The organism is Chromobacterium indicum (assembly GCF_039708975.1).
GTDB classification, from domain to species: Bacteria; Pseudomonadota; Gammaproteobacteria; order Burkholderiales; family Chromobacteriaceae; genus Chromobacterium; species Chromobacterium piscinae.
Genome location: NZ_JAYFSJ010000016.1, coordinates 1 through 57,671, shown reverse-complemented (window position 1 = coordinate 57,671; position 57,671 = coordinate 1). Strand labels below are relative to the sequence as shown.

Here is a 57,671-nt window from a genome sequence, read left to right as displayed (position 1 = left end):
GCCGCGGCCAGCGGCAGCATTTTGATCAGACGCGTCATTCCCTCTCCCGCAAATCAGTCATTTGAATAGACCGCATTGCAACGCAAAAGGGATAGACGATTGTCAGGATAATGTCAGAACTGGCCCAGCGGCGCGGCCAGGCGGTGAATCTGGCGGACGGCGATGGGGCCGCGGAACTCGGCGCGCAACAGCGACACGCTGGCCCACAGCTTCTGGCCATCTGGATTGGCCGGCCAGCGCAGCTTCTGGCCCAGCTCGCGCCGCTGCCACCAGCGCAATTCGAAATCCGGCTGCGACAGCAGCGCCTGCTCCAGCCAGGACCTGGGGCAAGCCGGAGGCTGGGCAGGCGGATGCGGCTCCAGCTTGCGTCCATTTCGCCGCAGCCAATCCTGCGCGGCCATGCCCGGCAGCGACAGATCCTGCCGCCAGGTTTCGCTGCCGCTTTGCGCGGTCAGCCTGTACACGCCCGGCGGCAAGGCGGCAGACTGGTCTTCGCTTTCCAGCTCGAACTGGCGGCCGTCGTAGCGCGTCTTCGCGCCGGCCAGCAGCTCGCGGCCGTCCGGCAGCCGCAGCGACCAGCGCAGGTCACGCCGCGGGCTGACTCCATTCAGTCTGACAATATAGGAACGGCTGAGCGGGATATCGCGCTGGATCAGGTCCAGCTCCAGGTCACCCAGCCAGCCGGGCGGCGCAGCCGGCGCGTCGCGACCGCACTGGCCGGCAGCTATCTCATGCTGCAATGCAAGCCAGGCCTGGCGCTGCGCGGCGCTGGACAATGCGGCGCCCAACGCATCCAACTGGCGCCAGGCGCCGGCGCGGTCGCCGGAGAACAGCGCGTGGTAGGCCGGCTCCAGCAACGTGGCGGGCAGCAGCGGCGCGGCCGCGGCGCTCGCAGCCCAAACCAGGGCCAGCCACAGCGGCGGCCTCACGCCTCGCCCTCGCTCAGCCGATAGCCTACGCCGCGCACGGTTTCGATCGGGATGTCGGGCAGTTTTTGCCGCAGCTGCAGCACATGGGTGTCTACGGTGCGGGTGGACGGGAAATGCTGGTAGCCCCACACCTGGTTCAAGAGTTCATCACGGGTGAACACCCGGCCCGGCATCCGCGCCAGCATCGCCAGCAGGTCGAATTCGGTGCGGGTCAGCGCCACCTCGCCGCCGCGCCAGGCGGCCGCCTGCCGGGCCGGAAACAAGCTGAGCCCGCCGCAGGCCAGCTGTCCCTCGCCCAACGGCCGCAACTGGGCGCGCACGCGGGCCAGCAGCTCCACGTGGGCGAAGGGCTTGGCCAGATAATCGCGCGCGCCGGCCTCCAGCCCGGCCACCCGGTCGTCCAGTTCCACCCGGGCGGTCAGCACAATCACCGGCAGCGCCTTCAGCGCCAGCCACTGCGGCAGCAGGCGCAGCGAATCGCCGTCCGGCAGCTGTCGGTCCAGTATCGCCAGCTCGGCCTGCCGCCAATTGGCGGCCACTTCGCCGCCGTCGCGCAGCCACAGGCAGTCATAGCCCTGCTGCTGCAGGAACTGGCGCAGACCCGCGCCCAGTTCGGCGTCGTCTTCAATCAGCAATATCGTCACACGGCAACTCCAGCGTGAATGTCGTCGGCGGCCCTTCCAGCGTCAGCCGCCCGCCCAGCCTATTCATCACCCGCCGCACGATGGCCAGGCCCAGCCCCATGCCGGCGCTGGCGCCCAGCTCGCGCCGCAGCAAGGACAGCCGGTAGCGCGGCAGCGCGCCGCCGTCGCTCACCGTCAGCCGCAGCCGGCCCTTCTCCCAGCCAGCCTGGATGCGGACTGGCGGCCGGCCATGCTGGCGCGCGTTGCGCAGCAGATTGTCCAGGCACAGGCCCAGCCAGTAGGCGGGCAGCTTCAAGTTTCTATCCTGATCCAGACAGTAAGTCGCCCCGTGCCGTTCCGCGACGCTGTCCAGCCACTCAGACAAGGGCATCGGCTGCGGCACCTCCAGCCTGCCGTCCGCCGCCAGATAGTGGCGGCTGGCGTCGGCCAGCTGGCGCAGCTTGAGCACGCCGTCGGCCAGCCGGCCGAAACCTTGCTGCGCGCCGGCCGGCAGTTGATCGAAACCGGCGCGGAAGTCCTCCACCACATTGCCCAGGCCGGCGATGGGCGTGCGCAGCTCGTGAGTGAGCATCTGCAGCACGAAGCGCCGCTCCCGCTCCAGCCGGCGTCTCTGCAGCCAGCCATAGGCCAGCGCGCCGGCAAGCGCCGACAGAGACAAGCCCGCCAGCGCCCGCCACCACCATGGCGACGGCGGCAACGGCCGCGCGCAGATCCGGCCCAGCGGCTGCGGGCAGGCGTCGCCATCGACCAGGGGACTCAGCGCCAAACCGGCCGACTCCGCCAGCGGCCTCCATTGCCCGGCGCCGTAGCGTCGCCAGGACGCGCCGTCGCGCCACCACAGCGCGCCGCCGTCCAGCAGCCAGCGCTCGCCGGACAGCAGCGCGGCCAGGCTGTCGTCGCCCAATCCGCCGATGCCGGCGAAGGCCGCCGGCCGCTCGCGCACATGCAGATAAGGCTGCAAGGCAGGCGCGGAATCGGGATGGCGTTGCAGATAGTGCCAGGCGTAGCTGCCGCCCAGCGGATGGACGGGATGGGCGGCGAACCATTCCGGCGGCAACGTTTCGCCGCCGCACAGCGCGCGCTCGAAGCGCTGCAGGTCGGCCGGCAGCGCCGGCCATGGCGCGCGGCATTGGCCGCGGTGGCGGTACAGCGCCTGCAATTCGGCCAAGGGAAGCTGACCCAGCGCCGGATACAGCGAATCCGGCCGCAACAACGCGGCGTCCAGCTGCTGCAGGGCGGCCACCGCCGTCTCCGCCTGCGGGCGCTCGGCGCGCAGCGAGGCCTGCAGCGCGGCGACATCGGCGCGGGCATGCAGGCTAATAGCGATCAAAAACAGGGCGAGAAGGCGCGGCATGAATGGGATTATAAGGCCCGCCGCAGCCAGCCCGCAGCGCCGTGCTTCCGTGGTAAGCTGCCGGCGTTTGTTTCTCCATCGTTTCGCCTCATGCCACCTCGCAGCTGGGATATCTTCTGTACCGTCATCGACAACTACGGCGACATCGGCGTCGCCTGGCGCCTGGCGCGCCGGCTGGCGCGCGACCACGGCCACGCCGTGCGGCTGTGGGTGGACGATCTGGACAGCTTCGCCCGCATCGCCCCGGGGCTGGACCCGGCGCTGCCGCGGCAAACGCTGGCTGGCATCGACATCCGCCACTGGCCGCATACGGATTTCCCGGCCGATATCGTCCCCGCCGACGCGGTGATCGAGGCCTTCGGCTGCCGCCTGCCGGACAGCTTCGAGAACGCGATGGCGGCCCAGGCCGTCAAGCCGGCGTGGATCAATCTGGAATACCTGTCGGCCGAGGACTGGACCCTCAGCCATCACAAGCTGCCCTCGCCCCACCCCAGGCTGCCGCTGACCAAGCATTTCTTCTTTCCCGGCTTCGACGCCGCCAGCGGCGGGCTGATCTGCGAGGACGGTCTGATAGACGCGCGCGCCGCCTGGCAGGCGGACGACGCCGCGCAAGACGCCTACTGGCTGCGCCGCGGCCTGCCGCCGCGCGTCCCGGGCGAGCTGCGCGTCAGCCTGTTCGCCTACCACAACCCGGCCGCCGCCCAGCTGCTGCAAGCCTGGGCCGACGGCCCGTTGCCGGTGCGCTGCCTGGTGCCGGAAGGCAAGGTGCTGCCCGATGTCTCCGGCCTATTCGGCCGCGCGCTACGTGCCGGCGACCACGCCCGCCTCGGCAATCTGGACGTTCACGCGCTGCCGCTGAGCGATCAGGACGACTACGACCGCCTGCTGTGGAGCTGCGATTTCAACTGCGTGCGCGGCGAGGACAGCCTGGTGCGCTCGCAATGGGCGGCGCGGCCCATGCTGTGGCACATCTACCCGCAGGACGACGACGCCCACCTCGCCAAACTGAAGGCTTTCCTTGATCAATACTGCGCCGGGTTGCCAACGGACATGGCCGCCGCGCTGCATGCGCTGAACCTGGCCTGGAACCGCGACGGCGACATCGCCGCCGCCTGGCGCGACGCCGCGCCCTGGCTGCCGGCGTGGCGCGAACATGCGACAAACTGGCAACAGCATCTGCTGAAAGACGGCGATCTCGCGGCCAGACTGCTGCACTTCGTCGGCGAAATCAGCTAGAATGCCGTGTTTTGTCGGGAATCTTTCCCGGCTTCATTTCAAGAGTTTGGGATTAGACAAGCATGAAAACCGCACAAGAACTGCGCGCTGGTAATGTATTCATGGTCGGCAGCGACCCGATGGTTGTTCAAAAGGCTGAATTCAGCAAATCCGGCCGCAACGCCTCCGTCGTCAAGATGAAGATGAAGAACCTGCTGACCGGCGCCGGCAGCGAAGCCGTATACCGCGCGGACGACAAGTTCGACGTGGTGGTCCTGGATCGCAAGGACTGCACCTACTCCTACTTCGCCGACCCGATGTACGTGTTCATGGACACCGAATTCAACCAGTACGAAGTGGAAGCCGACAACCTGGGCGACACCCTGAACTTCATCGTCGACGGCATGGAAGACATCTGCCAGGTTACCTTCTACGACGGCAAGGCCATCTCCGTGGAACTGCCGACCACCGTAGTCCGCGAAGTGGAATACACCGAGCCGGCCGTGCGCGGCGACACCTCGGGCAAAGTGCTGAAGCCGGCCCGCCTGGTTGGCACCACTTTCGAAGTTCAGGTTCCGGCCTTCGTCAACACCGGCGAAAAGATCGAAATCGACACCCGCACCAACGAATTCAAGAAGCGCGCCTAAGCCTTCTGGATTGTTGTGCCGAAAAAAGCGCCCCACGGGGCGCTTTTTTTGTTTCCGGACACAGCCGGGCTGGCAGCGCCGCGACACCATTCCAGCCCGCACCCGTCAATCATCCCCACAACCGTGGGGAACACCGCTGCAGTTCGGTCATAGGGTAGCGGACGCGCGGTTCATCCCCACACACGTGGGGAACACGCCTCGACGATGTGCTGCGCCTGCCGTGGGTTCGGTTCATCCCCACACACGTGGGGAACACTTTGCGGAACTGGGCGTTCCAGGCAGTCGAGTCGGTTCATCCCCACACACGTGGGGAACACGGCGAGCCATCCACAACGTTTTCACGCTGTTCCGGTTCATCCCCACACACGTGGGGAACACACCGTGATCGTCGCTACGCGCCCCGGCGTCGCCGGTTCATCCCCACACACGTGGGGAACACCCCCTTTGGTAGCCGAATTTTGCCTTGCGCGGCGGTTCATCCCCACACACGTGGGGAACACACCATTTTCAAACTGCTGATTTTTAAAGATAAAAAACCACCTCAAAATTCTACCGATTTTTCTGGTCGAAAACCGCCGCTCAAATCGTCCCGCCAAGCGCCACACGGCATTAGGAAATCTTCCCTTCGCCATCGTTTCGAAAAACGAAGCACGGAGCTTGCACGGCAAGGTTTCCAGGCTCCATAGCCTACCGCCATTCCATCGACATGCAAGCAAAAAGCACCGGCCCGGAGCTTTTTTCATGCCCGCCCCCAACTGGTATACTGCTTCTCCGCTCCATCCCGCCCAAATCGCGCCATGTCCGATCTTTTTTCCGTCGAACCGCAAAAACCGCTGGCCGAGGCCTTGCGTCCGCAGGCGCTCGATCAGGTGATCGGCCAGCAGCATCTGATCGGCCCGGGCAAGCCGCTGAGCCTGGCGGTGGCGTCCGCCAAGCCGCACTCAATGATATTGTGGGGCCCGCCCGGTGTGGGCAAGACCACGCTGGCGCGCATTCTGGCCGCCAGCTTCGACGCAGAGTTCATCCCGATCTCGGCGGTGTTCGCCGGCGTCAAGGACATCCGCGAGGCGGTTGAGCGCGCCAACGCCGTGCTGCAGCGCTCCGGCCGACGCACCATCCTGTTCGTCGACGAGGTGCACCGTTTCAACAAGAGCCAGCAGGACGCCTTCCTGCCCTTCGTCGAATCCGGCCTGATCACCTTCATCGGCGCCACCACCGAAAATCCGTCGTTCGAGGTCAATTCCGCGCTGCTGTCGCGCGCCCAGGTCTATGTGCTGAACAGCCTGAGCGAGGATGAGCTGAAGCAATTGTTCGAGCGCGCGCGGTCGGAAGGCGCGCTGGACGGGCTGAATTTCGACGACGCGGCCGTCTCCACGCTGACCGGCTACGCCGACGGCGACGCCCGCCGCTTCCTGAACCTGCTGGAGCAAACCCGCACCGCCGCGCAGACGCGCGGCGCGGCGGACATCGACCCGGCTTTTCTGGAAGAAGTGCTGACGCTGAACGCGCGCCGCTTCGACAAGGGCGGCGACGCCTTCTACGACCAGATCTCGGCGCTGCACAAATCGGTGCGCGGCTCCAATCCAGACGCCGCGCTGTACTGGCTCAGCCGCATGCTGGACGGCGGCGCCGACGCGCGCTACCTGGCGCGGCGCATCGTGCGCATGGCCTGGGAAGATATCGGCCTGGCCGATCCGCGCGCGATGCAGATCGCCAACGACGCGGCGCTGACCTACGAAAGGCTGGGCAGTCCGGAAGGCGAACTTGCGCTGGGACAAGCGGTGATCTATCTGGCGGTGGCCGCCAAGAGCAATGCCGGATACAACGCGTATAATCAGGCCCGCGCCTTCGTCAAACAGGACAAATCCCGCCCGGTGCCGGTACACTTGCGGAACGCGCCCACCCGCCTGATGAAGGAACTGGGTTACGGCCACACCTACCGCTACGCGCACGATGAGCCCCACGCCTACGCCGCCGGGGAAACCTATCTTCCGGAGGGGCTGGAAGACATCGAGTGGTACCGTCCGGTGCCGCGCGGGCTGGAAAGCAAGATTCAGGATAAACTGGCCTTTTTGCGTCAGCTGGATGCAGACGCCCAGCAAGATCCCGATAGTGAAAAACAGGAATAATCATGCTCGACATCAATCTACTTCGCAATGACATCGAAGCCGTCGCCGCCCGTCTGGCGGACCGCGGCTACACCCTGGACACCGCCGCATTCAATCAGCTGGAAGCCGAGCGCAAGTCCCTGCAATCCCGGATGCAGGAACTGCAAGCCAAGCGCAACGCTACTTCCAAGCAGATCGGCATCGCCAAGAGCAAGGGTGAAGACGTCTCCGCCATCATGGCCGAAGTAGCCACTCTGGGTGACGAGCTGAAAGCCGCCGAACAAGGATTCGACGGCGTGCAGGGCAAGCTGGACGCCTGGCTGATGTCCATCCCCAACCTGCCGCACGAGTCGGTGCCGGCCGGCAAGGACGAGGCGGACAACGTGGAAGTGCGCCGCGTCGGCGTGCCGCGCCAGTTCGACTTCGAAGTGAAAGACCACGTCGACGTCGGCGCCCCGCTGGGCCTGGATTTCGACACCGGCGCCAAGCTGTCCGGCGCGCGCTTCACCGTGCTGAAGGGCGACATCGCCCGCCTGCACCGCGCCATCGCCCAATTCATGCTGAACACCCATACCGGCAGCCACGGCTACGAAGAGCACTACACCCCGTACATCGTCAATGACACCGCGCTCTTGGGCACCGGCCAGTTGCCCAAGTTCGCCGACGACATGTTCAAGGTGACCCGCGGCGGCGACGAAAGCGCCACGCCGCAATACCTGATCTCCACCTCGGAAGTGACGCTGACCAACACCGTCGCCGACACCATCCTGCAAGAGAGCGAGCTGCCGAAGAAGATGACCGCGCACTCGCCGTGTTTCCGTTCCGAAGCCGGCAGCTACGGCCGCGACACCCGCGGCATGATCCGCCAGCACCAGTTCGACAAGGTGGAGATGGTGCGCGTGGAGAAGCCGGAAGACTCCTACGCCGCGCTGGAAGAAATGGTGGGCCACGCCGAGAACATCCTGAAGGCGCTGGAACTGCCCTACCGCGTGATCACATTGTGCACCGGCGACATGGGTTTCGGCTCGTCCAAGACCTACGACCTGGAAGTGTGGCTGCCGGCGCAGAACACTTACCGCGAAATCTCCAGCTGCTCCAACTGCGAAGCCTTCCAGGCCCGCCGCATGAAGGCGCGCTACAAGGACGAAAACGGCAAGAACCAGCTGGTTCACACGCTGAACGGCTCCGGCCTGGCGGTAGGCCGCACCCTGGTCGCGGTGCTGGAAAACTACCAGAACGCCGACGGCAGCGTGACCGTGCCGAGCGTGCTGCGTCCGTTCATGGGCAAGGACAGGATCGGCGGCTGAGCCCCGGGCGGTCTCGCCAGCAAACTGCAATCGACGCCGGCCGCCACGCCGGCGTTTTTCACGCCCTCACCCCAGGCTTGCCCTCTCCCTGCCTAAGTACTCCCGCCATTCACGACTCCTGCGTCGTCTCGTTACAGATAAAGCCGTCCCTATCTCACGGCCCACCCAGCCGGCGGAGGCGTCCTCGGACACCCCAGGCGCGTCCTGCCTGCGCAACCACCCTCAGGAGAACCGACATGGCTGAAGTTCAATACCAGCTTAACGCCGCCATTCCCCTCAACCAGCTGCTCCCCGCCAACCCCGGCGTGCCCACCGCCTTGCCGGCGGCCTTCGTCAACCAGCCCGGCCTGTACATCATCCTCAACCAGAACAACCCTCAAGAAAACAGGTACATGGGCATCTCCGACAACTTGCGCAATCGTTTCGCCGGCCGGCAGGGCGTATGCTTCGAGTTGGGCTTCGCGCCACAGGTGCTGAACAATATTTATGCCTTCCTCGGCACCATGCGCTACCGGAACAATGGCGCGGCCAACTGGACCAATGCCCCGGGCTACGCCGTGCCCAATCTAATGATCGCTCTGGACGGCCAAAACTACGACCTTGAGCACCTATTCATCAAAGCCGCCCAACATGCCTGGCCGCACGGCACCATCACGAACACGCAGAAAACCGGCGTCTTGAGGAATACCGGGGGCTTTCCCATCGATGTCGCCATCAGCTGGGTCGGCCCCGCGCCCAATCAGCAGCAGGTCCGCATTCCGGTGGGCGGCCAATTGGCATGACGCCTGAAGCCGCTCATCGCCCCGCCATCGCCACCGGCGACCGCGCCTCCAGCATCGCGGTGAACGCCTCAGGCGGCAAGGGCTTGCTGAACAGATAGCCCTGCGCGCAGTTGCATCCCTGCTCCAGCAGGAACCGCCGCTGCGCCTCCTCTTCCACCCCCTCCGCCACCACGTCCAGCCCCAGGCTGCGGGCGATGGAGACGATGGCGCTGGTGATGGCGGCGTCGTCGCCGTCGCAATGCAGGTCGTCGATGAAGGAGCGGTCTATCTTCAGTCCGCGCACCGGCAAGCGCTTCAGATAGGACAGCGAGGAGTAACCGGTGCCGAAATCGTCGATGGACAGATACATGCCCAGCCTCTGCAGCCGGAACAGCGTATCCACCATGCCGCCGGCGTCCTCCATCACCACGCTCTCGGTGATTTCCAGCTCCAGCGCGCCGCTGTCCAGGCCATGGCGGGCCAGCGTCTGCTCCAGCTCGGCGACAAAGTCGCCGTGCTTGAGCTGGCGGCCGGACACATTCACCGCCAGGCGGCCCGGCGCCAGGCCGGCGTCGCGCCAGCGGCGGGCGTCGGCGCAGGCGGTCTCCAGCACCCAGGCGCCGATCTGCGCGATCAGCGCGCTTTCCTCGGCGATGGGAATGAAACGGTCCGGCGGCACCAGGCCCAGCTCGGGATGTCGCCAGCGCAGCAGCGCCTCCGCGCCCACCAGCGCGCCGCTGTCCAGCGCCACCTTGGGCTGGTACCACAGCTCCAGCTCCTGCTGCGCCAGCGCGCGGTGCAGGCTGTATTCCAGCTTCAACCGCTCCAGCGCGCGCGCGTTCATGTCCGGGGTGTAGAACTGGAAGCCGTTCTTGCCGCCATCCTTGGCGCGGTACATCGCGGTGTCGGCGTGAACCAGCAGCGTGTCGGCGTCGCGGCCGTCCAGCGGGAACATGCTGATGCCTATGCTGGCGGAGATGAACATCTGCTGGCCGGCCACGCCGGACAGCTCGGTGACCGCGTCCAGCATCGCCTGCGCCCTCGCGGCCACCTGGGCTTCGCCGGCGGCACCTTCCAGCAGCAGCGTGAATTCGTCGCCTCCCAGCCTGGCCACGGTCTCGGTGGGCAGCAGCCGCGATTGCAGCTGCCGCGCGATGTGGATCAGCAACTGGTCGCCGGCATAATGGCCCAGGGTGTCGTTGACCAGCTTGAAGCGGTCCAGATCGATGAACAGCAGTGCCAGCTGCTGGCCGGCCGCGCCGGCCCGGTCCACCGCTCCCTGCAGCCGCTCCAGGAACAGCGTGCGGTTGGGCAGGCTGGTCAGCGCGTCGTGGTTGGCCAGGAAGTGCAGCCTTTCCTCGGCCTGCTTGCGCTGGGTGATGTCGGAAAACACCGCCACGTAGTGCAGGCATTCGCCGTTGGCGTCGCGGATCGCGGTGATGCTCAGGTGCTCGGTGTACAGCAGGCCGCCCTTGCGGCGGTTCACCACCTCGCCCTGCCAGCGTCCGTCGCGCAGCAGGCAGCGCCACAGCTGCTGATAGAACTCGGGCGGCTGCTTGCCGGATTTCAGCAAGGCCGGCGTCTTGCCCAGCGCCTCTTCCCGGCTGTAGCCGGTGATGCGGGCGAAAGCGGGATTCACCGACTGGATCACGCCATTGCGGTCGGTGATGATGATGCCTTCCATCGTCGATTCGAACACCTTGTCGGCCAACAGCAGGCTGTGGCGCGACTGCTGCAAGGCCTCGTCGCGCTGGCGCAGCGCCTCGTTCAGCTCGTGCAGGTATTCGTGTTCGATGCCCTGCACGATGTCGTCGAAGCCCAGCAGCCGCAGCAACTTGCCGTCGTCGCCGAACACCGCCAGGTGGCGGATATTGTGCTGCTGCAGCAAACGCCTGGCCTGCAGCAAACTGGAAAATTCGGACACGCCGATCAGCGGACGGCGGCAGCCCTCGCCCAGGGTTGGCGGCAACTGGTCCGAGGCCAGCCAGCGCAGCACGTCGCGCTGGGTGACGATGCCATGCCCGCCATCCTCCAGCGCCACCGCCAGCGCCGACAAACCCTGCTCGCGCATCCGCTCCATCGCCTCGCGCGGCGTGGCCGCCGCCGGCAGCGACCGCGCCGGCGGCCCTGGCAGGTCGCGGATGCGCTTGACGATCAGAAAGGATTCCAGCCCCTGATTGCGGACGATGTCGGTCAGCGTGACGATGCCCAGCGGTTGACCGCGCTTCCACACCAGCGCGTGGCGCAGCTGGCGACGGCGGAAGGCCTCCACCGCGTCCTGCAACGACATGTCGTGCGGCAGGCTGGCCAACTGCGCGCTGACCGCCTGCCCCACCGGCAGGTCCGGATCGCGGCGCCCCAGCGACGCCTCCAGCGCATCGGATTCGGTCCACAGGCCCAGCACCTCTCCCTTTTCGTCGCGCACGACGATGGAGCTGCAGGCTGCCGCCATCATCCGGCTGGCGGCTTCGCGAATGGGCAGGGACGGCGGGCAACACAGGAGATCGCAGGATGCGATGTCGGCCAGGGTTTGAATCGAATAGGACATTGACAAACATGGCCTCGTCATAAGCTGACGGCCATTATACCGTTAACCATCTTGCCGCAAGGGCCGGAATGTCAAAAATTCTATCCAGTGCGAAATAAAAAAGCGCCGGATCGAAATCCGGCGCTTTGTCTTGTCCGCGAGGCACGCGTCAGCGACGCTCGCCCCACAAATCGTGCTCGCTGCAATCGACGATTTCCACCTGGTAGAACTCGCCCGGCTGCATGCCGGTCGAGTCTTCGACAAACACCAGGCCGTCGATTTCCGGCGCGTCGGCATAGCTGCGGCATACCGCGGTGCCTTCTTCATCGATCTCGTCCACCAGCACTTTCAAAGTCTGGCCGACGCGGCGCTCCAGGCGGCGCGCGCTGATTTCGGCCTGCACTTCCATGAAGCGCTCCTTGCGGGCTTCTTTCACGCCTTCCGGCACCGGGTTCGGCAACTCGTTGGCGGTGGCGCCTTCGACCGGGGAGTAAGTGAAGCAGCCGACGCGGTCGAGCTCCGCCTCGCGGATGAATGCCAGCAGCTCCTCGAAGTCTTCCTCGGTCTCGCCGGGGAAGCCGACGATGAAGGTGGAGCGGATCACCAGTTCCGGGCAAATCTCGCGCCACTTCTTGATGCGCGCCAACACGTTGTCGCTGTTGGCCGGCCGTTTCATCAGCTTCAGCACTTTCTGGCTGGCGTGCTGGAACGGGATGTCGAGATACGGCAGGATCTTGCCGTCGCGCATCAGCGGAATCACCTCGTCCACATGCGGGTACGGGTAGACATAGTGCAGGCGCACCCAGATGCCGTGGCTGCCCAACTCCTCGCACAGCTCGGTCATCCGGGTCTTCACCGGACGGCCGTTGTGGAAACCCAGCTTGTACTTGGTGTCCACGCCGTAAGCCGAAGTATCCTGCGAGATCACCAGGATCTCTTTGACGCCGGCCTTGGCCAGGCTCTCCGCCTCGCGCAGCACGTCGTGGATGGGACGGCTTTCCAGATCGCCGCGCATCGACGGGATGATGCAGAAGGTGCAGCGGTGGTTGCAGCCCTCGGAAATCTTCAGGTAGGCGTAATGCTTGGGCGTCAGGCGCACGCCGATATCCGGCACCAGGTCGACGAAGGGGTCGTGCGGCTTGGGCAGGTGGGTATGCACCGCGGTCATCACTTCCTCGGTGGCGTGCGGGCCGGTCACGGCCAAGACCGACGGATGCACATCGCGCACCACATCGCCCTTGGCCCCCAGACAGCCGGTGACGATCACTTTGCCGTTTTCGTTCAGCGCTTCGCCGATGGCGTCCAGCGATTCCTCGACAGCGGAATCGATGAAACCACAGGTGTTCACCACCACCAGGTCCGCTCCATCATAGGAAGGAGCGATTTCATAGCCTTCGGCGCGAAGGCGGGTCAGGATCTGTTCGGAATCGCTCGCGGCCTTGGGACAACCAAGGGAGACGAACCCGACGCGGGGAGTCTTGTTCATGTTCAACGTCTTGGGCGGAAACAAAATCGCGCGATTATACAACGGTTTGCCTCGCGATACTCACATGGTTTAACGCGTCGGCTGGCCCGCGCAAAAACGGGTAGATAAAGAGGCGCGGCGGACCGCGACGCCTCCCCTGCGCTTACTTTTGCGCGGCAATCAGCACCAGCATCGGACGCTCGGCCTCCTCCGCCAACGCCGGCTGCGCGGCGATCTGCTCGGCGCTCGGTCCCCATTCGTCCACATGCCGCAACGCGAAGCCGGCAGCCATCAGGGCGTTGAGCGTGGCGCCCAGCGTGCGGTGGTACTTGACCACGCCGTCGGCCAGCCAGTTGCTGACGCGCCGCCCCTCCGCCTGATAGCCGTTGACCGCCCAGGAGCGGCGGCCTTCGCTGTCATTCACCCACTGCTGAACGCTCGGGCAGGTATGGATGGGATGTTCCATCGAAAACACCAGCCAGCCGCCGGGCCTCAAGGCGCGATGGGCAGCGGCGAACAACGGCGCGAGATCGGGCAGATAATGCAGGGTCAGCGAGCTGTAAACCAGATCCAGCCCTTGCTCGGGCAGGACCAGCCGTTCGAGGTCGCCTTGCTGGTAATGGATGTTGCCGCCGACGGTCAGCTCGCGAGCGCGCGCCAGCATTTTCTCCGACAACTCGATGCCCAGCACTTCGCTGGCCCCCGTCTCGCTGGCGTAGCGGCAGAACCACCCATAGCCGCAGCCAAGATCGACCACGCTCTTGCCGCGCAGATCGGGCAGCATGGCGCGCAGCGCCGGCCACTCAGGCGCGCCGTCCAGGCCGCAGCGGGAGCGCGGCAGCTGCGCGTAGCCATCGAAAAATCCTTGGTCGTCGTAAATGTTCTGGGACATGGAATCATCCTTTCTGAAACACAATTCAAGTTAGTTGCGAATTCACGCGGAAATGAAAAAAGCGAGCCGGTTTGACCCGGCTCGCTTGGAAGAACGCCATCGTTGAGAGGACGGCGGAAACGATCAGGGCCGCGGATGAGTCATCATCCGCGGCCCTGTTGATATCGATCGCCACGCGCCATGCCGCCGCCCTCGCGGGAAGCGTTCAATCTGCGTGGCGATGAATGAGTGGAAGCTCAAGCTTCCGTATCAGGCTCCGAACAATGCTTCATCGCTAGCGATTGCGCGGAGCGCGCTCGGGTCACTCTCTGATCCGAGGCGTAAAGGGCAGTCATGGGGCACCTTATATATTGGTGAATGGCCAGGCGGCGAAACTTAGCTTAAGAAACATGAGCTTGTCAAACCCTGGAGCCAAGCGTTTCCGCCGTTCACAAGCCCGCCATGCCCGCCCATGCCAGAACTCGCGCGCGGCGCGGCGGTCGGATCTGGTCTACTCATGCAGCCCCCGCGCCCATCACAGGAAATATCCATGTCGACCCAAGCCTCCTCCCTCAAGCTCCGCCCGCTGGAACGCGACGACCTCGCCTTCGTCCACGAGATGAACAACAACGCCAACATCATGCGCTACTGGTTCGAAGAACCTTACGAAGCCTTCGTCGAGCTGGTGGATCTGTACGACAAGCACATTCACGACCAAAACGAGCGCCGTTTCGTGGTGGAGGACGGCGCGCGCAAAGTTGGATTGGTGGAACTGGTGGAGATCGACTACATCCACCGCCGCGCCGAGTTCCAGATCATCATCCATCCGGAACACCAGGGCCGGGGCTACGCCAGCCAGGCTACCCGGCTGGCGATGCGCTACGCGTTCGCGGTGTTGAACCTGTACAAGCTGTACCTGATCGTCGACAAGGAAAACGCCAAGGCGATACACGTTTACCAGAAACTGGGCTTCCAGCCGGAAGGCGAGCTGATAGACGAATTTTTCGTCAATGGCCGCTATCGCAGCGCGCTGAGGATGTGCTTGTTCCAGCCGGCATTCCTGAACGCGGCCGCCGGGGGCTGATCGGGTCCGGCCTCGACCGGACCCCGCCGCGTCAGCGCGTCGGCAAGCTCCAGCTCTGATTGGCCGAGCCACTGCACTGCAGCAGGCTGACCGGCTGCCCGGAACGGTTGGCGCTCAGGCACAGGCCGCTCTTGGCGCTGCGTATCGCGCTGCCGCTGCGCGTCCAGGCGGATGTCCCGCTGCAGCTGCGGATATCCACGCCGCTGCCGTTCTCTTCCAGGCAGTAATTGTCCTTCAGCTGCAGCGAGCCATCCTTCGCATGCACCCAGGCCTGATTGCCGCCGCCGTGGCAGCCGTAGGCAATCGCCGCCGCGCCCTCGCTCGCGCCGCCGCTGGCGTCCAGGCACTGGCTGCCATTGGCGATCGGCCCTCGGGTGCTGTTGCCGATGCCGTTTTCCTGTTCGCTGCTCTGGCTGTAGGGCGTGACCTTGGAAAATGCCGGGCAGGCGTCGCTGACCGAGGTGCCGCTGATGCTGGCCGGCACCAGCCTGCCGGCGACGAAGCCGGACGGCACGCCGAATGTCGCCTTGCTATAGGGCTGCCCCAGGCAAGTGGCGCGGTTGCTGTTCCACTCGAAGTATTCGGCCCAGTTGACCATATTGTGCGGCGAGATCTTGCTCGCCGCGGTCTTGATGCTGCCCAGCTTGAACGACGCGCCGCTGGTCTGATCGGTGACGGTCACCCCCAGCCAGCCGCCGGCCTCGTAAGCGACGTGGAAGCGGTAGCTATGCCCCTGCGTCCAGTCCACGTGGATGCGGCAGCTGCGGCCGGTGCCTTCGCCGGAGAAAGTGGTGCAGTAACTGCCGGCGCTGCCCGCTTTCGCGTCGGTGGTGTCCCAGGCGGAAAACAGGAAGGTGCGCTTGCCGCCGCCATTGCTCTGCATGCCGGTATAAGCGCCGGACGTGCCGACCAGATCGAACTGGTTGGCCCAGTACACATTGGCGGAATAGCCTGGATCGCGGTCCACCTTGATGGTGAAATCAACGGCATCCATGCCAGCCGACGCCGCGGCGGGGAAGCGGTAGTTGGTATAAGTGCCCGGAGTCTTGCCCAGGGCATGTGCCAGAGGGGAAAGCGAAAGTAGCAACAGCAGGGGAAGCGTGGTTTTGGCGTGCATCGCGGTCATCCTTCATGAGATTGACGAAAAACACGCGCAAGCGATGCCACTCGCCTGCGCATGGCGATGGCTTTATGAATATCCAAAATAGAGTAATTGATCAATATGAATTAATTACAAATACCATTTAAATACCATGACGGTTTGTTTCGAATCACTCGTACGCCTAGCGTTTTCGCGCGCAGACGAAGTCACCCCACACCGGGCAGCCGGACTCGTCCCTGACCGGCATCCGCGTCCTTTCCAGCACCTCCCAACCTTCTTGCAGCAAACGGTCCAGATAACGGACATGGTGGCGGTAGCGGCCGCTGTGATGCAGCCGGAAATCGCCGGCCTCGCCATCGTCCAGGCTTTCGGTGCAGAACAGCAGCAGGCAGCCAGGCATCGCCCGCGCCGCCAACAGGATGAACAGCTCTTCCAGTTCGCCCAGGTAAGGCAGCGTGTCCATGCAGACGATCAGCTGGTAAGTCCCGCCCCCTGTCCGGAGAAAGTCACGCAGCTCCCGCTCATCCAGACTGTCGTATATTCCCTTGGCCCTGGCCTGCTCCAGCATGCCGGCGCTCAGGTCCACGCCATCGAGCCGGCTGGCGTAAGGGCGCGCCGCCTCGCCGACCAGCCCGGTGCCGCATCCCAGGTCCAGCGCGGGCAGCGAATGCGCCGCGATGCCCAGCCGGGACAGGCAAGCCGCCGTCCATTGCGGACCCTGATAACGCAAGCGCGCCAGATCCTGATCGAAGCTGGCCGCCGCGGCGTCGAAGGCGCTGCCGACGTATTCAGCGTCGCAGGAATCCGGCGCCTCTCCCCCACCGAACGCCGCCAGCATGTGCCGGGCCACCGGGCTGTCGCCCCTCTCCCGCAGCCATTCCTGAGCCAGCGCCCTCGCCTCCTCATGCCGCCCCAGCTCGCACAATGCCTGTCCCACCGCGATCGGCGCCATCGCCCCGGGCGGCTCGGCCAGCACGCCCAAGGCATTGCAGCGCCGGGCCTCGCCGTGGCGTCCCAGCCGCAGCAGCATGCCGGTCAGCAGATGGAAGGCATCCGGGCAATGCTGGTTCAGCGACACCGCATGGCACAAAGCCTGCTCGGCCTCGGCGTCCCGGCCGGCCCGCATCAGCTGCGCGCCCAGATTGGTCCAGTAGAAATAGCGGGGCGGGTCGAGCCGGACGGCTTCGCTCAATGCGCTCACCGCCTCTTGGTCCAGCCCCATCCGCGCGCGGGCCAGCCCCAGATTGAAATGCCACTCGGCATGGCCTCCATCCGCCGCCACCGCCCGCTCCAGCAAGGGCAGCGCTTCACCCGCGCGGTCGCGCTGCATCAGCAGGAAGCCCAGCCAATGCCTGGCGGCGGCGCCCTGAGCCTCATCGTCCAGCAGATCGCGGTAGGCTGATTCCGCCGCCTCCGCGTCGCCGGACAGGTGCAGCCGCTGCGCTCGCCGCAGGCGCTCGTCTTCAACCGTCATCTTCGCTTTCCCCGGCCGTCAAAACACAGGCAAAAACAAGGCCGGAGCGTTTCCGTCCCCGGCCTTTCATGATCCCTGCCGCTTTCGCCGCTCAGGATTTGTCCTTGTCCTCCGAACCCGGATAGCCCGGGAAACCGAATCCGCCGAACAGCTGCTTGGTCTGCTCCTGCATGCGGTTTTGCATCTCCAGGAACATGCCGGTGCTCTGCTCCATGTAGTTGGCCATCATGTTCTGGATGGCCGGCCCCTGCAGCTTCATGAACTCGCCCCACATCGTGGTGTTCAGCATCGCGTTGTCGCCATACATCGCGCGGGTCTGTTCCTGCATTTTTTGCTGCAGCTGCGAAAACAGCTGGAGGTTCTTCTCCAGGAAAGGCCCCATCATGCCCTGCATCGCCTGGCCGTAGTAGCGGATGAACTGAGTCAGCACCTCATAGCTGAACATCGGCATGCCGCCGTTTTCCTCTTCCAGAATGATCTGCAGCAACACGCTGCGGGTGATGTCTTCTTGAGTCTTGGCATCCACCACCTGGATGTCGACATTGTCCAGAACCAACTGTTTGACATCACCCAAAGTGATGTAGGAACTGGTGGCGGTATCGTACAGACGGCGGTTCGGGTACTTCTTGATGACCCGTTTCTCAACACTCATTTATCGCTCCTGGTTTATCTTCGTGGTGTTGTGCGCTGGCAATCTAACATAAATACAACAAACTAGAGCAAATCTTCTACCACCCCTTTGCCCCTTGTGCTACATTTACGCGTCATTGTGCGGCGCACAATACCACTTCAACGGAACACAGTCGGACCCCATTTTCCACGCAATGGAGGTTTTACACCATGTCCTACAACAACGAACAGCTGAACAAGCTTTCCCTGACCGGCCTCGAGTCCACCCTGCGCTTCGCCCAGATCGCGCTGGACAGCACGGAGCGCCTGGTCAAACTGCAACTGGAAGCGTCCAAGCAGTCGCTGGAAGACCATACCAAGGCGGCCAGGCAACTGACCGAATTCAAGGACTCCCAGGACGCGATCAACCACCTGAACAAGCTGGCCACCCAGTCCATCGACAAGCTCGTCAACCATTCGCGCGATCTGTACGAAGTGGTCTCCGGCACGCAAAGCGAGCTGAGCAAGCTGGTTGAGGAGAGCGTAGGCCTGTTCAACAAATCGCTGATCAGCTCGATCGAATCCGTGGCCAAGAACGCGCCCGCCGGCTCCGACGCCACGCTGAACGCGGTGAAAACCTCGGTAGCCGCCGCCGCCGCCGCGGTCAACACCTTCAGCAAGGCCGCCCAACAAGTGGCCGAATTCACCGACAGCAGCGTCAAGGCCGCCACCAGCGCCACCGCCGACGCGGTGAAGAACTCCTCCAAGCGCGGCGCCACCGTCTGAGGCCCGAGGGGCAGCGCCCTTCGCCGCAACCCCGCCCTCACGGCGGGGTTTTCGCATTAACGGATGCGCGCCCCACGCTGCGGCGGTACAATCCCGTTTTACCAGATTGAGCAAGCACGACAGGTTCCCCCGCATGAAAATCAGCAGCAACTTCGACGCCGGCAGCATCGAGATCGTCTCCGCCGACAGCCTTGAAGACATCCAACTGCGCATCCGCCGCGACAACGCGGCCGACTTCGCTCAGTGGTTCTACTTCCGCGTGCAAGGTGCTGCCTATCAACACTGCACCTTCCGCTTCCTCAACGCCGCCGAATGCGCTTACCCGCAGGGCTGGGTGGACTACCAGGCGATGGCCTCCTACGACCGCGTCAACTGGTTCCGCGTGCCCACCCACTACGAAGACGGCGTGATGGTGATCGAACACGTGCCGCTGTCGGGCAGCATCTACTACGCCTACTTCGAGCCCTACACCTACGACCAGCACCTGAACCTGATCGGCCAGGCCCAAGGCTCCGGCCTGTGCCAAGTATCCGACCTAGGCTCCACCGTGCAGGACCGCGACATGAACCTGCTGACCATCGGCCACGAGGTGGAGTCGGACCTGAAGATCTGGATCACCGCGCGCCAGCATCCGGGCGAAACCATGGCGGAATGGTTTGTCGAGGGCTTCCTCAACCGCCTGCTCGATCCGCAGGATCCCACCAGCCGCGCGCTGCTGGACCGCGCCACTTTCTACGTGGTGCCGAACATGAATCCGGACGGCTCGGTGCTGGGCAATCTGCGCACCAACGCCGCCGGCGCCAACCTGAACCGCGAGTGGGCGAACCCCAGCGCGGAAACCAGCCCGGAAGTGCTGGTGGTGCGCCAGAAAATGCTGGAAACCGGCGTAGATCTGTTCCTAGACATCCACGGCGACGAAAACATTCCTTATGTATTCCTGGCCGGCACCGAAGGCGTGCCGTCGTGGAATGCCAAACTGGAAAAGCTCGCGGACAGCTTCCGCCACCATTTCCTGCTGGCCAGCCCCGATTTCCAGACCGAGCACGGCTACCCGCGCAACGAAGCCGGCAAAGCCAATATGAGCATCGCCACCAACTGGGTATGCGAACAGTTCGGCTGCCTCGCCTTCACGCTGGAAATGCCGTTCAAGGACAATCACAACCTGCCCGACGACGACTTCGGCTGGAACGGCCAGCGCAGCCTGCGCCTGGGCGAATCCGCTCTCAGCCCGATCTACGCGGTGCTGAATAATCTGGCGCGCGGCGAGTAATCCGCGTTCCAAATGAAAAAGCCGGCAATCGCCGGCTTTTTTCATGTCCCGCTCACATCGCCACGGGCAGCTTGTCCAGCGCCTTCACCAGCTCCACCTCGGCCATGCACCAATCGCTGCCTTTTTCCAGCACCTTGCCCAGCGCGATCTGGAAATGCTTGCCCCGGGCAGTCATGTAGAACTGCTTGCCCAGCATGTACAGCGACAGGGGCAAGATCAACGCGTTGACCACCTTGCCGGCGCGCCGATAAGGCATGAACAGGCTGATATGGCCGGCCAGCCAGACCTGGTCCGGCGGCAGCGTGGGATCGATCAGGCGGGCATCGGTCGGCCGCAGCGACGCCGCCAGCGGCCGCGTGCTGAGCGTTTCCACCCCCAGATAGATGCGCTCCCGGCCGGTGCGCTTGACGCGGCGGATGATGCCCAGGCTCCACCCCTCCTGCTCCGGCTCGCGAAAGCCGATCAAGCTGCCCAGGCTGACCCACTCGTTTCCCATCACATCCAGCGACACGCCCAAGCCCGTCTGGCTGACATTCTCCAGCGACCAGCGCTGAAACTCCTGCGGCAACCCCGCTTCCGCGGTCTCTCCAGACAACGACAGCGAACTGGTGGCGGGCGACGGCGACAGCGTCTTGTCCCGCTTGCGGCTGGTGACGAAGCCATAGATGCGGATATTCGCCGCATCCTCGTAGCTATCCTTGTCCACGCCTCGCTGGCCTTGCATCTGCTCCTCGTCCGGCCTGCGAATCAGCTTGTGCAGCAGATGCAGGCGATGCGCGACCTCCACCTGCCGGTCGCTGACCGCCACCCGTTCCGCGCGCTCGAACAGCACCGGCTTGGCCGCCCACTCCCGGGTCAAGATGCGCAGCAACGACGCGTCGATGCCGGGCTCGATCAGGCGTTTCAATTCGGCCGGAATTCGGCTCGCCTCCATCACGATCGCCCAGCCATGCAGAATTTCCACCAACTCGGCCGTATTCCAGTAACGCGCCCATTCGCCAGCCTCCCCTTTCACCCGCGCGGCGGGCTTGGGCTCGGCCAAAGACACGCAGAAACTGGCGTCGGCGAAATAAGACTTGCTGATTGTCATGCGATTGCTGAGCAAGGCCAGCAACTCATAGGAGAAATTCACTTGCCGGGCGTTGAGATTGCCATTGCTCAGCACCGACATCATATGCAATGCCAGATACTGATCCTGGACCGTGGTCGCGCCGTTCTTCTCGCCAAAAAGAAATACCGGCCGGCTATCCCAGCCGCGCTGCTCGGCGAATCGATACAGCTGATTGACATTCAGCCAGAATACTTCGTCTGGCTGGTAATTTCTCACATACTGCCACTTGGCATACTCGGCAAGGTAATAAAACATCCGCGCCAGCACCAAAGGCAAATGCTCTTGCACCCTTACGCCATTAGGATTATCGGACTCGACAGGCAATGCATATTGGTAAAAATCAGTAAACTGCTTGCCGTAATTCAGGATTTGCGCGCGCAGCTGCGCTTCCAGCACCTTGGGCATGCGGGCATTCATCAGATATTGCACGCACAGGGTATCGTGCAACGGCTGCGTTTCCTGATTCAACGCCAGCACCGCCTCAAGCTGGTCTGCTGATAATTCCAAAGAAGGCGAGTTCAAGCCCGCCAGCAACTCGGCAACCTTGTCGTGCGCGCCGGCGCCGAACTCCTGTTTCAGCTTTTCCGCATAGGCTTTCGCCGATGATGCGTTGGCCAAGGGATCCTGCTTGCCCTTGGATCCCCTTGCGAAGAAATCCAGCATGCTCTTGTCCAGTATCGTTAGGCCCCCGAGCCGAGCGGTGTTCCGCCTGCGCAGGCTGCCATCACTATTTATAGCAAGCAGCGACGCTCGCTGCTGCCGGGCAAGAAAACCATTAGAAAAAAAAAGCGCCGACTCGGCGCTTTCTTTATATGAATCCAAACTTAGATAGCCAGGGCTTCCAGCTTTTTGCCGCTGTCGATCCAAGCCTGCACCCAAGCCGGTTTGCGGCCGCGGCCAGTCCAAGTCAGGTTGCTGTCGCTGGGGTGGCGATACTTGGCTTCCACCGGCTTGCGCACCGCCACGGCCTTGCTCAGCACGTCTTCCACGCTCAAGCCATAGGCGCGGGCCAGTTCGATAATCTGCTTTTTGGCCTTGGATTTTTCTTCCACTTCGCGACGCTTGATTTCGTTTTCTACGTCAGCCTTCAGTGCGACCAGCGCGGTGAATTCCAGCTTGGACAGATCCATGACATGTTCCCTTGATTATTGGTTTAACGATTTACAGGATGTAATGTAGCCAATCGAAATGGCGCAAGTCAAGGATTAAAAAGAAAATGGATTACCCATTATTCTGTCACGGATTCGATTGCATATGGCAATTCCAGCCGATGCAGCGCAATAGTATGTTCCTCATCGGCAAATATGCCAGCTTCCCAGGTCTGAGATTGCGCCACGGCCAAGCCCAGATAAGCGGAATCGTTCAACTGACATACAGCTGCCAGCATGCCTATCGACTGATCCGGCAATTGCGGACTATAAAGCTTGGCCCCAACCGACAAAGCGGTATCAAATGACACCTTGAACATCCTGCGCTTCATCTTGCCCAGATACTGGCTGCGCGCGACAATTTCCTGGCCTGGATAGCACCCCTTCTTGAAGTTGACCGCGCCAATCAATTCCATATTCGCCATTTGCGGCACAAACTGTTCCTGTGTCGCCTGCACCACCCAAGCGATTCCAGCCTGAATATCCCGCAATGCCCATGCTTGCGCCAGCGCCGCCTGCAAACCTTCCGCGCGCGCGATGTCCTCGCCGATGCCGCAGCCGTCTTTCAACGCCAGCAAATAGCCGCCATTCGGCAAAGCTACCAGCGCGGCTTCAGACTGGGCTTCAACCTGCATTTTTTCCAGCGACGCCAGGCCAGGGAAATGTTTTTGCAACTCGCTCCTGGCCAAAATGCCGGACAGCCCCAATAACGACCAATCTCGATCCAGCGTCACCTTCACCTTGGAACGCAACACAAACATGGCGAGTCTTTTGGCAACGGCCTCGGCGATATCCGCGGAAACCATCAGGCAATAAGCGCCCTCATGCCGCCAGATCAGAAAACTGGCCAGCATGCGTCCCTTGGCGGTGGAATAGGTGCTGTACTGCGCGCAGCCCGCCGTCACTTCGCGAATATCATTCGACAACTGTCCCTGCAGAAACGCGGCGGCATCCTCGCCCTCCACCCGGATCAACACAAAGTTTTCCAGCGGGGCCAATACCGATCCATTTTCCAAGGCGGCCACCTGCTCCAGATGGGATGCCAGCGGCGCTTGTCCGTTTTCACCGCGGACCACGCCCTTTTGTCTCAACCATTCATCCCAGAATGCATTCATGTTCCGTTGACTCCGCATTGATTTTCGATAGTTGATCTTACCGCCAACGGCCATCCCGTCGCCAGCGGCGCCGGACATGACCAGTGAAATACCATTGCATAACAAACACCTAAGTTACCCTTCTCCAGCCCGCACATCCGCCGCCGTATTTTTTACCGCGGCAGGCATTGACAAGGCTGTCGGGCTCCGTATATAGTTCGCCCTCACTCAATTCCCTGATAGCTCAGTTGGTAGAGCGACGGACTGTTAATCCGCAGGTCGCAGGTTCGAGCCCTGCTCGGGGAGCCACCGCTTCTGTGGCTGAAATTTGAGTGTGTTTGTTCCCTGATAGCTCAGTTGGTAGAGCGACGGACTGTTAATCCGCAGGTCGCAGGTTCGAGCCCTGCTCGGGGAGCCACACCGCCTTGGGCGCCCAATTCAAAGTTTTGTTCCCTGATAGCTCAGTCGGTAGAGCGACGGACTGTTAATCCGCAGGTCGCAGGTTCGAGCCCTGCTCGGGGAGCCAGAATACGACAAGCCGCAGCTCACGCTGCGGCTTTTTCGTTTCGCGTTTCCCTTTTACAATCGTCTCCATCCACTGGAGAAACGATGCTCAACAAACCCATACCGCTCGCCAGCGGCGCCATCCTGCTGTGGGCCTCCCTCGCCACGCTGGGCGCGCTCACCCGAAACCTGCCACCCTTTCTCGTCGTAGGCGTCAGCCTCTGCGTCGGCAGCCTGCTCTCCATTCACCGCATCCGCGAGTGGCGCGTGCCGCCGCTGACGCTGCTGGCCGGCGTCTACGGCTTGTTCGGCTACCACTTCCTGCTTTTTTTCGCCTTCAAGCTAGCCCCCGCTCTAGAAGCCAATTTGCTCAACTATCTATGGCCGCTGCTCATCGTGATGCTGTCCCCATTGCTGCGGCCAGGCACACGCCTGACCCGCCGGCACGTCATCGGCGGCATGCTGGGCTTCATCGGCGCGGGCCTCATCGTCAGCGGCGGCAAGCTGGCGCTATCTCAACAGTACCTGCCGGGCTATCTGCTGGCGATAGCCGCCGCCGTGGTCTGGTCGACCTTCAGCCTGCTTCTGAGCCGCCTGCCCGCCTTCTCCGGCAGCGCGATGGGCAGCTTCTGTCTGGCCTCCGGCCTGCTGTCTCTGCTGTGCCATGCGCTGTTCGAGCCTGCGGCGCAACCCAGCGCCGAACAATGGATGATGCTGGTCCTGCTGGGCCTCGGCCCGATGGGAGGCGCTTTCTTCCTGTGGGAACGCGCGCTCAGACTGGGCGATCCCCGACAAATCGGCTCGCTCTCCTACGCCACCCCGCTGCTATCCACCCTGCTGCTCACCGCTAGCGGCCAGGGCAAGCTCAATCCGCTGGCGGTAGTCGCCATTCTGCTGATTCTGGGCGGAGCCCTGCTGGGCACACTGCCGGAGCGGCAGACTCCCCAAGTCCAGCCCCAGTAGTTTTGCCACAAACATGCATGAACAGTTAAAATAATCGCTATCAAATAAAGGAAAAGCCATGTCCGTCCTGAAGGAATTCAAAGAATTCGCCGTCAAAGGCAATGTGATCGATCTCGCGGTCGGCGTCGTCATCGGCGGCGCATTCGGCTCCATCGTCAAATCGCTGGTAGACGATGTGATCATGCCGCCCATCGGCCTGCTGATCGGCAATGTCGACTTCTCCAACCTGTTCTTCGTGTTGAAGGATGGTGCCAAACAAGCGGGGCCCTATGTTTCCGTCGCCGCCGCCAAGCAGGCCGGCGCCACCACGCTGAACCTGGGATTGTTCATCAACTCGCTGGTCAGCTTCACCATCGTCGCCTTCGCCATCTTCATGCTGGTCAAGGCCATCAACCGACTGAAGCGCGAAGAAGCCGCGCCCGCCCCTGCCGCGCCCGCCACCAAGGAATGCCGCTACTGTCTGTCCGCCATCCCGGAAAAAGCCACCCGCTGCCCCTGCTGCACTTCTCAGTTGGACTAGAAGCGCAGCCGGCCGCGGCGTCGACATCGGCGCCGCGCTTGCCCGCGCCGGACGATTCCCCTACAATCGCTTCCGTTCTGGGGGAGTAGCCTCGGCGCGCGACAGCGCCGGCACCGGTCAACATACTTGGCATTCGCCATGGCCGCTGCGACGATCTTCCGTTTGGCAAGACCCATGACATGTTTGCGCACAGCGGGGCCGCGGCGCAGGCTTGTCATGGCGTGTCCGCGGCCCCTGGAGTTCCCATGCAAGCCTTCATGATTTCCACCGGCGTGGTGGCCTTGGCCGAGATCGGCGACAAGACCCAACTGCTGGCCCTGCTGCTCGCCTCCCGCTTCAAGAAGCCCGTTCCCATCATCCTCGGCATTTTCGTGTCGACGCTGGTCAACCATTTCGCCGCCGCCGCCGTCGGCCAATGGCTGATGAACCAGGTAGGGCCTGACCTCATGCGCTGGGGCCTGGGCCTGTCCTTCGTCGCCATGTCGGTATGGATGCTGATACCCGACAAGCTGGATGAAACCGACGCGCTGCGCGAACGCTTCGGCATTTTCGGCACCACCGTGATCGCCTTCTTCATCGCCGAGATGGGCGACAAGACCCAGATCGCCACCGTGGCGCTGTCGGCGCGCTTCCCCGAACAGCTCTACATGGTGGTGGCCGGCACCACCTTGGGCATGATGATCGCCAATGTTCCGGCGGTGCTGCTGGGCGAGGTGGCCGCCAAGAAACTGCCGCAAAAGTTGATGCATGCCATCGCCGCCGTGCTGTTCATCGGCCTGGGCATCGCCACGCTGATGACACCGTTGTCGCTATAATCGCAGACACGAAAAAGGGAGGCCTCAGCCTCCCTTTTCTCATTCCGCGCTCACTCCTGCGTCAACAAGGCGTGGGGATCGAAACCCACCCGCAAGGCGCCCCAGTGCCGTCCGCGCAACTCCAAAGGCAGCACCACCTCGGACAGCACCTCGCCTGTGTCGCGGCTATATGTCTGCAACAGGAAGGGCTGCACATTGCGCGCCGCGCGCAAGCCGGCCGCGTCGTTAAAGATGCGCTTGTCGCGGCTCTCGACCAGATCCTTGGCCGGATCGCCGCTGGGCGGCTTGCTGTACCAGCTGTTATGGGTCGGCGCATAGCCGTTGCCATCCACCGCCACGCAGAACTTGCCGCCCGGAATCTGCCCCACCACGCCGTCCAGCATCGGCTGCAGAAGCTTTTCCAGCTTGGCGTCGTAAGCGGTGCGGTATTTTGCCGGCGCGGTGCCGGCAATCTGCTGGTAACGCTGATCGAACAGGTCCAGGCCGCTCTGCTGCGCCTGCTGCAACAAGCCCTGCACCTGATCGCGGACGCTCCGGGCCCGATTCACCGCCTGATCGAAAGCGCCGTCGCCGATGACGAACTTGGAAACCAGCTCCTGCACCTGCTCCGCCGCCACCGTCAGCTCGGTCGCCGCTTTTTCGGTCTGCCCCAGACGGCCGCTCACCAACTGTCCCAGCTGGTGGATTTCTGCCACATTCAGATTGACCTGCTGGTTGCTGTCGGCGAAACCATGCATGGTGGAGGCGATCTGGCTCAGGCTGCTGGATGTCGCCTCGAAATCGCCCATCATCTTGCTGAAGTGCTCGGACGCGCGCGAGATCACGTCGCGCGCCTGATTGGTATCGGCGGTGATGGCCTCGGTTTCCTGCTGGGTATTCGCCACCAGACCCAGCATGCCGTCGATATTGCGCGAAATCTCGTCGGTGGCGGTCTTCACCCGCTCCGCCAGCTTGCGCACCTCGTCCGCCACCACCGCGAAGCCACGGCCGCTCTCGCCTGCGCGCGCCGCTTCGATGGCGGCATTCAACGCCAGCAGATTGGTCTGCTCGGACACGTCCTTGATCAGATCGACAATGGTCTTGATGCTGGCCGAACGCTGGCTCAGATCCTCCACTGTGTGGTTGAAATGGCCGACCTTGCGACTGATGTCGTGAATGCTATCCGTCACCAGACGCAACTCCTGGTAAGAGTCGCGCGCCACTTTCAGGTTCTCGGCGGTGGTGGCGGAGATGGCCTCCGTCTGCTCGGTGACCAGCCCCGCGCCGCGCGTCGAATCGTCGCTGGCCTGCCTCACCTGCTTGGCCAGATCGTCCTGCTGGCGGGCGCTGCCCAGCGACTCGGTGACATTGCGCCGCGTCACCGCGGAATCCATCGCGATGCGCACCGTCATCAGCCTCACCTTGCTGATGATTTCCCGCATTTTCAGCAAGAAGCGGTTGTAAGACAGCGACAGCTCGCGGATCTCGTCATAGGTGATGGTGGGAATCTCGCGCGACAGGTCGCCAGCGCCGGCGCCGATCTCGTTGAAGATCTGGATGATCATGCGCAACGGCCGCACGATCAGGTAGCGCAGATACCAGACCATGAAAGCGATGAAGACGAAACTCAAGGCCCACAGCCCCAGCGTCCAGTAGAGCGCGCTGTCTATGCTGGCCTCGACCCCTGCCATGATCTGCGGCGACACCCCAGCTCCGCGCAGGCTGTCGCGAATGTCGGACAAGGCATGGTAGCTGTAGGCCACCATCAGCAGCTGGAACAGGCTGATGAAGAAAAAACTGCACAACTTCTTGCCAAGCGTGTTCCAGAACGTCTTTTCCGAAAACGTGTACAAGCGCCAAAACCACTCCATTTGCTCTCCTCTTGCCGGCTGTGCCGCCGCTATTTTTTATTAGGACGTTATTTTTTCCGATGCGCGCCGCAATTGCCAGCCGATTCTCATCCGGAAATTTGACTCAGATCAAACCCTCGCCGCCGCCACACCATCCAGCGCTCGCTATCGCGGAAAACCGCGACGCTCGGCCCCAGCGCCTCATCCGCCTCCAGCTCGAACCACAGCGACAACAGCTCGGCCAGGGACTCGGCATCGATGCCGAACGGCGGCCCCCGCTCGGCGTCGGCTATGAAAAACACCCCGGCCAGCACCCCGCCGGAACGGATCAGCGCCGCGACTCGATCAGCATATTGCTTTCGCATGCGCACAGGCAAGGCGCACAAAAAAGCCCGCTCGAACACGCAGTCGAAAACGGGCAATTCTTGCAGGAAAAAATCGGCGAGCAATAATCGGCCAGCGGCTTCCGGCCACTGCCTGGCGGCCAGCTCGACCGCGGCCTCGCTGAAATCCACCGCCAGCACCTCATGCCCCATGCCCAGCAAGGGCGGCATGTCCGCCGCGCTGCCGCAGCCCGGCATCAATACCCGCCACGGCGGCTGCGCGGCGAAAAACTCGCGCGCGGGCGGCGGCAATCGCCCGCCCTCCCAAGGCATCACGCCTTCACGGTAACGCTGCTCCCAGAAATCCGCCTTGGAACTGTCCGCCATATCATCCTTTCGAATCACTTATCCAGCAGCCATGCCGCCGCCCGCTCCAGCGACAAGCCCGCGCAATCGCATGCGTCTTCGCGCGCCAAAGCGGCGTCGCGCCAGCGCAAGCAGCCCGCCTCATCCACTCGATAATGCCCGCCAGCGGGCAAGCGCCCCCACTCGGCGCCATCCAGCTCATCCAACTCCAGCAGCGCGCCGCAAGCCGCCGCCAGCTGGAGCAGGCGCAGGCGCGCCGGCAGACGCAGCCATACCGCCTCCCGCTCATCGGCCGACATGAAGCACCACTGGCTCACTTCGGCGAAGGTGCGCGCGCAACCGCGGCAAACGTTGTCGCCCAGCGCGGTGGAACACAGGGCGATGCAGGGGGAATCGGGACGGGTAATGCTCATTCGGATGCTCGGCTCGGAAAAACAATGACTTGAAAACGGTCTATCACTCGCGACAAAACCAAAACGAGTATATCAGCAACAGAAGGACAAACTGGCATCGGATAAAACCGATAATAGGAAGGAGAAATAAAATCGCGCCGCGAATAGAAGTCGGGAGATGAAAACAAAAAAGCCAGCTTGCGCTGGCTTTTTAGTTTGATGCTGCTTTAGGCTCTATTGGTCGGGGTGAGAAGATTCGAACTTCCGACCCCCTGCACCCCATGCAGGTGCGCTACCAGGCTGCGCTACACCCCGACTCAAGAGAAACATAGTGTAACTGATTTATTATTTTTTGCCAATACCCGAATCCAACCATTCAAGGATGGATTCCAATTCGGCGCGCACTTCCTGCGCGGTAACCGGACGTTCGCTATCATCGCCCATTCCCAGCCGCTGGCGAGCGCCCTGAATGGTAAAGCCGTCGTCGTACAGCAATTCGCGAATGCGGCGCACCAGCAAAACTTCGTGATGCTGGTAATAACGGCGATTGCCGCGCCGTTTCACCTGGCGCAACTGGGAAAACTCCTGCTCCCAATAACGCAGCACATGCGGCTTCACCCCAGCGAGTTCGCCGACTTCGCTGATGGTGAAGTAACGCTTGGACGGAATCGACGGCAGATCAGCCTTGCTTGTTAGCATGGTATTGCTCAACCATTCCCTTGAGTTTCTGGCTTGCGTGGAACGTTACCACACGGCGGGCGGTGATGGGAATCTCTTCCCCGGTCTTGGGATTGCGGCCCGGACGCTGCGGCTTGTCGCGCAACTGGAAGTTGCCGAAACCCGACAGCTTAACCGAATCCCCAGACTCCAGCGCCAGCCGGATCTCTTCGAAAAACGACTCGACCATGTCCTTGGCTTCGCGTTTGTTCAGACCAACCTGGTCAAACAGCAAATCGGCCAGTTCAGCCTTCGTCAAAGTCATGACATTCCCCTCAAACTTCTAAACCACAATCGACGGGCGGACCCATTGGGATCCGCCCGCCCACATCTTGATCACACGCGCAGTTGCGCGCCCAGTTCCGACACCGCGTTCAGCAGGGCCTGCATAGCCGGCTCCACGTCCTCGTCGGTCAGGGTTCGGCTATTGTCCTGCATCAGCACGCTAAAGGCCAGACTCTTCTTGCCTTCGGCGACGCCCTTGCCGCGATAAACGTCGAACAAGGCGATATCGGTGACGATCTCAGCGCGTTTGGCATCGAATGCAGACAGCAGCTGCGCCACAGTCACCGCCTCGTCCACCAGCAGCGCCAGATCGCGGCGCACCGGCTGGAACTTGCTGACCGGCTGCGCCTTGATTCGGCTGCGCGCGGTAGCCGCCGCCAGATCCAGCTCAAACAGGACCGGAGCGTTGACCAGATCATAGGCCTGCACCCACTGCGGATGCAGCTCGCCGATCACGCCGACCGCCTTGCCGTCCACCAGCACCTCAGCGCAGCGGCCGGGATGGAAGGCCGGATGAGCCGCCTTGCGGTACTCGGCCTTGACCGGATGCAGCAAGGCTTCGACATCGGCCTTGGCATCAAAGAAATCGACGCGCTCGCCCTTGGCGCCCCATTGCTCGGACAGACGCGGGCCCCAGGCCAGGCCGGACACTCGTTCCGGCTGGTCGAAACCGTCCGCGCCGCGCAGGAACACGCGCGCCACCTCGAACAGCCGCACGCGCGGCTGCTTGCGGTTGATGTTGCCAGCCAGCACGTCGACCAGGCCGCCGATCAGCGTCGAGCGCATCACGCTCATCTGGCTGGCGATCGGGTTCTGCAGGCGGATCGCATTGTCGTTGCCGGCGAAATCGCGCTCCCAGCGCTCGTCGACAAAGGCGTAGCTGACCACTTCCTGGTAGTCACGGCCGGCCAGCAGGTGGCGCAGCTGATCCACCGGACGCTTCTCTTCCGGCTGCGCCAGCATGCGCATGCCGGAGCGCGGCGCGTCAGACGGGATGCTGTTGTAGCCGTAAACACGGGCCACCTCTTCGATCAGATCTTCCTCGATCTCGATATCGAAGCGGAACGACGGCGCCTGCACGGTGAAGATTTCGTTTTCCAGCGAGTGGGCCAGACCCAGGCGGGACAGGATGTCGCCAATCTGCTCGGCGGACAGCGCCACGCCCAACACCTTGGCCACGCGCGCCACGCGCAGCTTGACGGACAGGCGCTTCGGCAGCTCGGCCACTTCCTCGACCACCGGGCCGGCTTCGCCGCCGCAGATGTCCAACACCAGGCGGGTGGCGCGCTCGATCGCTTCGCGCTGCAGCGCGAAATCGACGCCGCGCTCGTAGCGGTAGGATGAATCTGAACCAAAGCCCAGCTCGCGCGCCTTGCCGGCGATCGCTTCCGGCGCGAAGAACGCGGATTCCAGGAAGATGTCGCGGCTTGCGGTGGTGACGCCGCTGTGCTCGCCGCCCATGATGCCGCCCATGGCCAGCGGCTTGGCGTCATCGGCGATCACCAGATGCTTGGTTTGCAGCTCGACCGTTTTTTCGTTCAGGCACAGCAGGCTCTCGCCGGCGCGGGCCTGGCGTACGGTGATGCCGCCTTCGATCTTGGCCAGATCGAAAGCGTGCATCGGCTGGCCCTGCTCCAGCAGGATGTAATTGGTGATGTCGACGATGGCGGAGATCGAGCGCAGGCCGGAACGCTCCAGGCGCTGGCGCATCCAGGCCGGCGTGGCCGCGGCGGCGTTGACGCCCTTAACCACGCGGCCCAGATAGCGGCCGCAAGCCTCGCGCGACTCGATCTTCACCGGACGAACGTCGTCGATGGACGGCGCCACCGGCTCGATGGCCACAGGCTTCAACTCGGCGCCGGTCAGCGCCGCCACTTCGCGGGCGATGCCGCGGATCGACAGGCCATCGGCGCGGTTCGGGGTGATCTTCAGCGTGAACAGCTGGTCGTCCAGGCCCAGGTAATCGCGGATGCTCTGGCCAATCGGCGCGTCGGCCGGCAGCAGCATCAGGCCATCCACGTCTTCCGGCACGCCCAGCTCCTTGCCGGAGCACAGCATGCCGTTGGATTCCACGCCGCGCATCTTGGTCGGCTTGATCTTGAAGTCGCCGGGCAGCACCGCGCCCGGCAGCGCGCAGGGAATGCGCACGCCAACGGCGACGTTGGGCGCGCCGCAGACGATCTGGATCAGTTCGCCAGTGCCGACGTCGACCTTGGTCACGCGCAGTCGGTCGGCGTTCTCATGCTTGACGCACTCCTTCACCTCGGCAATCACCACGCCGCAGAAAGCCGGCGCGGCGGCGACGGTTTCTTCCACTTCCAGGCCAGCCATGGTCAGCAGGTCGGACAATTGTTCGGTATTCAGCGCCGGATTGACCCAGCTTCTCAGCCATTGTTCGGAAAATTGCATAGTCGGCTCCGTGCGCGATCAGTTGAATTGCTTCAGGAAGTTGAGATCGTTCTCGAAGAACAGGCGCAGGTCGTTGACGCCGTAGCGCAGCATGGCGAAACGGTCGAGGCCGATGCCGAAGGCGAAGCCGGTGTACTTTTCCGGGTCGATATTGGCGATGCTCAGCACTTTCGGGTGCACCATGCCGCAACCGCCAACTTCCAGCCATTTGCCCTGCTCGTCCAGCACGTCGATTTCGGCCGAAGTTTCGGTGAACGGGAAGAAGGACGGGCGGAAACGCACCTGCAGGTCGTCGCGCTCAAAGAAACGGCGCAGGAAGTCGGTGACCACTGCCTTGAGATCGGCGAAGGACACGCCCTCGTCCACCCACAGGCCTTCCATCTGGTGGAACATCGGCGAATGGGTGGCGTCGGAGTCGACGCGGTACACACGGCCCGGCGCGACGATCTTGATCGGCGGCTGGTGGCTTTCCATGAAGCGCGCCTGGATCGGGCTAGTATGGGTGCGCAGCACATCGCCGTTTTCAACGTAGAAGGTGTCCTGCATCGCGCGGGCCGGATGGTTTTCTGGAATGTTCAGCGCCTGGAAGTTGTAGAAATCGCTCTCGACTTCCGGGCCGTCGGCCACTTCGAAGCCCATGGTGCGAAACAGGCCGGCGATGCGCTCCAGCGTCAGCGCCACCGGATGCAGGCCGCCGCCGGCCGAGCCGCGGCCCGGCAGCGTGACGTCCAGCGCCTCGGCGGCCAGCTGGGCTTCCAGCTTGGCGGCGTTGAGCTGGTCGCGCTTGTCGTTGTGCGCGGCTTCGAACGCTTGCTTGGCTTGATTGATGGTGGCGCCGGCGGCCTTGCGCTCTTCCGGCGCCAGCTTGCCCAGCTGCTTGAGGAGCTCGGTCAGCTCGCCGCTCTTGCCAAGGAAGCGCGCCTTGACCTGCTCGAGCTCGATCAGATCGGCCGCGGCGGCGACTGCCGCCTGGCCTGCTTGGAGAATCGCGTCAACGTTGTTCATCGTGTCCCACACCGTATGCGAATAGAAGGCTGATCACACCGGGCATGGAGCATACCCGCTCTGATCAGCGCTCTGGAAAGGGCGGCCGGAAGAAAAAAAGGGAGGCAAATGCTTGCCTCCCTTCAGATCCGTCCCGGCGATTAAGCAGCGAGGCTTGCTTTCGCCTTTTCGACGATCTGCGCAAAAGCCGGCTTGTCGAACACGGCCAGATCGGCCAGGACCTTGCGGTCGATTTCGATAGCGGCTTTCTTCAGGCCGTTCATGAACTTGCTGTACGGCAGGCCGTTTTCACGGGAAGCTGCGTTGATACGGGCAATCCACAGTTGACGGAACTGACGCTTTTTCTGACGACGGTCGCGGTAGGCGTATTGACCCGCCTTCATCACCGCCTGTTTGGCGATGCGATAGACGTTCTTCCGGCGGCCGCGATAGCCTTTCGCCAGGGCGAGGATTTTCTTGTGACGAGCACGTGCGGTTACACCGCGTTTTACGCGTGGCATATTTCAGGTCTCCTTAAGCGTAGGGCATCATGGCGCGAACAGAGGCCACATTGGTCGCGTCCACCATGGAGGTGCCGCGCAATTGGCGCTTGTTCTTGGTGGTCTTCTTGGTCAGGATGTGACGCTTGAAGGCGTGTGCACGCTTGAAACCACCGCCACCCAGTACTTTGAGACGCTTCTTCGCGCTCGACTTGGTCTTCATTTTCGGCATGGAAATGCTCCTGCTGAATTTTGTTTAGATTAGACACAGGGTGGCCCGAAGGCTCTTGAAACCGCTGCGTCACGCTTTTGAGCAGATCGTTGCCGACCTACAAAATCAACACGGCAGAGCGCACTCTGCCGTGTCGAAAAATGATTATACCGATTATTTCTTCTTCGGCGCAATCATCATGACCATCTGACGGCCTTCCAGTCGCGGGAACTGTTCCACAGTGCCCACTTCCGCCAGATCGGCTTCCACGCGCTTGAGCAGCGCGAGGCCGATATCCTGGTGTGCCATCTCACGACCGCGGAAGCGCAGGGTGACCTTGGCCTTATCGCCTTCAGTCAGGAAACGGACCAGGTTGCGCAACTTGACGTTGTAGTCGCCATCGTCGGTGCCCGGACGGAACTTGATTTCCTTGATCTGAACCTGCTTCTGCTTCTGCTTGGCTTCGTGACGCTTCTTGGACATCTCGTACTTGTACTTGCCGTAGTCCATCAGCTTGCACACCGGGGGCTGAGCGGTCGGGGAAATCTCCACCAGATCCACATCACCCTCTTCGGCCAGAGCCATCGCTTCACGCAGACTGACGATGCCAATCTGCTCACCTTCCTTACCTACCAGACGGATCTCACGAGCGGTAATCTCGCCGTTGATCCGTGCTTCGCGTTCCTGAGCTATAGCTGAAATCTCCTAATAAATGATAAGTATGCCGCCGCCGGATCAGGCCCCAGGCATCTCAGCCTTGAGGCGCGCGATGAACGCATCCAGCGTGAGCTGGCCCAGATCTTCGCCCCGGGCGCGCACGGCAACCAAACCGCCTGCCTTTTCCTTGTCGCCGATCACGATCTGATACGGCAACTTCTGCAGGCTGTGTTCGCGAATTTTATAGCCGATCTTCTCGTTTCTCAAGTCAAGCGCGACTCGGAATCCTTGTTTCTCAAGAGATTTGGCCACTTCGCCGGCATAATCCGCCTGCGCTTCGGTGATATTCATCACCACCATCTGCACTGGCGCCAGCCACAGCGGGAAAGCGCCGGCATGGTTTTCGATCAAAATCCCGAGGAAACGCTCCAGCGATCCCAGCGCCGCGCGGTGCAGCATTACCGGGCGCTTGCGGCTGTTGTCGTCAGCCACGTACTCGGCATCCAGGCGCTCCGGCAGCATGAAATCGAGCTGCAGCGTGCCGCACTGCCAGGAACGGCCCAACGCGTCCTTGATGTGATATTCGATCTTCGGACCGTAGAAGGCCCCCTCGCCCGGCAGCTCTTCCCACTCCACGCCGCAGGCGCGCAGCGCTTCGCGCATGCCTTCCTCGGCCTTGTCCCAGGTGGACTCCTCGCCGATGCGCTTTTCCGGACGCAGCGCCAGCTTGATCGACACCTTGTCGAAGCCGAAGCGGTCGTACACTTCCATCACCAGGCGGTGGAAATCCTTGGCCTCCTGGTTGATTTGATCTTCGGTACAGAAGATGTGGCCATCATCCTGCACGAAACCGCGCACGCGCATGATGCCATGCAGCGCGCCGGACGGCTCGTTGCGGTGGCAGGAGCCGAACTCGGCATAGCGCAGCGGCAGGTCGCGGTACGAGCGCAGGCCGCTGTTGAACACTTGCACGTGGCCCGGGCAGTTCATCGGCTTGACCGCGTAGTCACGCTTTTCCGATTCGGTGATGAACATGTTCTCGCGGTAGTTCGCGGCATGGCCGGAACGCTCCCACAGATTGGCGTCCATCATCATCGGGGTGCGGATTTCCTTGTAGCCTTCGCGGTTCAGCTTGTCGCGCATGTATTGCTCGACGCTCTGCCACAGCTGCCAGCCCTTGGGATGCCAGAACACCATGCCCGGCGCCTCGTCCTGCAGGTGGAACAGGTCCAGCTGCACGCCCAACTTGCGGTGGTCGCGCTTTTCCGCCTCTTCCAGCATATAGAGGTATGCGTCCAGGTCTTCCCTCTTGGCCCAGGCGGTACCGTAGACGCGCTGCAGCATCTCGTTCTTGCTGTCGCCGCGCCAGTAGGCGCCAGCCACCTTCATCAGCTTGAACACCTTCAGCTTGCCGGTGGACGGCACGTGCGGGCCGCGGCACAAGTCGGTGAACTCGCCTTCGCGGTACAGGCTCAACACCTCGCCCTGCGGGATCGATTCGATGATCTCGGCCTTGTAGGCCTCGCCAATGCTCTTGAAGTAGGCGATGGCCTCGTCGCGCGGCAGCTCGTAGCGCTCGACCGGAATGTCCTTCTTAGCCAGCTCGGCCATCTTCTTCTCGATCGCCGCCAGATCTTCCGGCGTGAACGGACGCTTGTAGGCGAAGTCGTAGTAGAAGCCGTTCTCGATCTCCGGCCCGATGGTCACCTGCGCCTCCGGGAACAGCTCTTTGACGGCATAAGCCAGCAAGTGGGCGGTGGAGTGGCGGATGATGGACAAGCCGTCGGCGTCCTTGTCGGTGACGATGGCCAGATCCGCGCTGCGGTCGATCAGGTAGCTGGTATCCACCAGCCGGCCATCCACGCGGCCCGCCAGCGCGGCGCGCGCCAGACCGGCGCCGATGGACGCGGCCACTTCATGAACCGTTACCGGTTTGTCGAAAGAACGGACCGAGCCGTCCGGCAAGCGAATGTCTGGCATGTCAACTCCAACGAGGGCGAGAGATTTTTGTGATCGAGTCTAAAGCAAAAGGGTAAAAAAAAAGTGCGGCCTGAGCCGCACTTCTTTTTCGCATGGTACAACCCGCAAGGCTCAGCTTTCGTGAGTATGTCGGGTTGTGGTAGTTCGCAAGACTTTCACTTGTAACTCCATGCATTTAATTTGGTAGGCACGATTGGATTCGAACCAACGACCCCCACCATGTCAAGGTGGTGCTCTAACCAACTGAGCTACGTGCCTGTCGTCGAGGTGTGCATAGTATAAGAGCCTCCCCATCTTGGCAAGCACTTTTTTGCGACACCCGCGCAGTCCGCGCGCTTGCTGTATACTAGCGGACTGATTTTGCTAAACAAACCCTGAAGCGATACTTCGAATAATGTTGAAGTTTACCGTACACAAGACCTCCGGTGGCGCGCGGCGCGGCACGCTGGAGCTGAACCACGGCACCGTGGAGACTCCGGTCTTCCAGCCCGTGGGCACCTACGGCTCGGTCAAGGCGATGAGCCCGGTCGAGCTGAACGACATCGGCGCGCAGATCATTCTGGGCAACACCTTCCACCTGTGGCTACGCCCGGGCCTGGAGATCGTCGAGCAGTTCGGCGGCCTGCACGAGTTCATCGGCTGGGACAAGCCCATCCTGACCGACTCCGGCGGCTTCCAGGTATTCAGCCTGTCCGACATGCGCAAGCTGACCGAGGAAGGCTGCACCTTCCAGAGCCCGATCAACGGCGACAAGCTGTTCCTGAGCCCGGAGATCTCGATGAAGATCCAGACCGTGCTCAATTCGGACATCGTGATGCAGCTGGACGAGTGCACGCCGGGCCAGGTGGACCACGCCACCGCGCAGAAGTCTCTACAGATGAGCCTGCGCTGGGCCGAGCGCTCGCGCCGCGCCTTCGACGACCTGAAAAACCCGAACGCGCTGTTCGGCATCGTGCAAGGCAACCTTTATACCGATTTGCGCCAGGAGTCGCTGGAAGGCCTGATGCAGGTCGGCTTCGACGGCATCGCCATCGGCGGCCTGTCGGTGGGCGAGCCCAAGCCGGAAATGTACCGGATGCTGACCGAGCTGAAGGACATGCTGCCGGCCGACAAGCCGCACTACCTGATGGGCGTGGGCACGCCGGAGGATCTGGTGCACGGCGTGGCCAACGGCGTGGACATGTTCGACTGCGTGATGCCGACCCGCAACGCGCGCAACGGCTGGATCTTCACCCAGTGGGGCGACGTCAAGATCAAGAACGCGCGCTACAAGGACGACAAGAAGCCGCTGGACGAGGAATGCGCGTGCTACGCCTGCCGCAACTTCAGCCGCGCCTACCTGCACCACCTGCATCGCGTCGGCGAAATCCTGGGCGCGCGGCTGAACACCATCCACAACCTGCACTACTACCAGGAACTGATGCGCGAGATCCGCAAGGCGATCGAGGAAGACCGCTTCGAGGACTTCCGCCTGGAGTTCGCGGCCAAGCGCGCGCGCGGCGTCAACTAAGCGCGCCGGGCGGGGAACCGCGGCCCCGCGCCGACGGTCCCACGCCCTTGCCGCGCTCCATAGTTGGAAAAGACATGGAGCATGGCTACAATGCCCTGTTCGAACTTGAAGTCATAACGAAATTTAGGAGTTTCCCTGATGTCCTTCATTACTCCCGCCTTCGCCTCCGGCGGCGCAGCTCCCGCAGGTTTCGACCTGATGGGCTTCCTGCCCATGATCGTGATCTTCGTGCTGTTCTGGTTCCTGATGGTCCGCCCTCAGCAGAAGCGCATGAAGGAAACCCAGAAAATGCTGTCCGAACTGCAAAAGGGCGATGAAGTGGTCACCCAGGGCGGCATCGTCGGCCGCGTATCCAAAGTCAGCGAACAATACCTGACCCTGGAAATCGCCGACAACGTGGAAATCCACGTTCAGCGCAGCGCCGTCGGCGCCAAGCTGGAAAAGGGCACACTGAAGTCGCTGTAAGCCCATCACGGCCGCCCCGGAACGCTCCGCAGGCGGCCTTGTTCATTTCCCACTCCAGAACTAGAACATGAACCGCTACCCTCTCTGGAAATACCTCGTCATCGTGGTGGCGCTGATCATCTCGGCAATCTACACGCTGCCCAATTTCTACGGCGAGACCCCCGCGGTGCAGGTCTCCAGCTCGCGCCAGTCGATTCCGGTGGACTCCGCCGTGATGGGGCGCGTGGAAGACGCGCTCAAGTCGCAGAACATCAGCCCCGACGGCGTCTTTCTCGACGCCAACAGCCTGAAGGTCCGCTTCAAGGATACCGACACCCAGCTGAAGGCGCGCGACGCCATCCAGCACGCGCTGGGCGACAACTACATCATCGCGCTGAACCTGCTGCCCGCCTCCCCGTCCTGGCTGACGGCGCTGCACGCCAACCCGATGTTCCTGGGCCTCGACCTGCGCGGCGGCGTCCACTTCCTGCTGGAAGTGGACATGCAAGCCGCCACCGACAAGGCGATGGAACGCTACGCCGGCGATCTGCGCCGCGAGCTGAAGAACAAGCAAGTGCGCTACGGCAACATCAAGCGCAACGGCAACACGCTGGAAGTGCAGCTGCGTGACGAAGACACGCTGAAGTCGGCACAGGACGTGGCCTACCGCATGCTGCCCAGCCTGGCGGTCCGCACCGACGACTCCGCCAACAAGCTGCTGCTGACGCTGAAGCCGGAAGAAATCACCAAGATCCAGAACGACGCGGTCAAGCAGAACATCACCACGCTGCACAACCGCGTGAACGAGCTGGGCACCACCGAACCCATCATCCAGCAGGCCGGCCCGAACCGCATCGTGGTGCAGCTGCCCGGCATTCAGGACACCGCCCGCGCCAAGGACATCATCGGCCGCACCGCCACGCTGGAAGTGCACATGGTCGAGGACGACCAAGGCAAGGTGGCCGAAGCGCTGGCCGGTAACGTGCCCGCAGGCTACGAGCTGCTGGACGAAGCCACCTCCCGCGGCCAGAGCAAGATCCTGCTCAAGAGCGACGTGGAGCTGACCGGCGACAACATCAACGACGCCCAGCCCAGCTTCGACCAGTTCGGCGCGCCCGCCGTCAGCATCAACCTGGACAGCACCGGCGCCGCCATCTTCCGTCAGCTGACCGCCGAAAACGTCGGCAAGCGCATGGCGATGGTGCTGGTGGAAAAAGGCCGCAAGGAAGTGGTCACCGCGCCGGTGATCCGCACCGAGATCGGCGGCGGCCGCGTGGAAATCTCCGGCAGCATGAACAGCGCCGAAGCCAACGACACTGCCCTCTTGCTGCGCGCCGGTTCGCTGGCCGCGCCGATGAACATCATCGAAGAGCGCACCATCGGACCGAGCCTGGGCAAGGAAAACATCGAGAAGGGCTTCCACGCCACACTGTGGGGCTTCGCCGCCATCGTCGTCTTCATGGTGTTGTACTACGGCCTGTTCGGCGTGTTCTCCGGCCTGTCGCTGGCGATCAACGTGTTCTTCCTGATCGCCCTGCTGTCCATGCTGCAGGCCACGCTGACCCTGCCCGGCATCGCCGCCATCGCGCTGGCGCTGGGCATGGCGATCGACGCCAACGTGCTGATCAACGAGCGCATCCGCGAGGAGCTGCGCAACGGCATGCCGCCGCACTCGGCCATCCACGCCGGCTACGACCACGCCTGGCACACCATCCTGGACTCCAACGTCACCACGCTGATCGCCGGCCTGGCGCTGATGATCTTCGGCTCCGGCCCGGTGCGCGGCTTCGCCATCGTGCACTGCCTGGGCATCCTGACCTCGATGTTCTCGGCGGTGGTGGTGTCGCGCGGCCTGGTGCACCTGTGGTACGGCCGTCGCCGCAAACTGACCTCGCTGGCCATCGGCCAGGTGTGGAAACCGGAAAACAAGGGCTAAACCATGGAGCTTTTCCGCATCAAACGGGACATCCCGTTCATGAGCTACGGCCGGCTCACCACCGCGATCTCGCTGGTGACCTTCGTGCTCGCCGTATTCTTTCTGGCCACCCGCGGCCTGAACTTCAGCGTGGAGTTCACCGGCGGCACCGTGCTGGAGCTGCAGTACCAGCAATCGGCCAACCTGGACCAGATCCGCGAGAAAGTGGACGCGCTGAAGCTGGGCGAATCCACGGTGCAGAACCTGGGCAGCAGCCGCGACGTGATGATCCGCCTGCCGAACAAGCCGGGCACCAGCACCGCCCAGTTGTCCGACAAGGTGATGGGCCAGCTGAAGGCCGCCGATCCCACCGTGCAGCTGCGCAAGGTTGACTTCGTCGGCCCCAGCGTCGGCGAGGAGCTGGTCTCCCACGGTCTGACCGCGGTGATCCTGGTCTGCGTGGGCATCATGCTCTACCTGGCCATCCGCTTCGAGTGGCGCTTCGCCGTCGCGGCCATCATCGCCAACATGCACGACGTGGTGATCATCCTCGGCTGCTTCGCCTTTTTCCGCTGGGAATTCTCGCTGACCGTGCTGGCCGGCATCCTGGCGGTGCTGGGCTACTCGGTGAACGAGTCGGTGGTGGTGTTCGACCGGATCCGCGAGAACTTCCGCAAGCCGGGCATGCGCGGCCACGCCGTGGCCGAGGTGATCGACAACGCCATCACCTCCACCATGAGCCGCACCATCATCACCCACTTCTCCACCGAGATGATGGTGGTGTCGATGCTGGTATTCGGCGGCCCGGCGCTGCACGGTTTCGCGATGGCGCTGACCATCGGCATCGTGTTCGGCATTTACTCGTCGGTGCTGGTGGCCAGCCCGATCGCGTTGTGGCTGGGCGTGAAGCGCGAGCACATGATCAAGCCGGTGAAACAAAAAGAGGAAGCGGTGGTCTGATCATCGCCTTCTGAACGACTGGCCGGCTCGTCCGGCCAGTTTCGCGTCTGCCCACCTAGCTCATAACGGAAATCATGGAAGCCATCACGTTTCTGATCGACTTCATCCTGCACATCGACGCCCACCTGACACAGCTGGTGGCCGCCTACGGTCCCTGGATCTACGCCATCCTGTTCCTGATCGTGTTCTGCGAGACCGGCCTGGTGGTCACGCCCTTCCTGCCCGGCGACTCGCTGCTGTTCGTCGCCGGCGCGCTGGCGGCGATGGGCCAGATGAACCCGCACCTGCTGGTGCTGTTGTTGATCGTCGCCGCCATCCTGGGCGACGCCACCAACTACGCCATCGGCCGCAATGTCGGCATGCGGCTGTTCGACATGTTCCCGCGCATCCTCAAGCCGCAGTATCTGGACAGGACACACGCCTTTTACGAGCGCCACGGCGGCAAGACCATCATCTTCGCCCGCTTCGTGCCCATCGTGCGCACCTTCGCGCCGTTCGTGGCCGGCATCGGCAAGATGCACTACCCGCAGTTCCTGAAGTACAACGTGGTGGGCGCCATCGCCTGGGTGGTCGGCTTCACCTACGCCGGCTACTTCTTCGGCAACCTGCCCTTCGTGCGTAAGAATCTGGAACTGCTGATCTTCGGCATCATCTTCGTATCGTTCCTGCCGGGACTGATCGAAATCTGGCGCCACAAGCGCGCGGCCGCCCGCGGCTGATCCGTAGTAGAATCGACAAGGCCGCCTTCGAGCGGCCTTTCGTTTTTGATATTTCCGCGACGCCGCCCATGACACGCATCCAACGCCTGCCCGACCACCTCGTCAACCAGATCGCCGCCGGCGAGGTGGTGGAACGCCCCGCTTCCGCGCTGAAGGAAATGCTGGAAAACAGCCTGGACGCCGGCTCGACGCGGATCAGCGTGGACCTGGCCCAGGGCGGCATCAAATTGATCCGGGTGACGGACAACGGCGCCGGCATCGCCGCGGATGATCTGCCGCTGGCGCTGGACCGCCACGCCACCAGCAAGATCGCCTCGCTGGACGATCTGGAATCGGTATCCACGTTGGGCTTCCGCGGCGAGGGTCTGGCCAGCGTGGCGTCGGTGTCCCGGCTGACCCTGATCAGCCGGCCGCAGGACGCCGACCACGCCCACCAGATCATCGCGATAGACGGCACGCTGCACCCGGTGGAGCCGGCCGCCCATCCGCACGGCACCAGCGTGGAAGTGGTGGACCTGTATTTCAATACCCCGGCGCGGCGCAAATTCCTGAAGAGCGAAAACACCGAATACGCGCACTGCGCGGCCACCTTTGAGCGCATCGCGTTGGCGCACCCGGACGTGGAGTTCCTGCTGCGCCACAACGGCAAGGTGGCTTGGCGCTTGCCCTCGCAAAGCGCCGAGGACCGCGTGGCCGCGCTGTTGGGCAAAGACTTCGTCGCCGCGGCCATCCCGCTGGACAGCCAGGCCGGCCCGCTGGCGCTGACCGGCTTCGTCGCCTCGCCCACTTATTCCAAGGCCAGCCGCGACGCGCAGTATTTCTACGTCAATGGCCGCTTCGTCCGCGACAAGACCGCTCAGCACGCGCTGCGCCAGGCCTACCGCGACGTGCTACACCACGACCGCCATCCGGCTTACGCGCTGTTCTTCCAGCTCGAGCCGTCCGGCGTGGACGTCAATGTGCACCCGACCAAGATCGAAGTCCGCTTCCGCGAAAGCCAGGCTGTGCACCAGTTCCTGTTCCACAGCGTGCACAAGGCATTGGCCGGCACCAGCGCCGGAGCCGCGCCGACGGTGCAGGTGGAAGGCGCGGAACCGGCCGCGCCGCAGCTGCCGCGCGGCGAATCGGCGCCGCTGTTCGCCAGCGCCTCGCCTCGGCCGGCCTCATCCGGCATGCTGGCGCCGCAGCCCTTCCAATATCAGCAGCAGTCCATCCCGCTGAACGTCGCGCGCGAGGCGGTGGGCGTGTACGACAAGATGTTCGGCGGCCTGCGCGAGGAGGTGCGGGCGCTGTCGCGTTCCGAACCGGCCATGCCCTCCCCCGCCGCGCCGCTGCCGCATCCGGCGGTGCTGGCCATGCCGGCACACGACGAAAACGGTATCCCGCCGCTGGGCTTCGCGCTGGCCCAGCTGCACGGCGTCTACATCCTCAGCCAGTGCGCCGAGGGCTTGATCCTGGTCGACATGCACGCGGCGCACGAACGCATCGTCTACGAACGGCTGAAAACCGCGCTGGAGACCGACTCCATCCCGCTTCAGCCGCTGCTGCTTCCGGTGTCCTTCGCCGCCGACCGCATGGAAGTGGCCACCGCCCACGAGCATGGCGAGGAAATGAAACGGCTGGGCGTGGAGCTGGCGCCGCTGTCGCCGACGCAGATCGCCGTGCGCGGCGTGCCGGTGTGGCTGAAGGACGGCGATCCGGTGGACCTGGCGCGGGCAGTGCTGAAGGATGTGCGCGAATTCGGCCTGACCCAGGTGCTGACCGAGCGACGCAACGAGCTCTTGGCCACCATGGCCTGCCACGGCGCGGTGCGCGCCAACCGCCAGCTGACCCTGCCGGAAATGAACGCGCTGCTGCGCGACATGGAAGCCACCGAGCGCTCCGGCCAATGCAACCACGGCCGCCCCACCTGGACCCGGCTGACCATGCGCGATCTGGACAAACTGTTCATGCGCGGCCAGTAATGCCATCCTTGCCCACCCATAGAATGACCAGACCAGCATTGATCCCGACGCGGCGCGGTACGCTCGCCAAATACCGATGAGAGTCAGCGTATTGGTGGAAAACCATAGCCACCGGCCAGTCTTGCAAGCAGAGGCCGGCCTGTCGCTATGGATCGAGCACAACGGCCATCGCGTGCTGTTCGACACCGGCCGCAGCGGGCTGCTGCTGGATAACGCCGCAAAGATGGGCATCGATCTGTCCACGCTCAGCCATCTGGTGCTGTCCCACGGCCATTACGACCACAGCGGCGGCCTCGCCGCGCTGTCCCCCACTCTTCCAACGGACAAGCGGCCGCAGCTGATCGCGCATCCGCACGCCCTGCTGCCGCGCGCCGCCATGCTGGGGCCGTTGCGGCTGCGGCGGCTGGGCATTCCGTCCATTCCAGCCGATTTGGAAACTCGCTTCGATCTCCAGCTGCACCGCGAGCCTTATCCTTTCGCCGACAGCTTCGTGTTTCTCGGCCGCATTCCGCGCCGCACCTACCGCGAAGGCCGGGGCGCCATGGGTCGGCTGTGGCCGCAAACCCGCCGCAGCGCGCCAGACCGGGTGGAAGACGACTCCGCGCTGATCTGCCGCACGGAAAAAGGCCTGATCATCTTCAGCGGCTGCGCCCACTCCGGCATTCGCCACACCGTCGATTACGCGATGGAAGTCTGCGGCGACAGCCGCGTGCGGGCGGTGATAGGCGGCTTCCACCTGCGCAGCGCCGGCCCGCTGCGGCTGCTGAATGTCCGCCGCTATTTCCAGTCCCAGGCCGGCACTCAGCTCTTCGCCTGCCATTGCAGCGGCTATGCCCGCCACTTCCTGCCCAGGCAGACCAATATCGCCGTAGGCAATCGGCTGGTCTTCGACTAAAGCTCCCCGGCTTCAGCGCTGCGCCGCCCCTCAAGCCAGACATGGCATGACTCCATCGGGCATCACGCCAGCCGCCCTTCACAAACCGCTCCCCTCCTCGTCCCTGCGAATGAGCGCCGCGCGCACCGCCGGCCCCAGACTGAAGGAGCGGCATCATGCAATTCAACGACACCGCCAAAAAAGACGCGCTGGCTGCTTTCGCCCGGCTGCCTCAAGCAGTCAGGGAGCAGATCCAGTTCAGCTCGGTCAGGCTGAGCAACGATCGCTTCACCGGCTCAGGCGCGCTGGTCATCGACGCCAACCAGATCCAGGGCATCGTCACCGCCAAGCACAATCTGTGCGTGCGCGCCGGCATAGACACGCCGGCCGCCTGGAACGAGAACCAAGTCAACGGCCTGATCACCAGCTTCCTCGATGGCCTGAAAGTGGGCTACGACTTCCCCGCCACCGCGCCGGACAATATCCGCCTGCCGACGCCGGCGAAGGAGCAAGAGCTGAACGCCGCCATCAGCGACATCGAATTCCGCAACGGCTACGGCCGCTGGGACTACGACCTGATGTTCATCTCCTTCAAGGCTCCGCTGCCGATACGCGACTACATCGCCGCCAGCCCCAAGCATCGCGTCACCTACGGCAACGGCGACCTGGCCTTCTACCGCCAGGACCCGGCCGGCAAGGGCGTGTTCGTCACCGGCTTCGGCGATGTGCTGAACGCCCAGGGCGGGCAGCTCAACCTGTCCCACCCTTTCCAGGTACGCAACGCCGCCATCGCGTCCCGCCAGGCCCAGGTGCTGCGCCACAGCCGTCCCGACCTCTACTTCACCGACGCGCTGATCACCGAGGCATCCAACAACAGCAGCACCGCCACCGGCGACTCCGGCGGTCCGGCTTTTTATGTCAGCGGCAGCCGGGTCTACCTGATGGGAGCGACGCTGGGCGCCAATTTCCTGCCCGACCGGCTGCCGCCCGACAAACCCATCATCAACAATGCGGCGACGGCGCTGTATGCCGGGGGGTATCTGTTCTGAATTCTGCTTACACCTCGATAAGCGTTGAGCTTCGCTAGTTCGGGCCAATCCATGGCCTCGCCCTACCGCGGCCCACCCGCTATACGCAACACCCCATCATCACATTTTGCTTCCGGCTCGCCACGAACTTATTAAGGGATGCTTGAACCAAAAGAAAAAGGCGCATCTCCATTAAGGGGATGCGCCGCTTATGCGATGGATCATGCCAGCGCTGTAGCGCCGATGGCGTTGCTCCAGAACCATAGCTTGGGCTGAATGAAATGAAGCCCAACGCTTACCGAGAAAATCCACGACCCCATAAATATTGATCGCCACGTATCACGGTGAACGTTGGGCTTCGCAGACTCAGCCCGACCTACGCCCTTTATCCCGGCATAATAACTGTCACTCCCTCCGCCAGCATTCTCTCTTTTACTTTTCGATATACCTCATCATTCTCGATGGACAATATAGAATTAAGTTCACGATTAACTATTACATACCTCGGCCCGAGTGGCTTAATTTCGCTTTGCAGTCCGCGCGGCAGGAGTACCACCATCAATTTCTCAGCATCATTCTTTTCCATCTGGCCAATGCTTATTTCTTTCGCCCCTTTAAATTTCTCAAGAAGCTCCTTCGAAGATAGAGAAGCAAAAGCCGACACACTCTTTAAAACCAGCAGGCTTTTTAAATCAGCCCCACCTTTAAAAATAACCACTAATTCAACTAAATCGGGAAGTGGGCTCAAACACCAATTTGGCTGACTTCCATCCCAAAGATATGAATAATTCTGCAAATACTCTTCACTCACTTACATCTCCTTGGCCACATACAATGATTCAGTCTTCACCGCATGCAACTACTATACGCTTACCTCTAAGGCTTCCTGGGAAGCCAGATGCTAGTTGTCTTTTCCGAAAACAAAGCACCGGTTCCTGCACTCAAATCTCGGCCTCCGCCAAATCTAACAACGACATCCCGCTCTACAGGAATAATCATAGAGCTTCTTTGCGGCGATCCTATGCCTTTCAAATACTCGAGGACCTGCATATCAGCTTCACTTGCATAACGAGCACCACCGGCACCATTAATACCTGGATGGGTATGATTTATCAGCATACGGTCCGCCTCTTTAGGGAAGTTAACACTTCCAGCCTCACCAGAGTGCAAGAAGTATTGACCACCACCACCATTTCGCCCCGGACCAAGTTTATAAGTCACAGCAAACTCGACCCCATGCTTAGCAGTGAGATTTTCCATATCGATGATGGATGGACGCCCTACAATTGGGAATCCAGCGGCACCAGGTAGCCCTTCACCAACTCTCTCCCCATATAGCAACTTCGACACAGGACTTTCTAGCCGCGGTCCAATCAATGTGGCATTTGGAACCACATACTTAGGCATCCGCGCATCACCCCACAGATTAGCAGTTCCGCGAACTCCTCTCGCCCCCTCAAAGCCCAGCATGCCAAAGGCAACATTACTACCACCTTCTAACCACTCACCATCAGCAATCTGAGCAAAACCAAAACCAGTTTGCCTTGCTGCCACCAGCATGCTGACACCGCGATAGGTAGCCCCAATCCCTCCCGTAGCAAACGTCAGGGCGGGAGTACTAATGTTAGCCAACTCCTGATGACGTGCCATCAGCGCACGCTCCTGCCACCGCCCATCCGTCATTCGATCAGGGCGGCTTGCGATTTCCAACTGGCGCTCTTGAGAACCAAGCAAAGGGTTTAGCATTTTATTACCAACGCCAAACCTACTGATGAAGCGCTGCAAATCCAGCGCACCAGCGGCAACATCCGACTGCAAGCCAGAATTATCGATTAGGTCCGAAACTTGTTGCCGCTGATCTTCCCGCATCGCAGCTTCAAGCAGCCCCTTCCGCTCTTGATCGTTCCGGGCTCTACCCCAACTAGCAATCAGTTTGTTGACTTGCCTATGTGTCAGGTAATTATTCTCCGCAACATTCTGCCCCGCCCCGGCCGCAGTCATCGCATCCAGCCCCGCCATCTCAGCGAGCGCCGCGCCCGGCAAACGGCTCAACTGCGGCAGAATCCTGTCTGCGGCATCGCCTTCCAACCCCAACGAATCAGCCATCCAGGCGGTTGTCAACGAACTGGCGCCAGCCCCGATCGCGCCAGCCCAGGCATCTTTGCCCATCCAAGCCGAACCCAACGCCCCTACACCCATATGCGCCACCGCGCGGGCATAGCCGCCTTCACTCCAAGCGCCGTCAAACAGGCCCTGCTTCGCATCGGCAAGCTCTTGGTAAGCGCCATAATCCCCGACCGCCTGCGCCCCGCTTTGCATGAAGGCCGAACCCCAGGCTTGTTCCCCACGCAGACCGCTGCCAAAGCTACTCAGCGCGCTTTGCACATAATTTATCGGCATATTGGAGAACGCCTGCGCAAAGTCCTTGGATGCGCCCATGGACGCCAATCCGTTCTCGGTCGACGCGCTCAAGCTGCGTCCCCAATCGGAATTACGAACGCCCTGAGCCGCTACGCTGGCGGCCACACTGGTCCAACTGAAGCTCTTCTGTTGGCCCGACACCATCGCAATGCCTTGACTAGCCACATTGGCGACCGCGGCTTGAGCATAAGGCGCAGCCGCCCCCATTCCCTTGAAAGCCTCAACAACAGCGGGCGACTTCATCGCTCCACCGACACCCGCCGTCGCAGCGGTGGTGAGAGCCGACACTCCAACCTGCCCCCACGAGAACTTGTCTTGCACTCCTATCGCCATGGCCACGCCCTGACTGACGATGGAGCCAACCGCGCCAGCAATGCCTGCTGCCGCCAATGCACCTAAAGTACTTGCGCTCGTGAGCACCGCCATCCCCGATGCCATGACACCGGCCGTACTTACCAAGGTTGGGGCCAACAGTGGCGCCAAGGCCCCTGCAGTAAACACCACCGCCACCACTGCCACCACCGCGACCAGAATCATCCCAAACCCACCGCAACCACCGCCTCCCGGCGGCGGCGGGGGCGGCGGCGGTTCCGGCAGCGTCGGCGTCACATCGCCTATCGCCTCGCCCGGGCTGTAAACCCGATACGTGCCGCTGTTGTTATGGAAATTGGTGACCTTGTTCGGCACTCGCAGCACTTGGCCGGCCTTCAGCGCTTCCGTGCCTTGCAGACCGTTGGCGTCGGCCAGCAGGTACCACAGCGAGCGGTCGCCCCACAGATTGGCGGCGATCACTTGCAGCGTGTCGCCTTCGCGCACGGTGACGCTGCCCGGCGCTTGTCCCGGGTAATTGGGGCCGATCGGCTCGTAGTTCTGGTCGAAGTCGGCGCTGCTTACCGCCACGCCAAAGCGGTACTGATCTTTCTTGTTGCCCAAGCTGGTTTGCGCCAGCGCCTGGGCGAAGTCGACGCGGCTGGGGCCGTCGTTGCCCACCGCGCCCACTTGCTTGCTGTCGACGTAGTAGTAATCCTGGCGCTTGTAGACAGACTGTTTGTCGATCTCTTCGCGCCGAACCACCACGCCCTGGGCGTCGTTGACGTAGCGCAGGCTGCGCTGGCCTTTCTCGTCTATGGCCTCTTTCAGGTGGCCGTTGACGTCATAGGTCAGGTGCGAGATGCCCGGCTGCCAGCCCGGCGCGTCCTTGTTGTACGGCTGGGCGGTGATGGTGGACTGCTTGGCTTCGTCCCACCATTCATAGCCGTAGTAGGTAGTAGTGGTGGTGCCCTTGCTGACCTGGGTGGTGGTTTTGACCGTGCCGTCGGCCATCAGGTCGTAGGTTGTGGTGGCGCCATCCACCACCTGGCGTTTGATCTTGTTGTCGTTGTCGTAGTCGGTGTGGGTCTGGCTGGCCTTGCTGCCGCCGTCGCCGTTTTTCCAGTCGTAGCTGGCGGAGTCGGTGACACGGCCCAGCAGGTCGTTGTCGCGATGGAAGGCGGTTTTGCCGTTGATCTGGGTATCGACCAGATAGCCGTCGGCGGTGTAGCTGTAGGCTTCCACCGTGCCGTCGCTGCCGTTGATGACTTTGGCGCGCTGGCCGAAGCTGTCGTATTCGATACTCACGCCGCGGCTGCCGCGCGCCAGGTTGCCGGATGCGTCGCGGCTGCCCTGGCTCAGCGTGAAGCGGTTCATCGCGTCGTAGTCGTACCAGTTGTCCTGCACCTGGCGGCTGCCGTCCTTGCCGTCCTGGTACACGCTGTAGACGCGCTGGCGGTTGCCGACGGCGTCGTACTGGTAGCGGCTTAGGAATTTGGGATCCTTGATCTCGATCACCCGGCCGCGCTCGTCGTAGCGCATCGTCGATTGCTGGTAGAAGGTCAGGTGGTCGCGGTCCGGGCCGTTGGCATAGGCTTCATAATTCTTGCGGCCGTCGTCGTCGTAGCCGTACAGCGTGTACTGATGCGCAACGCGGTCTTCGATGCCCTGCAGATTGCCGTTGCCGTAGTAGGTGTAGACGATGTTCTGGCCGTTGCTGGACGACTGCGTCGCCAGTTGGCCGGCGTTGTTGTACTGGTATTGCGTCACCCGGCCGCCCAGGTCGCGGTGCTCGGCCTTGAGGCCGAACAGGCTGGTGGCGTCCTGCAGCGTCATCTGGTTGGCATTGGTGGTGGTCATGCGCCAGCCGCCCACCACGATGCCGCCGGCGCCCTTCAGTTGGGCGTCCCAGGCGTAGCTGTAAGCGGTGTGGCGGCCCGCCGCGCTGACGGTGTCCAACACCCGGCCCAGGCTGTCGTAGCGGGTGGTGTCGGTCAGCACGTCGCTGCCGTTGCTGGTGGTCCGGTGGCCGATGCGCTGGCCGGCGCTGTCGTAGTCATACTCGTCGTAGCCGCGCTTGCCGCCCGCGCCCGGCGCGCGGTCCAGCCGCTTCAGGCGGCCGAGCTTGTCGTAGGCGTAGTCCTGCTGGCGCTGGCCGTTGACGGTCTGCGCGCGCAGATTACCCAGCTGGTCGTAGCACATGGACTTGTAACTGCCGTCAGCATGCCACTCTGCCCAAACCTTGCCTTGGCCGTCGCGGCTGCCGGACACCCAACCTTGGCGGTTGTTATGGCCGTTGGCGTCGACGGTGGACACCAGATTACCCATCGCGTCGTAGCGATAGCGGGTGACGGCTTCGTCGCCCAGCTGGTCGCTGCCGTCGGCGTTTTTCAGCGTATTGCCGTCGTCGTCGCGCAGCTTGAGCCTGGCCTCGCGCTTGGCCACCAGCTTGCCGGCGGCGTTGTAGTCGGAGGTGGTGGCGTTGCCGACGCCGTCGGTTTCGCTGACCACTTCGCCGAAGGCGTTGTAGGCCTGGCGGCGGACCACGGTGGCGTTGTACAGCGACTTGTCCACCACCCATTGCAGCGACTGGCCGTTGAGCTGGCTGCTGTTGCTGCCGCGGTGGATGTAGCCGCTGGTTTCCAGCGCCGAACCGTCGGCGCCGTTGACCACCGCGCCGGCGGCGTCGCGCAGGATGAAGCGGTATTCGTAGTCGCCCTCTTTCCAGTCGTCGACATTCAGCAGGAAGGTGCCGGCGGCGTTGCGCGGTATCTGCGCCTGCAGCCAATCGCCGTTGCCGCCCTTGACGCGGTAGCTCAGGTCCAGCCGCATGGCGCTGGGCTGTTTGGGGGCGAACTCCACCCCCAGCGGCAGGATCAAGCCGGAATTCTGGTCCAGCTTGAGTTCCTGATTCGCGCCCAGCGTCATCTGGCCGAGCAGGCGGTTGATCAGGACGCCGCCGGCGTCGAAGATCCGGTACTCGAATTCGTAATTGCCGGCCGGCGCGCCGTTCTCGCCGGTGTCCCAGTCGAAACGGCCCGGACCATCGCCGCTCTTGGTCAGCGCCTTGGTGAGGTAATCGCCCTGGCTGCCGGCCAGGCGGTAGCGCACCACGCCGCTGGCCGCCAGCGCGGACTGGTTGCTCAGGTGGACGATCTGCGTCTGGCTGCTCCACGGCGTCGGCTGGCCCAAGGTGTTGGCCTCGCCGGGCACGAAGCTGCCCACTACGCGGCCGGTCTCATTGCCGCTGGCGTCCAAACCTTGCAAGTCGTACTCGTAGCGCGCGCCGGGCTTGATGCCAAGCGCGGCAGTGTTGATGGTGAACCAGCCATTGGCGATGCCTGCCGGCGCCGCCATGCTCACGTTGTAAGCCTGGGTCCAGGCGCCGCTGCCCGGCGGCGAGCGGAAGCGCACCAGGCCATGCGTGGCATTGCCGCCCAGACCGGTCACATTGAGCAGGCCGTCGGCAGTCAGGAAGGCCTGGTCGGCGGCCAAGGGCTGGCCCTGGCCATTCTTAGCCGGGCTGATCGACGGCGCGCCGTCGTTCAGCGCCATCTGTCCCTGGCCGCTGTTCTTGATATTGCCGGCGGCGTCCAGCGCCAGATAGCGGTACTCGTAATTGCCGCGCGCCATGCCGGACCAATCGTAGGCGAACCAGCCGGCCGCGTTTTGGCCGTTGATCTGCATAGGCGGCACATTAGCAATATTCCAACCACCGGCGCTTCCAACGGGACGGGTTAGCAATAATGCTCTTGAAGAATTTACTGACACCCCTTGTATATGAACTTTTCTTACATCAATAGTTTCACCCTTCCAACCAACATCCCAATCTCCATAATCATTCCAATTATTTCGATTAGCAATCGCGAATGCACCTGTAAGGTAAGTTGCATCTATCTGCCTAAATGCATCTTCATTTATATGAAAAAGTGTAGCAACTTTCTTATCTGCTTTTAGCGAGGTAAGTAACACATCTCCAACATCACTCACCTTATAAATTTCGATGTCAAATTGATATGCTAAGTTTACCCAGTCTCTCAAATACAATGGCGCACCTATAGCATAGCGAGGCCCCATTCCTTCTAAAGTAGATACAACTTTAATTGGAACTCTAAGATTAAACCTCCCTCCACCATCTGCAATCCCATCGCCCGCATAAATGATCTTTGGAGCAACTTGCTCCTCCAGCATAAGCCACGAAGCATAATAAGACTTGACTCTAACCTTAAGCTTACCCCCCCCAATTTCCAACAATGGAGTTGGTAAATCGACCGAAACCATTACTCCCTCAGGATGAATATCATCACTGAGCCCCGTAACTCCATAGTATCGAATAGAATTTATCTTTGGATTCCAAGCGCCTCCAACAGTCACACGCCCAGCCCCCGCCGGATTCGCCGTCCCGCCCTGCCGCACCGGCACCGCCCCCACCGTCACCACATCGCCATTGCCCGTCAGCGGCTTCGCCACTTCCCACGCCTTGACCTGCACCGACTGCGCGTCGGTCGCGTTGGCGATCCGCGGCTGGTAGGTCGCCACGTGCTGGTTGCGCGCATCGTACTCGTCCAGCTTCAAGCGGTAGTCGTTCAGGTATTGCTGGTAGTTGGCGCCGTGCACGTCCGACAGCAGGTTCAGCACCGTCTTCAGGTCCTGGCTGTGCAGCAGGTCCTGGCTGTCGGCGCCGGACTCCACCGTCATGGTGGCGTTGCCGTTGGCGTCATAGCCGTACAGCTTGGTCACTCCGCCGGCGTTGCCGCGGGTCAGCCGGCCGGCGCCGTCGTATTCGCTGAACTCCTGCCAGTCGCCCTGGCGGTTGACGCTGGTGCGTTTGCCGCTGATCTGGCCCCAGGCGTTGTAGCTGGTTTCGGTATACAGGCCGGTGCCGGCGTCCTGTTTGACGCTCTGCTGCTTGGCGGCGGTGTAGGCGTACAGCGTGATGTCCTGGCCGCCGGCCGCTTCCTTGCGGTCGCGACGAGTGCGGCTGACGTTGCCGACCGCGTCGTAGTCGTAGTACGTGGCATTGCCTTCGGCGTCCTTCGTCCAGTCGACCCGGCCGCCGGCGGCGTAGTGGGTTTCGCTGAACACGCCGTCAACGCCGGCCCGGCGCACCTGCGTCGCCTGGCCCAGGCCGTTGTAGGCGGTGTCGGTGGTCGGGCGGGCCGCCTTGCCCTGGTAATCAACAAACACGGCCTCTTCGCGATGGATCTCGCGCCCCAGCTTGTCGTAGCCGATATCGGTGACGCCGCCCTTGGCGTCAGTCTGCTGATCGACCAGGCCCAACACGTTGTAATGGTACTGGGTGCGCACGGTGTCGATCACGTCGCTGACGCCATCGTCCTTCGACAGTTGGACATTACGCCGGCGCTCTTCCTTCACCCGGCCCAGCAAGTCGTAGTCGAACTCGCTGATGCGGTCCTGGGCGTCGGTCTTGAGCTTGGCCTTGACCGCGTCCAGCGTGTCGCCATCGGCCGGCACGCCGATGGCGGCGGCGTAGCGGGTTTCGCGGATCGGCTTGCCGGCACTGTTGTAGTCCCAGGCCACCGCGTAGCCGGCGGCGTCCACTTCCAGCAGCTTGCGGCCGGCCTTGTCGTAGTAGCGGTGCACGCTGCGATTGGCCTTGTCTCGGACCTGGGCCAGGTTGCCGTTGGCGTCGGTTTCGCGGATGACGTTGCCGTTGGCGTCGTAGTCGCGGCTGCTGACCAGGTCGCTGGTCAGGATGTCGTAGTTGCTCTTGGCGCCGTTGTCGTCGCCCGGCTGGCGGTGCAGCGCGATCACCTGCTGATTGGGGACGATGGTGCGCTTGAGCCGGTTGTTGTTGTCGTACTCAAACTTGGTGACCCGGCAGGCGCCGTCCGCCGGTTGCGGCGTACTGCCGTCGGCCGGCAGGCCCACCGCAGTGGCGTAGACGCGCTGTTCCGTCACGTTGCCGGCGCCGTCGTAGGCCCAGGTGGTGACGTAGCCGTCGCCGTTTCTCTCCCTCACCTTGCGGTTCTGGCTGTCGTAGGCGCTGCGGGTGACGTTGCCGTTGGCGTCGATGAATTCCACCAAGTTGCCAGCCGCGTCGTAGCGCCGGCTTTCGGTCGGACTGACATTGTTCTGCACGCCTTTGTCCAGCGTGTAGATGGTCACCACGTCGCCGCTCTGGCTGACCAGCCGGTTCAGGCTGTCGTAGCCGTAGCGGGTGCTGCGCTGTTCCGGCTGCCCTTCGGCCTCCACTTGCAGGGTGCGGTTGCCGAAGCCGTCGTACTCGAAGCGCTTGGTGCTAAGCACGGTCGCGCCGTCGCGGCCGGTTTCCTTCAGCACATGGCCGGCGGCGTCGTAGTCGTAGCTGAACACCGCGCCCAGCTGATTGGTGTAGCTCGCCTTGTTGCCGAAGGCGTCGTAAGTCATGCTCTCGATGCCGCCTTCGGCGTCGGTGATCTGGGTCTGCCGGCCCAGCGCGTCGTAGTCGACCCGGCTGACGGCGTCGCGTTTGGCGTCGGCGGCTACGGTCGGCAGGACGCCGATCTGCAGCGTGGACGGATCGACGGCGTTGGCGTAGCGGGTGACGGCGCGGGCGTTGCCGAGGGCGTCGTAGTCGGTGCGGGTGGCGCCGCCTTCCGGATCCACCTGCAAGATGCGGCGGCCCAGCGCGTCGAAGTAGAAGTAGCCGGCGTTACCGCGCGGGTCGGTGATCTTGACGGCGTTGCCGAAGGCGTCGTAATCGGTGACGGTGGCGTCGCCCTCGCCGTGGGTTTCCTTATGCACCCGGCCCAGCGCGTCGAACTCGCGGCTGGTGAGGTGGTGGTTGCCGTCCCACTCCTTGACCCGGTTGCCGTAGGCGTCCAGTTCGTAGCGGACGGTCTGGGCTTGAGTGATGCCGTCGCCTTTGCTGACGGAGAGGAGGCGGCCGGCGGAGTCATAAATATACTGCGTGCTATGCGCAGCGGGGCCCTGAACGGTCGCCCGGCTGACATACGCCGTCGTCTCCCGTGTCAGCTCCGGCGCGCGATTGGTCGCAAACTGCAGTTGCAGCTGCGTCCATTCATACTCTCCGCTCACCGTGTAGCTGTAACTCTGCGCCCGGCTCGCGCCTTTGGCGTACAGGTACAACGTGCCCCCCGTCGCGTTGGTGGCGAACTCCAGCTCATAGGTCGTCCCCGCCTGGTACACCCCCAGCGCGGCTTCCCGCCATTGATCCTGCGCATTGGCGATTTGCGCATAGGCGACACCGTTCGGCCGGAACAGCACGCACAGTCGACCGGTCTTGCCCACCGTGTTCTGCACCATCGCATGCAGCGTGTCCTGCAGCTGCATTGGCGTCAGCTCAAGCTGGAAAGTGCTGCCCGCTGCCGCCGTCCCCGGCACCGCCATTCCCGCCCAGGAGCCACCCGCTTCCGGTTTACCAGTCAACTTCAGCTGACCGTTTTCCACCACGCCAGCTTTACCGCTGCTACCGGACAGATCGAGTGATCGGTTGGGCGCCAGCGCAGCCTGCAGTTCCGCTTCGCTCGGCTGCGCTGACAGCGATACGCTTTGCTCGTAGCGTTTCTCTTCTACCAGTTGTCCGGCGGCATCGTACTTGCGCTCCGTCACCAGCCCCAGCGGGTCGATGGTGTAACGCTGCCTGCCCGCGGCGTCATACACCATACGCGTGGTCTGATCTTGGCCACCGGGTTTCAGTTGGACTGCCAGATCGCCGGCTTGCAACGGCTGTGCCAGTCCACCCAACGCGACGGCTTGGCCATAACGCACTGTCGCGGTAACGTTGCCAGCGGCATCGTAGCGTCTCTCGGTGACATAGCCCTGCGCGTCGATCGCATAGGTCTGCCGACCGGTGGCGTCGTAAACGTACTGCGTGCTCCGTGCCGCCGGTCCAGTCACCGACGCCCGGCGGACATACGCCGTCGTTTCGCGCATCAGCTCCGGCGCGCGATTGGTCGCAAACTGCAGTTGCAGCTGCGTCCACTCATACTCTCCCGTCACCATGTAGCTGTAACCTTGCGCCCGGCTCGCTCCCTTGGCATACAAATACAGCGTGCCGCCAGTCGCATTGGTCACGAACTCCAGCACATAGGTGGTGCCGGCCTGGTAGACGCCCAGCGATGCTTCCCGCCATTGATCCTTCGCGTTGGCAATTTGCGCATAGGCGACACCGTTCGGCCGGAACAGCACGCACAGTCGGCCGGTCTTGCCCACCGTGTTCTGCACCATCACGTGCAGCGTGTCCTGCAGCTGCGTCGGCGTCAGCTCCACTTGGAAGGTGCTGCCCGCCGCAGCCAGGCCCGGCACGCTCATCCCGGCCCAGGAGCCACCTGCTTCTGGTTTGCCTATCAGCTTCAGCTGGCCGCTCTCCACCACCCCGGCGTCACCGCTGCTGCCGGACAGATCGAGTGATCGGTTGGGCGCCAGCGCAGCCTGCAGTTCCGCCTCGCTCGGCTGCGCCGACAGCGGCACGCTCTGATCGTAGCGTTTCTCTTCTACCAGTTGTCCGGCGGCATCGTACTTGCGCTCGGTCACCTGCCCCAGCGGGTCGATGCTGTAGCGCAGCCGGTCGTTGCCGTCGTACACATAGCGCGTAACGTTG

45 protein-coding genes, 5 tRNA genes and 1 CRISPR repeat array (1 of these 51 running past the window's edge) are annotated in these 57,671 nt (G+C 62.8%); of the genes, 22 read left to right on the top strand and 28 right to left on the bottom strand.

Features of this window, described 5'->3' with window-relative positions; translation table 11 throughout:
• From VA599_RS19630 to VA599_RS19615, 4 genes are all read right to left on the bottom strand, one after another.
• On the bottom strand, positions 1–38 hold the 5' end (the start) of the coding sequence (locus VA599_RS19630; protein WP_346790177.1) for a glycoside hydrolase. The gene continues 2,215 nt to the left of window position 1, outside the view; only the first 38 of its 2,253 coding nucleotides appear in the window; its start codon is at positions 36–38; its stop codon lies beyond the left edge, outside the window.
• 75 nt (positions 39–113) lie between these two features.
• Complete coding sequence (locus VA599_RS19625) at positions 114–929, bottom strand: DUF2861 family protein (protein ID WP_346790175.1); 816 nt, start codon at positions 927–929, stop codon at positions 114–116.
• The gene (locus VA599_RS19620) at positions 926–1,573 is read right to left on the bottom strand and encodes a response regulator transcription factor (protein ID WP_346790173.1); all 648 of its coding nucleotides are present in this window, start codon (positions 1,571–1,573) and stop codon (positions 926–928) included. The genes VA599_RS19625 and VA599_RS19620 overlap by 4 nt, the downstream gene beginning before the upstream one ends.
• Entirely contained in the window at positions 1,554–2,927 is a 1,374-nt protein-coding gene (locus VA599_RS19615; RefSeq protein WP_346790171.1) for an ATP-binding protein, read from the bottom strand. The genes VA599_RS19620 and VA599_RS19615 overlap by 20 nt, the downstream gene beginning before the upstream one ends.
• A gap of 90 nt (positions 2,928–3,017) precedes the next feature.
• On the opposite strand from VA599_RS19615, the gene earP reads away from it, so the two are divergent.
• The 5 genes from earP (at position 3,018) to VA599_RS19590 (ending at position 8,986) form a co-directional block, all read left to right on the top strand.
• A complete protein-coding gene (earP, locus tag VA599_RS19610; protein ID WP_346790169.1) occupies positions 3,018–4,163 on the top strand; it encodes an elongation factor P maturation arginine rhamnosyltransferase EarP in 1,146 nt (381 codons plus the stop codon).
• 62 nt (positions 4,164–4,225) lie between these two features.
• Positions 4,226–4,789 (top strand): elongation factor P, encoded by a 564-nt coding sequence (efp, locus tag VA599_RS19605; RefSeq protein ID WP_031296347.1) that lies wholly within the window; start codon positions 4,226–4,228, stop codon positions 4,787–4,789.
• A 166-nt stretch (positions 4,790–4,955) separates the two neighbouring features.
• A CRISPR array of direct repeats spans positions 4,956–5,289; the repeat unit is 29 nt; unit sequence CGGTTCATCCCCACACACGTGGGGAACAC.
• Positions 5,290–5,586: 297 nt separating this feature from the next.
• Complete coding sequence (locus VA599_RS19600) at positions 5,587–6,918, top strand: replication-associated recombination protein A (protein ID WP_346790167.1); 1,332 nt, start codon at positions 5,587–5,589, stop codon at positions 6,916–6,918.
• 2 nt (positions 6,919–6,920) lie between these two features.
• Complete coding sequence (gene serS, locus VA599_RS19595) at positions 6,921–8,204, top strand: serine--tRNA ligase (protein WP_021477074.1); 1,284 nt, start codon at positions 6,921–6,923, stop codon at positions 8,202–8,204.
• Between the two features lie 236 nt (positions 8,205–8,440).
• Complete coding sequence (locus VA599_RS19590) at positions 8,441–8,986, top strand: GIY-YIG nuclease family protein (RefSeq protein WP_021477073.1); 546 nt, start codon at positions 8,441–8,443, stop codon at positions 8,984–8,986.
• A gap of 13 nt (positions 8,987–8,999) precedes the next feature.
• Here VA599_RS19590 and VA599_RS19585 read toward each other — a convergent pair whose 3' ends face one another.
• The 3 genes from VA599_RS19585 to VA599_RS19575 all read right to left on the bottom strand — a co-directional run bounded on the left by VA599_RS19585 (position 9,000) and on the right by VA599_RS19575 (position 13,849).
• Positions 9,000–11,513: an EAL domain-containing protein gene (locus VA599_RS19585; RefSeq protein ID WP_346790165.1), complete on the bottom strand. Its 2,514-nt coding sequence runs from the start codon at positions 11,511–11,513 to the stop codon at positions 9,000–9,002.
• 148 nt (positions 11,514–11,661) lie between these two features.
• Positions 11,662–12,978, bottom strand: coding sequence for a 30S ribosomal protein S12 methylthiotransferase RimO (gene rimO, locus VA599_RS19580; RefSeq protein ID WP_346790163.1), 1,317 nt, complete (start codon positions 12,976–12,978; stop codon positions 11,662–11,664).
• Between the two features lie 142 nt (positions 12,979–13,120).
• Positions 13,121–13,849, bottom strand: a complete 729-nt coding sequence (locus tag VA599_RS19575; protein WP_346790162.1) for a class I SAM-dependent methyltransferase — start codon at positions 13,847–13,849, stop codon at positions 13,121–13,123.
• Positions 13,850–14,378: 529 nt separating this feature from the next.
• Between VA599_RS19575 and speG the strand changes: the two genes are divergently transcribed.
• Entirely contained in the window at positions 14,379–14,912 is a 534-nt protein-coding gene (gene speG, locus VA599_RS19570; protein ID WP_104946422.1) for a spermidine N1-acetyltransferase, read from the top strand.
• A gap of 31 nt (positions 14,913–14,943) precedes the next feature.
• On the opposite strand, the gene VA599_RS19565 is transcribed toward speG, so the two are convergent.
• From VA599_RS19565 to phaR, 3 genes are all read right to left on the bottom strand, one after another.
• Entirely contained in the window at positions 14,944–16,029 is a 1,086-nt protein-coding gene (locus tag VA599_RS19565) for an RICIN domain-containing protein (RefSeq protein WP_346790161.1), read from the bottom strand.
• Positions 16,030–16,195: 166 nt separating this feature from the next.
• Positions 16,196–17,488, bottom strand: a complete 1,293-nt coding sequence (locus VA599_RS19560) for a methyltransferase domain-containing protein (protein WP_346790160.1) — start codon at positions 17,486–17,488, stop codon at positions 16,196–16,198.
• Positions 17,489–17,579: 91 nt separating this feature from the next.
• Positions 17,580–18,140 carry a polyhydroxyalkanoate synthesis repressor PhaR gene (gene phaR / locus VA599_RS19555; RefSeq protein WP_021477065.1) on the bottom strand — a complete coding sequence of 187 codons (561 nt, stop codon included), beginning with the start codon at positions 18,138–18,140 and terminating at the stop codon, positions 17,580–17,582.
• Between the two features lie 188 nt (positions 18,141–18,328).
• Here phaR and VA599_RS19550 point away from each other — a divergent pair, with 188 nt between their 5' ends.
• Positions 18,329–18,883, top strand: a complete 555-nt coding sequence (locus tag VA599_RS19550; protein ID WP_021477064.1) for a phasin family protein — start codon at positions 18,329–18,331, stop codon at positions 18,881–18,883.
• Positions 18,884–19,016: 133 nt separating this feature from the next.
• Positions 19,017–20,153 carry a M14 family metallopeptidase gene (locus tag VA599_RS19545; RefSeq protein WP_104946419.1) on the top strand — a complete coding sequence of 379 codons (1,137 nt, stop codon included), beginning with the start codon at positions 19,017–19,019 and terminating at the stop codon, positions 20,151–20,153.
• 52 nt (positions 20,154–20,205) lie between these two features.
• Here the strand turns inward: VA599_RS19545 and VA599_RS19540 are convergent, their stop codons facing one another.
• The 3 genes from VA599_RS19540 to ygfZ form a co-directional block, all read right to left on the bottom strand.
• Positions 20,206–21,927, bottom strand: coding sequence for a hypothetical protein (locus VA599_RS19540; protein ID WP_021477062.1), 1,722 nt, complete (start codon positions 21,925–21,927; stop codon positions 20,206–20,208).
• Between the two features lie 161 nt (positions 21,928–22,088).
• Positions 22,089–22,394, bottom strand: a complete 306-nt coding sequence (locus tag VA599_RS19535) for an H-NS histone family protein (protein ID WP_021477061.1) — start codon at positions 22,392–22,394, stop codon at positions 22,089–22,091.
• Positions 22,395–22,492: 98 nt separating this feature from the next.
• Positions 22,493–23,527, bottom strand: a complete 1,035-nt coding sequence (gene ygfZ, locus VA599_RS19530) for a CAF17-like 4Fe-4S cluster assembly/insertion protein YgfZ (RefSeq protein WP_346790159.1) — start codon at positions 23,525–23,527, stop codon at positions 22,493–22,495.
• A 212-nt stretch (positions 23,528–23,739) separates the two neighbouring features.
• On the opposite strand from ygfZ, the gene VA599_RS19525 reads away from it, so the two are divergent.
• The 6 genes from VA599_RS19525 (at position 23,740) to VA599_RS19500 (ending at position 26,308) form a co-directional block, all read left to right on the top strand.
• A tRNA-Asn gene (locus VA599_RS19525) sits at positions 23,740–23,815 on the top strand.
• A gap of 33 nt (positions 23,816–23,848) precedes the next feature.
• Positions 23,849–23,924, top strand: a tRNA-Asn gene (locus VA599_RS19520).
• 32 nt (positions 23,925–23,956) lie between these two features.
• Positions 23,957–24,032: transfer RNA gene (locus VA599_RS19515), tRNA-Asn, on the top strand.
• 83 nt (positions 24,033–24,115) lie between these two features.
• On the top strand, positions 24,116–24,973 hold the full coding sequence (locus VA599_RS19510) for a DMT family transporter (protein WP_104946416.1): 858 nt from the start codon (positions 24,116–24,118) through the stop codon (positions 24,971–24,973).
• 58 nt (positions 24,974–25,031) lie between these two features.
• Positions 25,032–25,493, top strand: coding sequence for a large conductance mechanosensitive channel protein MscL (gene mscL / locus VA599_RS19505; RefSeq protein WP_021477058.1), 462 nt, complete (start codon positions 25,032–25,034; stop codon positions 25,491–25,493).
• 245 nt (positions 25,494–25,738) lie between these two features.
• Complete coding sequence (locus VA599_RS19500) at positions 25,739–26,308, top strand: TMEM165/GDT1 family protein (protein WP_346790158.1); 570 nt, start codon at positions 25,739–25,741, stop codon at positions 26,306–26,308.
• A 50-nt stretch (positions 26,309–26,358) separates the two neighbouring features.
• Here VA599_RS19500 and VA599_RS19495 read toward each other — a convergent pair whose 3' ends face one another.
• From VA599_RS19495 to VA599_RS19435, 13 genes are all read right to left on the bottom strand, one after another.
• Positions 26,359–28,158 (bottom strand): methyl-accepting chemotaxis protein, encoded by a 1,800-nt coding sequence (locus VA599_RS19495; protein ID WP_346790157.1) that lies wholly within the window; start codon positions 28,156–28,158, stop codon positions 26,359–26,361.
• Between the two features lie 86 nt (positions 28,159–28,244).
• Positions 28,245–28,847: a methyltransferase domain-containing protein gene (locus VA599_RS19490; RefSeq protein WP_346790156.1), complete on the bottom strand. Its 603-nt coding sequence runs from the start codon at positions 28,845–28,847 to the stop codon at positions 28,245–28,247.
• Between the two features lie 14 nt (positions 28,848–28,861).
• Positions 28,862–29,239 (bottom strand): DUF1289 domain-containing protein, encoded by a 378-nt coding sequence (locus tag VA599_RS19485; RefSeq protein WP_346790155.1) that lies wholly within the window; start codon positions 29,237–29,239, stop codon positions 28,862–28,864.
• A gap of 217 nt (positions 29,240–29,456) precedes the next feature.
• Positions 29,457–29,533, bottom strand: a tRNA-Pro gene (locus tag VA599_RS19480).
• A gap of 30 nt (positions 29,534–29,563) precedes the next feature.
• Positions 29,564–29,917, bottom strand: a complete 354-nt coding sequence (locus VA599_RS19475) for a MerR family transcriptional regulator (protein WP_021477053.1) — start codon at positions 29,915–29,917, stop codon at positions 29,564–29,566.
• Positions 29,898–30,200, bottom strand: coding sequence for an integration host factor subunit alpha (locus tag VA599_RS19470; RefSeq protein ID WP_011134908.1), 303 nt, complete (start codon positions 30,198–30,200; stop codon positions 29,898–29,900). The genes VA599_RS19475 and VA599_RS19470 overlap by 20 nt, the downstream gene beginning before the upstream one ends.
• Before the next feature lie 71 nt (positions 30,201–30,271).
• Positions 30,272–32,629 carry a phenylalanine--tRNA ligase subunit beta gene (gene pheT, locus VA599_RS19465; RefSeq protein WP_346790154.1) on the bottom strand — a complete coding sequence of 786 codons (2,358 nt, stop codon included), beginning with the start codon at positions 32,627–32,629 and terminating at the stop codon, positions 30,272–30,274.
• 18 nt (positions 32,630–32,647) lie between these two features.
• A complete protein-coding gene (gene pheS / locus VA599_RS19460) occupies positions 32,648–33,634 on the bottom strand; it encodes a phenylalanine--tRNA ligase subunit alpha (RefSeq protein ID WP_346790152.1) in 987 nt (328 codons plus the stop codon).
• Positions 33,635–33,774: 140 nt separating this feature from the next.
• Entirely contained in the window at positions 33,775–34,134 is a 360-nt protein-coding gene (gene rplT / locus VA599_RS19455) for a 50S ribosomal protein L20 (RefSeq protein ID WP_021477050.1), read from the bottom strand.
• A 13-nt stretch (positions 34,135–34,147) separates the two neighbouring features.
• Positions 34,148–34,345, bottom strand: coding sequence for a 50S ribosomal protein L35 (gene rpmI, locus VA599_RS19450; RefSeq protein ID WP_011134904.1), 198 nt, complete (start codon positions 34,343–34,345; stop codon positions 34,148–34,150).
• Between the two features lie 153 nt (positions 34,346–34,498).
• Positions 34,499–35,017 carry a translation initiation factor IF-3 gene (gene infC / locus VA599_RS19445; protein ID WP_076098326.1) on the bottom strand — a complete coding sequence of 173 codons (519 nt, stop codon included), beginning with the start codon at positions 35,015–35,017 and terminating at the stop codon, positions 34,499–34,501.
• A 42-nt stretch (positions 35,018–35,059) separates the two neighbouring features.
• The gene (gene thrS, locus VA599_RS19440; RefSeq protein ID WP_346790150.1) at positions 35,060–36,961 is read right to left on the bottom strand and encodes a threonine--tRNA ligase; all 1,902 of its coding nucleotides are present in this window, start codon (positions 36,959–36,961) and stop codon (positions 35,060–35,062) included.
• A gap of 181 nt (positions 36,962–37,142) precedes the next feature.
• Positions 37,143–37,219: transfer RNA gene (locus VA599_RS19435), tRNA-Val, on the bottom strand.
• Positions 37,220–37,355: 136 nt separating this feature from the next.
• Here VA599_RS19435 and tgt point away from each other — a divergent pair.
• The 8 genes from tgt to VA599_RS19395 all read left to right on the top strand — a co-directional run bounded on the left by tgt (position 37,356) and on the right by VA599_RS19395 (position 46,396).
• Positions 37,356–38,471, top strand: a complete 1,116-nt coding sequence (gene tgt, locus VA599_RS19430; protein WP_021477047.1) for a tRNA guanosine(34) transglycosylase Tgt — start codon at positions 37,356–37,358, stop codon at positions 38,469–38,471.
• A 138-nt stretch (positions 38,472–38,609) separates the two neighbouring features.
• Positions 38,610–38,936, top strand: coding sequence for a preprotein translocase subunit YajC (gene yajC, locus VA599_RS19425; protein ID WP_021477046.1), 327 nt, complete (start codon positions 38,610–38,612; stop codon positions 38,934–38,936).
• A 67-nt stretch (positions 38,937–39,003) separates the two neighbouring features.
• Positions 39,004–40,851: a protein translocase subunit SecD gene (gene secD / locus VA599_RS19420; protein ID WP_021477045.1), complete on the top strand. Its 1,848-nt coding sequence runs from the start codon at positions 39,004–39,006 to the stop codon at positions 40,849–40,851.
• A 3-nt stretch (positions 40,852–40,854) separates the two neighbouring features.
• Entirely contained in the window at positions 40,855–41,790 is a 936-nt protein-coding gene (secF, locus tag VA599_RS19415) for a protein translocase subunit SecF (RefSeq protein ID WP_021477044.1), read from the top strand.
• Between the two features lie 74 nt (positions 41,791–41,864).
• Positions 41,865–42,509, top strand: coding sequence for a DedA family protein (locus VA599_RS19410; protein ID WP_166438900.1), 645 nt, complete (start codon positions 41,865–41,867; stop codon positions 42,507–42,509).
• A 68-nt stretch (positions 42,510–42,577) separates the two neighbouring features.
• Positions 42,578–44,473 carry a DNA mismatch repair endonuclease MutL gene (mutL, locus tag VA599_RS19405; protein WP_346790146.1) on the top strand — a complete coding sequence of 632 codons (1,896 nt, stop codon included), beginning with the start codon at positions 42,578–42,580 and terminating at the stop codon, positions 44,471–44,473.
• Positions 44,474–44,549: 76 nt separating this feature from the next.
• The gene (locus tag VA599_RS19400; RefSeq protein ID WP_346790144.1) at positions 44,550–45,368 is read left to right on the top strand and encodes an MBL fold metallo-hydrolase; all 819 of its coding nucleotides are present in this window, start codon (positions 44,550–44,552) and stop codon (positions 45,366–45,368) included.
• 155 nt (positions 45,369–45,523) lie between these two features.
• Positions 45,524–46,396 carry a trypsin-like serine protease gene (locus VA599_RS19395; RefSeq protein WP_346790142.1) on the top strand — a complete coding sequence of 291 codons (873 nt, stop codon included), beginning with the start codon at positions 45,524–45,526 and terminating at the stop codon, positions 46,394–46,396.
• 364 nt (positions 46,397–46,760) lie between these two features.
• Here VA599_RS19395 and VA599_RS19390 read toward each other — a convergent pair whose 3' ends face one another.
• Together VA599_RS19390 and VA599_RS19385 are read right to left on the bottom strand one after the other, a co-directional pair.
• The gene (locus VA599_RS19390) at positions 46,761–47,186 is read right to left on the bottom strand and encodes a hypothetical protein (protein WP_346790141.1); all 426 of its coding nucleotides are present in this window, start codon (positions 47,184–47,186) and stop codon (positions 46,761–46,763) included.
• Positions 47,187–47,251: 65 nt separating this feature from the next.
• Complete coding sequence (locus VA599_RS19385) at positions 47,252–57,655, bottom strand: LysM peptidoglycan-binding domain-containing protein (protein WP_346790139.1); 10,404 nt, start codon at positions 57,653–57,655, stop codon at positions 47,252–47,254.
• Positions 57,656–57,671: the final 16 nt, after the last annotated feature.

Coding starts and splice junctions, on each gene's coding strand:
- VA599_RS19600 (WP_346790167.1), top strand. CDS start 5,587: ATGTCCGATCTTTTTTCCGTCGAACCGCAAAAACCGCTGGCCGAGGCC.
- VA599_RS19410 (WP_166438900.1), top strand. CDS start 41,865: ATGGAAGCCATCACGTTTCTGATCGACTTCATCCTGCACATCGACGCC.
- mscL (WP_021477058.1), top strand. CDS start 25,032: ATGTCCGTCCTGAAGGAATTCAAAGAATTCGCCGTCAAAGGCAATGTG.
- VA599_RS19490 (WP_346790156.1), bottom strand. CDS start 28,847: ATGGCGGACAGTTCCAAGGCGGATTTCTGGGAGCAGCGTTACCGTGAA.
- VA599_RS19540 (WP_021477062.1), bottom strand. CDS start 21,927: ATGCTGGATTTCTTCGCAAGGGGATCCAAGGGCAAGCAGGATCCCTTG.
- thrS (WP_346790150.1), bottom strand. CDS start 36,961: ATGCCAGACATTCGCTTGCCGGACGGCTCGGTCCGTTCTTTCGACAAA.
- rpmI (WP_011134904.1), bottom strand. CDS start 34,345: ATGCCGAAAATGAAGACCAAGTCGAGCGCGAAGAAGCGTCTCAAAGTA.
- serS (WP_021477074.1), top strand. CDS start 6,921: ATGCTCGACATCAATCTACTTCGCAATGACATCGAAGCCGTCGCCGCC.
- VA599_RS19485 (WP_346790155.1), bottom strand. CDS start 29,239: ATGAGCATTACCCGTCCCGATTCCCCCTGCATCGCCCTGTGTTCCACC.
- VA599_RS19535 (WP_021477061.1), bottom strand. CDS start 22,394: ATGGATCTGTCCAAGCTGGAATTCACCGCGCTGGTCGCACTGAAGGCT.
- pheT (WP_346790154.1), bottom strand. CDS start 32,629: ATGCAATTTTCCGAACAATGGCTGAGAAGCTGGGTCAATCCGGCGCTG.
- ygfZ (WP_346790159.1), bottom strand. CDS start 23,527: ATGAATGCATTCTGGGATGAATGGTTGAGACAAAAGGGCGTGGTCCGC.
- mutL (WP_346790146.1), top strand. CDS start 42,578: ATGACACGCATCCAACGCCTGCCCGACCACCTCGTCAACCAGATCGCC.
- VA599_RS19565 (WP_346790161.1), bottom strand. CDS start 16,029: ATGCACGCCAAAACCACGCTTCCCCTGCTGTTGCTACTTTCGCTTTCC.
- VA599_RS19470 (WP_011134908.1), bottom strand. CDS start 30,200: ATGACTTTGACGAAGGCTGAACTGGCCGATTTGCTGTTTGACCAGGTT.
- yajC (WP_021477046.1), top strand. CDS start 38,610: ATGTCCTTCATTACTCCCGCCTTCGCCTCCGGCGGCGCAGCTCCCGCA.
- VA599_RS19550 (WP_021477064.1), top strand. CDS start 18,329: ATGTCCTACAACAACGAACAGCTGAACAAGCTTTCCCTGACCGGCCTC.
- VA599_RS19495 (WP_346790157.1), bottom strand. CDS start 28,158: ATGGAGTGGTTTTGGCGCTTGTACACGTTTTCGGAAAAGACGTTCTGG.
- secF (WP_021477044.1), top strand. CDS start 40,855: ATGGAGCTTTTCCGCATCAAACGGGACATCCCGTTCATGAGCTACGGC.
- VA599_RS19575 (WP_346790162.1), bottom strand. CDS start 13,849: ATGTCCCAGAACATTTACGACGACCAAGGATTTTTCGATGGCTACGCG.
- VA599_RS19545 (WP_104946419.1), top strand. CDS start 19,017: ATGAAAATCAGCAGCAACTTCGACGCCGGCAGCATCGAGATCGTCTCC.
- VA599_RS19395 (WP_346790142.1), top strand. CDS start 45,524: ATGCAATTCAACGACACCGCCAAAAAAGACGCGCTGGCTGCTTTCGCC.
- phaR (WP_021477065.1), bottom strand. CDS start 18,140: ATGAGTGTTGAGAAACGGGTCATCAAGAAGTACCCGAACCGCCGTCTG.
- VA599_RS19615 (WP_346790171.1), bottom strand. CDS start 2,927: ATGCCGCGCCTTCTCGCCCTGTTTTTGATCGCTATTAGCCTGCATGCC.
- efp (WP_031296347.1), top strand. CDS start 4,226: ATGAAAACCGCACAAGAACTGCGCGCTGGTAATGTATTCATGGTCGGC.
- rimO (WP_346790163.1), bottom strand. CDS start 12,978: ATGAACAAGACTCCCCGCGTCGGGTTCGTCTCCCTTGGTTGTCCCAAG.
- VA599_RS19475 (WP_021477053.1), bottom strand. CDS start 29,917: ATGCTAACAAGCAAGGCTGATCTGCCGTCGATTCCGTCCAAGCGTTAC.
- rplT (WP_021477050.1), bottom strand. CDS start 34,134: ATGCCACGCGTAAAACGCGGTGTAACCGCACGTGCTCGTCACAAGAAA.
- VA599_RS19560 (WP_346790160.1), bottom strand. CDS start 17,488: ATGACGGTTGAAGACGAGCGCCTGCGGCGAGCGCAGCGGCTGCACCTG.
- pheS (WP_346790152.1), bottom strand. CDS start 33,634: ATGAACAACGTTGACGCGATTCTCCAAGCAGGCCAGGCGGCAGTCGCC.
- VA599_RS19590 (WP_021477073.1), top strand. CDS start 8,441: ATGGCTGAAGTTCAATACCAGCTTAACGCCGCCATTCCCCTCAACCAG.
- speG (WP_104946422.1), top strand. CDS start 14,379: ATGTCGACCCAAGCCTCCTCCCTCAAGCTCCGCCCGCTGGAACGCGAC.
- VA599_RS19510 (WP_104946416.1), top strand. CDS start 24,116: ATGCTCAACAAACCCATACCGCTCGCCAGCGGCGCCATCCTGCTGTGG.
- secD (WP_021477045.1), top strand. CDS start 39,004: ATGAACCGCTACCCTCTCTGGAAATACCTCGTCATCGTGGTGGCGCTG.
- VA599_RS19585 (WP_346790165.1), bottom strand. CDS start 11,513: ATGTCCTATTCGATTCAAACCCTGGCCGACATCGCATCCTGCGATCTC.
- earP (WP_346790169.1), top strand. CDS start 3,018: ATGCCACCTCGCAGCTGGGATATCTTCTGTACCGTCATCGACAACTAC.
- VA599_RS19500 (WP_346790158.1), top strand. CDS start 25,739: ATGCAAGCCTTCATGATTTCCACCGGCGTGGTGGCCTTGGCCGAGATC.
- VA599_RS19400 (WP_346790144.1), top strand. CDS start 44,550: ATGAGAGTCAGCGTATTGGTGGAAAACCATAGCCACCGGCCAGTCTTG.
- tgt (WP_021477047.1), top strand. CDS start 37,356: ATGTTGAAGTTTACCGTACACAAGACCTCCGGTGGCGCGCGGCGCGGC.